Below are 45,608 nucleotides of genomic sequence, written 5' to 3' on the forward strand. Positions count from 1 at the left end.
GACCTAGTTGCAGGGCACAGTTTAGGTGAATATACCGCCCTCTATTGTGCAGGGGTACTGGACTATGTTACGGGCTTAGAATTGGTCAAAGCGCGATCGCTGTTGATGGCAGAGGTGAGTGGTGGCGCGATGCGAGTTTTGATGGGCTTCGATCGCAGCAAACTAGAAGCGATCGTGGCGGAGATTGATGAGGTAGTGCTTGCCAATGACAATAGTGCCGATCAAGTCGTCATTTCAGGCACACCAGAGGCTATTCAAATTGCATGCGATCGCCTTAAACCCAAACGCGCACTCCCTCTGGCTGTGAGTGGGGCATTCCATTCTCCGATGATGGCAGGTGCTGCCGATAAGTTTGCCGATCTGCTCTTACAAGTTAAATGGCAAGATGCCAAAATACCTGTGCTGTCTAATGTAGAGCCCAATGATGCCACTACTTCAGGGCAAATTTTACGCGATCGGCTCAAACAACAAATGACCTCACCCGTGCGGTGGCGCGAAATCTGCCAGTATCTCTCAACGGAAGGCTATACACAAGCGGTAGAAGTTGGGGCAGGGAAAGTACTCACAGGTTTAATTAAGCGCGCTGCCCCAGGTATAAAATTGGTGAATATCAGTACGCTTGAGCAAGCCAATACCTTTTGAGAAAATCGGAATAGTAAAATTATCGTGAATTTAAACATCCAGTTCCCTCCCTTACCCTGCGGGAAGTCGCTTCGCGGAAGCGTGCAAGGGGGGGAGGGTTAGGGTGGGGTAATTTACCTATTTAACAAGCAATTCCCTATGCATTCAAACGCGAGTCAAAAGCAGTAACGCTCCGAAGATCGAAAGAATTCCTAAAGGGCTTTAGGACGCTGTGTGACAACTTGGTCGATCAGACCATAGGCTTGGGCTTCAACCGCAGACATAAAAAAGTCTCTATCTGTATCTTGAGCAATGCGCTCGATATTCTGACCTGTATGGAAGGCAAGCAGTTCATTAAGGCGAGTCTTATGATAGAGAATTTCTTTAGCTTGAATCTCAATATCGGTAGCTTGCCCCTGAGCGCCCCCTAGTGGCTGGTGAATCATGATGCGGGTGTGAGGCAATGAGAGACGCTTGCCCTTCGTGCCGCCCACTAATAGAAATGCCCCCATACTTGCCGCCAGTCCTACACAGATGGTTGATACATCAGGGCGAATATGCTGCATCGTATCGTAGATTGCCATGCCCGCTGTGACTGAGCCACCTGGGGAATTGATATAGACAAAGATATCTTTTTCAGGATCTTCTGCTTCCAGAAACAATAACTGGGCTACCACGAGGTTAGAAACTGTATCATCAATGGGCTGACCCAAAAAAATGATCCGCTCCCGCAGAAGACGCGAGAAAATGTCGAAAGCGCGTTCACCACGACCAGACTGTTCAATGACGGTTGGGATCATATTTGTTTAGCTTAATTCATCTGTTTTTATTTTACTTCGGCATGTTGGATTGTGACGGGATTGCATGTCAGAATTAAACCTAGGAAATAGATTTATATGCCACGCTTTCAAAGTCGCTTATTTAATTGGATCGATCGATCTCTGCCTGTGCAGCTAGGGCGCAGCGTGAGGACTTTAATTGAAAATTTATTAAATGAAAGGATCGGTAATCCACCCATTAAAGGGCGATCGCCTGCTGCCAAAGCCCTACCCTTCCAAATCGGCAAGCAGATCGGCAAACAAATCGCTAGAGTGTTTTTATATCCTGTTTATATTTTGGGCACTGTTTTAAAGCGTAAGTACCCCCAGTTAAACCCTCAGGCAAATTCACAATCAAATCCTCGATTAAATCCTCAAACTGAGCCGCGATCGCCTAAATACACAAAACAAAGTGATTTTCCCACCGATTCACAATCCCCATCACAAGTAGAATCGCAGGAAACAGATAACCCCATTCAATCTAAAGCTCAGGAAGCGCTACCTAGTAAAAGGGTTCCGCCTATATTGCGCCCATTCCAAAGCATATTTCTGTGGATTTCTCCTCCCACAAGCCTAGAAAAGCTTTCTGAAATGGTTGAGAAACTTGAATCTCAGGAGAAATCGGAACCCTCACAGCCAAAAGCTCTACGCGGCAAAAGAACTCCGCTTTTATTGCGCCCATTCCAAAAGCTAGCTCTGTGGTTTTCTTCGCCTAGCGAGCTTCAAGCTAGCGGCGAATCTACTGAACAGTCTGATTTTATCGAAGGTGAAGTACTGGGAGAATTTCAACCTAAGCTCCTACCCCCACAAAGGATTCCTTTTTTATTACGCCCTTTTGTCAAGATAGTTCTATGGGTAGATCGGACTGGGCTGTTCAACAAGAACTCTTCTAAAAATTCCTTTCCAAATTCTGTCCAAGATCCCGAGTCCCCGCAGGATGCTCCTAATACGGCAGAAACTAATTTTCGGAATGATCCTAGCAGTTCCCATTCGAGCAAAGATGCTTTCAATAAAAACGATACCGCGAATAGACAATTTCTAGAAATCTGGAAACAAACGTTTGCGGCAACTAATTTCCAAACCGATACGGATGGCAATCTCACAAGCAACCAAGCACTGGGCAAAAACGAACGACTCGAGAGAATCAGAGATCTAATTCGAGCCGCGATCGCTTACTTTTTTGCTAAAAGAGTTAACCCCTTAGAACCTGACCCATCTTCCGCAAATCTCCAAACCAGCAGCGAAGAAGCTTGGTTAACCATGGCAGACTTATTTGGCGATGAAGGTGGCCCTTGGCCCGTGCCGATTGAGTATGAATCTATGGCTCTGGCTAGACCCTCTGATTTATTTGCCGTCGATCGTAATAACAGTGTGCTGACCACAAACCCCAAACAAGTAGATGGAGATTTAGTTCAAGCTTTCGATCCGAGTATGGGAGATTTAGTTCAGACTTCTGATTCTAGTCAGGAGAATGGGGATTTGGTTCAAGCAGACGCTAGTAAGGGAGAAATTGTCCTCGACGACCCCAACTATTTGCCCGATTGGGCTGAATATTTAGAAGAGCCCACCCCACCCTTGCGTGCCTGGATCGAGACCCATGCTACCTTTCTGGGATATGCCTATAGTCCGATCATGGAAATTGTGCATTGGCTCGATCGCCTCGTTGCCCGCATCGAGCGATCGTTGATTGGGCTATGGCAAAAGATTACCCGCTTTCCACAATGGTTGGGACAGCTATTCAAGCGAAGAAAGAAAAATGATCGATAATTCGGTTTTGCCTAATTTTGTAATTGCATTTTTTTACAAGCAATTCTCTAGACGCTATATCTCTAAAAGCAATACCGTGAAATGCTGCGATTGAGATCCCATCAGTCTCCGCACAAATTTTAGCCAGTCGCAAAAAACTGCAAATAAGCAAAAGATGGCATCATAGCCGTTTTTGTGCAATGATACAAGCAGTTTGAAATAAGAAAGCCCACTGCTCCCAGTGGGTTAAGCATTTTTGTGTTGAGTGCAGCTATCTTAATCCATTTTCATAATTTGGATGTTAAGTTTTGTTGCGAATTATATAGGGTGAAGTCTCCAAGAATGTTCGGCTCAAATGGGCTAAAGCAGTCAAAGATGCTTCACCCTATTGCATGAAAATATAAGGTAGCGGTTAGAGACTTTGAAGATATTGTACGGATAAGCTCAACGTTGGCTGTGGCTCCGCGCAACCAACGTTGGGACTTTAATTTAGGGAAAATCCCTTAGCCAAAGATCTCAGCTGGGTCAGCAGAATGGACTTTACGCAGAGAGATAAAGCCAGAGATACAACACATCACAACGGTCAGCGTTAAAACAAACCAGACTTTCCACCAGTTGTCACTATTCATGTAGAGAGGCAGTCTGGTTGCGTTTCTAGTTAAGTCGTAGAGCAGCCAGCAAATGATTAGTCCTGGGATAAAGCCCAAAAAAGATAATGCGAAGGCTTCTTGGATCACCACCTTAGAAAGATAGAAGTTACTGTAGCCCATTGCCTTGAGCGTGGCATATTCAGCCATGTGATCGGAGACATCGGTATAGAGAATTTGGTATACGATCACAATGCCTACGATAAAGCCCATGATCGTACCCAATGTGAAAATAAACCCGATCGCCGTACTCTTTTGCCAGTAACTCTTTTCAAAGTTTCTAAACCCCTCCATGGTCAGAATGCGCGTATCATCAACGGTCACATCTGCTGCTTCTTTAATATCATCAAAGGTCAAATCCTTTTTATCAATGGAAACTCTATCTTTATCTGAAGGAACTTCTTTGACTCTCTTGCCATCAGCTTTGAGATGCCCTCTTTTTGTCAATACGACAGTTTCACCTGGTAGACCTTTGACAATATCTGCGATTGTGTTGAATGGAGACACATTGGGCTTCAGGTTTATCAAAGCAACATTAATTAGCCCTGCTTTGCGTTTCTCTAAAATCCTGAGAAAGTTGGTGTCGCTGGTAATGATTGCACCGTCAGCCGCAAAGGATGAACCTAGCTCAAATAGTCCACCTATTTTGACTTTGCGGTTATCGACCTCTCTTGTGACGATGTTTTTGCACTGAAACGCCTCAGCCGTATAAAGAGTCTTTAGCTCATCCACACCACACTCTGCAACGATTGGGCCAAACTCAATGCGCGAGCTGCGATCGAATAAAATCACATCCTGCTGTTGAACCTGACTCATAACCTCCACTGTTCCCGGCATTTTAAATACATTCGCCGCAGGATTTGCTCCCAACACAAGAATGTTGCGGGTTTTGCCAGCTGGGTCTTCTTTGACTTTCCATGAGGACAAGCCAATATAAAGCGCGTTGACCGACTCGACCCCTTCATACTTTAAGGCTTGATACATCCGCCGTTGTGAAAAATTGCGCATCCCCACAAGATTGGTTGATTGGGGGCTAATCAAAACGATATCCCCCACCAAGTTGCTCTGCAAACGAATGGCACTGGTAAACAGGGCATCTTGGAAACCGACCTGCATAAACATCAGAACCACGGCAAAGGTTATGCCCGCGATCGCGACCAGTAAGCGGCTTTTCTCGTAGGTTAGTTGCAGCCAAGCAAGGGGAACAGCAAAGATCATAACTTTCAGGTTTTGCGATAAGAATTACAAGTTGCTAGGATCTTCACCTAGTTCTAAGAGTCTGGCAGCTAGACGTTCAGCCCTACGTTTTGCCTCAATGACTTTTCGTTCGGCTTCATCGGCTTTTTGTTTTGCCTCATTAGCTTTTAGTTCAGCTTCATTAGCTTTTAGTTCAGCTTCATTAGCTTTTAGCTCGGCTTCATCAGCTTTGAGTTGGGCTGCTTCTTCTGGCAAGAGGACTAAATTACCTGCTTGATCGTAAAAACGTAGCCAGATACATGGATCTCGCCCAACCGTACCTTCCCAAGTTCCTAACCAAAAGCCAAGGGTTTCGCTCCATAGCCAGCCTTTCTCGTTAGGAACAAGTGGCTGATATTTTTGATTGGAGTCAATGTGCCAACCTTCCAAAGAGTTAGGATCGAATGGGTTGTACACGAAATAATCTGGCGTGCGGAAAGTACGTTCGTAGAGTGCCTTTTTCACAGTTTTGTCAATTACAGCCGTGCTAGACGACGTCAATTCCACAATGACATCGGGGTAGCGTCCATTTTCTAACCATACGACCCAACCCTCACGAGTGTAGCTGCCGTCAATGTCCAGCACCGCAAAAAAATCGGGTCCGCGAAAGTCTTTGTTAAAGACTTGTTTATCACTGAAATAAATAAACATGTTGCCGCCCGTAAAATAGTCTTGGCGATCGCTCCATGCTTGTTGCAGCGATCGAATTAAGACATTCATTGCATTGCGGTGGCGGTTTGTTTCCAAGGGTTCACCATCATCAAAAATTAAGTCTGTGGGTGGAGATGGTGGCTGCCATTCTAAAGTTGAGGCAGGTTGTAATTCTGGCTGTAGAGCGATTTCTACGGACATACCAAGCACCTCTATGTTTAATTTATCGCGTGTTGATCTTGACAGCAATTTGAGAATTGGTCAGTCCAGACACCTTTTTACTATCATCCAAGCGAATTTTAACTTCGATAATGCGTACATCGGTCTTAGCCGCAGGGTCAGTCCCTAGCACATCATTTTTGGCAATGCGCAAACCGATCTGATCGACCGTGCCTGAGATTTCACCCTCAAAGGCTCTGCTGTTAGAAGCGATCGTGGCTTTTTGTCCAATCTTGATTTTATTGATATCAGTTTCGTACACTTCCGCCACAGCATACATTTGCTGGGTATTGCCTAGCTCTACCACACCATCTGCCCCCACCACTTCACCAAGCTTAGAATGAACTTTCAGCACCTGTCCGCTAATGGGGGCGCGTACTTGAGACAGATCTAAATCGACTTGGGCGCTTTTCACTTTTACGATGGCTGACTGCAACGCTGCCTCTGCAACACGAATATCCACAGGTCGAACTTCGGCTGTACTGCTAAGTTGCCCCTGGGCTTGCATAAACTGTTGCTGCGCTTGATTGAGTTGTTCGCCTAAAGATCTGACTTTGATGGCATAGCTATCCAAGGTAAAAGCCGAAGCAGCACCTTCTTTATAGAGAAGCTCATAGCGCTTGTAGTCAACCACAGCTTTGTCAAATTCCACCTTGGCACGCTCTACATTTGCCCTTGCTGCCAAAACATTACTCTGTTGCGCTTGAATGTCGCCTGACTTTGCCCCAGCTTTTACCTGTTCTAATTTTTCTGCTGCTTCTTGAGCCTGACTCTGGGCTTGCGCCAAAGCTGCCTGGTTTTTAAAGTAACTATCTAAAACGGCAATCACATCATCTTGCTTCACCATGTCGCCTTCTTTAACCATCAACCTCACAATGCGAGAAGTTCCCAACGCCGATGGCGAGGCAACTTTAATCACTTCTCCTTGTGGTTCTAAACGGCCTAAAGCAGTAATGATTGCATCCGCCTCTGCGGTCTTGGTTCCTAGGATTTTTGTATCACCCGCTGATGGCTGCGATTTACTACCGAGCAACCCGATCGCATACCAAGCCCCCAGCCCTAACGAGGCAGCACCCACAACGATCAGAGGAATTAGCCATTTATTCCTATTTTTGGGGAAAGGGGTGGTAATTTTGGCACCAGGGAGAATTTCTGATTGCTTGGCAGGTTGAATTTCTGATGGACTATCGTTTTCGCGCTCAATCTGAGTATCCAAGTAGCACACTCCTTTGACTTAGGTGAGAATGTATTAGCACACAACCACTGTTTTTGGAACAGATTGATTGAAACTACTACATTTTAGTCAATCTCTTAAACAAACTAACTTGTCACCAAAAGGTGACAAGTTAGTTTAATCATAAATCAAGTTATTGTTTTTGGCGAATTAAAACACTTTGCCTATTCAGCAAGTCGCTCATCAATAGGTCTAGGTTGTGTACTCAGCATTGATCTTGACGTAGTCGTAGCTCAGATCGCAGCCCCAAGCAGTGCCTACACCATCCCCATCCCCCACACTGACCGCAATCTGCACCGTAGGATTTTTAAGATAGTTACTGGCGGCGTTGCGATCGTAGTCTTGGGGCGATCCATCTGCCATCATCACAAACTCACCGAGGTGAATATTAAGCTTGTTCTGATCGAAATTTACGCCCGATCGCCCTGCGGCGGCGGCAATTCTGCCCCAGTTAGGATCGCGACCAAACACGGCTGATTTAACCAGCGAGGAACCCACAATGGTTTTGGCAATTTGTCTGGCGGCAGTTTGATCGGCTGCACCGCTAACAGTTACTTCAATCAGACAGGTTGCACCTTCACCATCCCGCGCGATCGCTTTGGCGAGATAAACACCCACCTCTGTCAACATCGCCTCCAATTGCTTTGCTTCAGAGGATGCGGCATCCGTAATTTCTGGAGCACCAGACTGCCCGTTGTTGAGGGCAACCAGCATATCGTTTGTACTGGTATCGCCATCGACGGTGACTTGGTTAAAGCTATTGTCCGCCACACGGCTTACCATGTCTTGCCAGAGTGCTGGCGCAACCGCCGCATCACAGGTGACAAAGGCAAGCATCGTCGCCATATTGGGGTGAATCATGCCCGAACCTTTACAGATGCCCCCAATCCGAATCGTATGACCAGAGATCTCACCTTCGAGAGCAATGGACTTGGTAACGGTATCGGTGGTCACGATCGCTTTAGCCGCATTGTCTCCCCCCTCTGCCGAGAGTGCCTCTGCCACCTTCACAATTCCTGGGCGCATTAAGTCCATGCGTAGCTGTTTGCCAATTACCCCCGTGGAGGCAACCATTACCCCTTCTTCAATCCCCAACGCTTTTTGCACGAGTTCGGCACATTCCACGGCATTGAGCCAACCTTCTTCGCCAGTGCTGGCATTGGCTTGCCCCGCATTTACGAGGATAGCTTTTACTTTTACACCTGACTGCAAAACTTGGCGATTAAAGTCTACGCAAGCAGCCCGAACGCAAGATTTTGTAAATACGCCTGCGGCGATCGCAGGCACATCAGAGACTATCAGTGCCAAATCGGGCGCACCAGATGGTTTTAGTCCTGCTGTGATACCTGCGGCTTTGTAGCCTTTTGCTGCCGTCACATTCCCAGAAATCTCACGCCACTCTGACATAGGTCTTTACTCAAGAATTTACAAAGGTCTATCAGATTATACGCAAGCCTGAAATGGCGAATGAATCAAAAATATCAATAGCGATCGCCAATCCGATCTCAAGCCTAATTTCAACATCCTCAATTCCTCGCGAGTAAAATAACCAGTTAAATTGCGAATAGACTAGACTAGGCAGGCGATCGCAACCTACCGAATCGCAACATCATCGAAATAACAATGTCAATCATCCCAGCCAAAGCAATTGAACGTCTAACTCATGGATAATCTGCCGAAAGATCGACCGATCGCCATGGGTGTTTCTGGGGCATCAGGCATGATCTATGCCGTGCGATCGCTCAAGTTTTTACTCGCCAACCACTACAGAGTAGAGCTAGTTACCTCTAAAGCCGCAATCATGGTGTGGCAGTCCGAAAATTTAGGCACAATGCCCAGCAATCCCAAGCAGCAAGAACAATTTTGGCGCGATCGCTGTCAAGAAAATAGCGGGCATCTCACCTGTCATTCCTGGTCTGACATTGGGGCTAATATTGCAAGCGGTTCATTTCGGACTTTGGGCATGGTGGTCGCACCATGCAGCATGGCAACTGTGGCAAAAATTGCCCATGGGCTAAGTTCGGACTTGCTCGAACGGGCTGCTGACGTTCATCTCAAGGAAGGTCGTAAGTTGGTAATTGTGCCGAGAGAAACCCCCTTAAGCTTAATTCACCTCCGCAACCTTACCGCCCTAGCAGAAGCAGGTGCGAGGATTGTGCCAGCAATTCCCGCTTGGTATCATCAGCCGCGTACAATTGAAGATCTAGTAGATTTTGTCGTGGCACGTACCTTTGACCAGTTAGACATAGATGCAGATATCATTAATCGTTGGCAAGGCAGAACCAGTTCAGTCCCCATCGATTCAGTCGATCCAATTCATTCAATCTCAGCTATCCCTCCAGATCGGCGAATAGAGGAATACACTTAGAACTATGGCTAGAGATCGATTCGCTAAAACCTCACTCCCCATCGGTCGCCTCATCCTTTTAGGTTGTGCGATTGCCTTCTTGGCTGCAATATTTATCCAGAACTTACAACCGCTGGTCAGCATATTTTTCTTGGGGCAAGCCACCATGGCGATACCCCTCAGCCTAGCGATGCTCGTTGCCTTTATCAGTGGCGCGATCGCGGCGGCGGCGATCAACTGGATTAGCGATTGGTTACGTCGTCGGGCGATCGCGGCAGTAAGAGACGAATACGAAGAAGATGATGACGAGGATTACGAGGAAGATGACGATGAAACCGTTGAATATGGAAAGACAACTAAGCAGCGAGAAACAACTCGAAGAGCGACGAATGATTCGCTTCGGTATGATGACGGGGAACAGGTAATTGATGTCAAATATATCAGGGACATCGAGCGTCCAGATGATTTTTAATCTTCCTGTTGGGTGAGAGAAAAATATGGTAGGACAGACATTAAAAGGACGCTACAAGATCGTCCAAGAATTAGCCGCAGGTGGATTTGCTCAAACCTATCTTGCTGAAGATCTTCAGCTACCTAAATATTCAAGATGTGTAGTCAAGCATCTCAATCCCAACAATAACGATCCGCTATTTATCAGTAAAGCACTAGAACTATTTAAGGTCGAAGCAGAAACGCTTCAAGATTTAGGCAAGCACGATCAGATTCCGCAGTTATATGCTTCTATCCAAGAAGATAACGAATGGTATCTCGTTCAAGAATTTATTGAAGGTCATCCCATCAGTGTAGAAATTCCGCCTGGCAGTCAAGTAGCAGAATCTAGAGTTATAAAGCTCGTGCGCGATGTTCTAGAAATCTTAGAATTTGTGCATAGCCGTGGTGTAATTCACCGCGATATCAAGCCGGGAAACCTGATTAGACGACATAGCGACGATAAGATCGTTCTGATCGATTTTGGTACGGTGAAACAAGTGCAAGCAGATGCGATCGGCGCGAATAGCAGGCGCAAAGGAACTCTGCCAATTGGAACACCAGGCTATATGTCACTCGAGCAATCCCATGGGAAGTCTTCTACTAATAGCGATATTTTTGCTTTAGGCATGGTGGCATTACAGGCATTATCGGGAATGCACCCCAAGCAATTTTTGCGCGAAGACTCAGGAGAAATAGAATGGCGCAACTATGCCAAGGTTAGCAATGAGTTTGGCGAAATTCTCGAAAAAATGATCAGCTATAATCCCATGGTTCGCTATCAAACCGTCGATCGCGTTCTCCAAGACTTAAATCAGTTACCCTATTTACTTTCGCTTCAACCATTCGACCGAGATTCCATTCAGTTCTCTTCGCCTCCTATCCATTCCAAACCCCATTTTACTTACAATCCTTGGCAGATTCTCACTGGCGTAGGAGTGACTGTAATTGCCGCGATCGCGGTGTTAAATTTCTTGAGACCCTCTACGATGCCCCCAGAGGGAGTCAATCCATCCTCTGATCCAGTCACAAATGCTTCCACCTCGGCTACACCCGACCTCAATAATGACTCGCTCAATAACCATGTCAAACCCCAGATCCCAAAAGGAGCTATAGACTACAATCCATTGCGCAATTTTCTCAAGCAAGGCAACTTACAGGCTGCTGATATGGAAACTTACAATCTCATCCTGCGATTAGCGGGGGATAAGTCCTATGGAGATGGAACGTTCCATCCTGATGAGTTAAATAACCTCTCTTGCGCAGGACTGGTACTGATCGATCAGCTTTGGAGTCAAGCCAGTAACGGCAACTTGGGTTTCAGCGCTCAAAAAAAGATCTACGAATCTGAGGGAAAAGACTGGCAAAAAATGTATAGCAAAGTCGGCTGGCGATCGCTTACAGGTGAATGGCTGATCGATACGCGCTACGAGCGCCAAAAGTCTCGTTGGGAGTATTTAGAAGGTCGTCTGCCCAATTTCCAAGCACCCCCACCTGGACATTTACCTTTTGTGTTTCGAGAAGAGTCGGGTCAAAGTCTTGACAGAAATATATTCTTACAGAAATGCTTTTAACCAAGAATTCATATTGACTTGAAATTACGCTATTATTCCCCACAGTTGAAGTAAGGCTTTGAAATTATTCGTAAACGATCTTTGAAACCATGAAGCTTAAGCTTTATGCGATCGCTTCGATTTCTTAAAAGTAACGACATCTTTTAGCGACTCCTTGCGATTGTACGGGTGAGAATGTCAGACTAGGCAGTAAAGAAACTTAACCGAACCTTCCCCACTACCAAAGTTTATGTTGGGAACAACCCTGGCAGGTCATTATAAAATTACTAAACACCTTGGTGGTGGTGGCTTTAGCCAAACTTTTATTGCTGAAGACCAACACTTACCTGGTAAGCCGACCTGTATTATCAAGCAGCTAAAACCCGTTTCTGCCCGTGAAGGGGTGTTAAAGGTTGCCAGAGATTTATTTGATAAAGAAGCCAAGGTTTTGTACAGACTGGGCAGACATGACCGAATTCCCAGCCTTTTGGCTCACTTTGAGCAAGATGAAGAATTTTTTCTGGCGCAGGAAATGGTGGAAGGTCATGTGCTCAGCCAAGAAATTCGTCGGCATCAGTGTTTTAAAGAAGACTACGTGCTTGCATTGCTGAGCGATCTGATGATTACCCTTGATTTTGTCCATAAACAACAGGTAATTCACCGAGACATTAAACCTTCTAACCTGATTCGGCGCAAGCAAGATGGCAAGATCGTCTTGATCGATTTTGGCGCAGTTAAAGAAGTCAGCACCCAAGCCATTGCATCTGACAAGGCTGAAAGCAATACCTACTCTGGTTTAATCATAGGTTCACCAGGCTATATGCCCAACGAACAATATGGTGGTAAAGCACAGTTTGCCAGTGATATTTACGCAGTCGGTGTGATTTGCATTCAAGCACTCACAGGGTTGAACGCGACAGAAATTCCTGACGATCAAAGAACGAGTGAGTTTGTCTGGCGAGATCAGGTGATCGCTTCACCTGCCTTGCTCGATGTCATTGATAAAATGGTGCGTTTTGATTGGAGGCAGCGCTATCAAACGGCTTTAGAGGTATTGCACGTAGTTCAGCAAATTTCGCCTCAAGTCGCAACCAACGATCTGAGCGATCGAGGCTCGATCGCTCCTTTTGTAGATGAGTCACTTCCCAGCGCACCCAACCCACCCAGTTTACCAACGCGACCCAAACATGGAAGCCTTGCAGAAATCGGTATTTCTACCAATATCAATCAAAAAGTTTCTGTCAAACAAGTTAGTGAAGAATTAGGAAAGTTTGAAGATTTAGTCCGTGCTAAAAAGTTACTATGTCTTGTCTGTACTGGCATTTTAGAAAACGATATTAACCGTTTAGAAAACTTTACCCTTTCTGAACTGATCGAAGATATATACGAACAAAATCCTACAGCAGAACAATTAAAAAGTAGCTTAGTCGATCATGTCAGAACCTTAACGGTTAGCAGGCAGAAACAATATCTCTATGTTGCCAAAACCATCTTTAATGCGGTTTTAAAATTATATGAAAATCAGCCGTCTCCCACAACAGCGATCGCCCCAACCAAAAGCTTCTCGCAACAAAATCTGGACATCTCATCTCGGTTAAATAGCCCTTACTTTCAGGTCGCTCAAGAGCTACAAGCCGATCCCAGCTATCTCAGAATCAAGAAACTCATCCTCTATGTTTGTAGAGACATTTGGGAGAACGATATTAATCAGTTAAACCAGATTGAATTGATCGATCTATTGACAGAAATTATTGAATTTACCCCAACTTTGAAAAAGCTTGAAGAATTGCTTTTTGGGGTTGCCGAGACTTTATCAAAGCCTGCGGAATACAGCGCGATCGCAAACATCATCATTGACAAACTAGAAAAGATTTATCTGCCTAGTCAAGATATCGTACCGACAAATCTTCACAAAAATCAGAAAAATGATGATGCGAATGCCGATCGAGATCTGCAAACCCAATCTGATAGCAAACAGAAATTCGATCCTACGCTTTTAATCGATTTATTTGATTTGCGATTAGAACTCATGCGATTTGCAAATCCATTGAGGACAAAAATTTTACTGTTCTCGGTGTTGCATTACCCATTTTTTATCGGTAAGAATGACTGGTCAGATATTCGCACCCAAACCCTCGACAACCTACTGCGGGCACTCTTTTGTGCCTATGAGTCTGAGTTTGAAGCAGAGAAAAAACTGATTCAGGTTGCCCATTCGCTCGAAGAACCCGAACAGTACGGACAAGTAGTCAGGTATGTAGTTCGCGTCGTAAAACCGCTTTATGCAAAACTGACTGAGTTATGTATGCGACACCCCTTAGAGGAAAAAGGTCGCTTTTCTGCAAAAAATATTTTACGAGTCACTGCTCTGAATGCGCCGCACTATAAAGATGCTACGCAACTAAATAGAGCTAACCCTGAGGATGAAGACGAGCAGACCTGTCGGTTTATCTAGATTTCTGTCGATCGATGATTCGTATAACTTAGGGCTTATGGTATCGATCGGAAAAATGTGATTAAAATATAGACGGGTTGATATTTCTTAATAAATCGTGCAAATCCAATCAAACTGGGCGAGTTGGTTTCGGGGACGCAAATTCGATCTAGAGCTAGGGGCGATCGCGCTGGTGTACTTTGTACAGGGTGCTTTAGGTATCGCGCATTTGGCAGTCAGCTTTTTTCTCAAAGATGAGTTGAACCTAGGTCCTGCTGAGGTTTCGTCCTTGGTGGGCATTGCCATGTTGCCTTGGACGGTTAAGCCCCTCTATGGTCTGATCTCCGATGGCTTCCCCATTTTTGGTTACAGACGCCGCCCCTATTTGATCCTGTCAAGCGTGATGGGGGTATCGGCTTGGTTGTGCATGGCTTTTTTTGTATCTACGCCTCTGACTGCCCTGATCGCGATCGCCCTAGGTTCGCTATCTATTGCCTTTTCGGATGCCATTATTGATGCTCTGGTGGTGCAACGTGCCAGATTAGAAAGCGAAGGCGATGCGGGCTCTTTACAGTCCTTTGGTTGGGCGGCAATGTCCGTGGGTGCGATCGCTTCGGCATATTTAAGTGGCTCCCTGCTCGAACATTTTGGCTCTAGGTTTGTCTTTGAAATCACGGCAGTTTTGCCTTTGTTAGTGGGTTTTGCCGCCTTTGCGATCGTCGATATTCCAATTGGCAAATTGTTGACGCAATCCTCTAACGAATCAATCCCAGGATCGACGCAGGAATTACCAGACGATTTAGCGGAGAATCCTTCTTCCTTTGCGATCGTGTCGCAACAACTCAAGCAACTTCGCAAAGCCTTTATGAGCAAGCAAATTTGGTTGCCTGCGGCTTTTGTGTTTTTGTGGCAAGCCACGCCAACCGCAGATTCAGCTTTCTTTTTCTTTACCACCAACGAGCTAAAGTTCAATCCCGAATTTTTGGGAACGGTGCGTCTGGTGACTAGTGTGGCAGGGCTATTTGGTGTTTGGATATTTCAAAGATTTCTCAAAGCCGTGCCCATGCGCCAGATCTTTTTATGGACAACAGTTATTTCGGCGGTTTTGGGGATGACTAGCCTGTTATTGGTAACTCATGCCAATCGTGCGATCGGCATTGACGATCGCTGGTTTAGCTTAGGGGACAGTCTTGTTCTCACCGTTGCTGGAAGAATTGCGTTTATGCCAGTTTTAGTTTTAGCGGCAAGGCTCTGCCCCGAGGGCATTGAGGCAACCCTATTTGCGCTGTTGATGTCGGTGGTCAATGTATCCTCACTGTTTTCCTATCAGTTTGGGGCGGCGCTTACCCATTGGTTGGGAATCACAGATACGAATTTTGATAACCTCTGGCTGTTGGTTGCGATCGCGAATCTCAGCACGTTGCTTCCGTTGCCTCTATTAAGTTGGCTGCCTGACGATAGTTCGGCTTCGGCAAAGCAATTGGACTCAAGCCCATCCATCGAAATTGTCACGTTAGAAGTGGAAAAACCAGAAGTAGTTTCGAGTTTGTAGAAAACACTTCCTTTTGCGCCACTATCTATAGATTGCATCATCAATCGTGACCCTAAAAAACTCACCCTCTGGCTCAAATCTGTCAGTACCAAAGTACCATCCAATTCTTAGTTGGGTTGGAATGGTGTAGCCACTAAATTTACCTTCTGCTTCCACAATGCCACCAAAATCTTCATAGCGATAATCAATTCCATTTAGATTATTCCATCGCTGCATCTTGAGAGACTTAAGCCCACCCATGTCATCAATGGTGAAATCGAGTTCCGTTTTCTCGCCTTGTACCGCAAAATCAGGGTATAGATGGGATGAGTTTTTTACTGCCCAAGATGTTTCGCGATCGCAGAGCGCAGAGGGCAACCACACGGACTCCGCTTGCATACGCCCAATCGCCGATCTTGTAATATCAGCCCCAGATGCAGTCATCATGGGGAATAGACCTAAAAGCTTCCATTTCATCGCACCAACGCGATCGATCAGCCGATCTGAGCCAATAATCGGTAAGCCATACATGCGGACTGTGGCATTCCAGATTAAGCCACGATTCCAGCAAATTACTTGTTCTGCTTTGAAGGGTAGCCAATCTTTTAGTTTGATCTCACCGTGCATCTTTAATCGCACCGCTGATGCAAGTTTGGTGTCAGGCGCGATCGCATGTTCGAGATATCGTCTAACGGCTTCTGGACAGTCTAAAAATTCGTCTGGGTGAAAGACATGCTGACCAAGTGTTGCTGACGCCCACAATTCATCGAGGGTTATCTCTTTCGTCATGAGTTGTCTCTAGCCTTTGGCGACTACATTTCTATTTTACTAGAAATCATTTTTGGATGTCAGGATATACTAAATCTGCGATCGCTTAGCAATCTGCTTACTCAATTATGTTTACCAAATTACGCATTCAAAACTTTAAATCGTGGGCTGACTTTCACATAACTGTTTTGCTTGGCGTGATTTCTTGGTAGGAATACAAATGTTTGGGTGAACTTAGATAATGCCCTGATAACCTTATGTCTGCTCATATAATCAGTATCATATCTCTATAGGGTTCTCAACCAAAAGTTATGACAACCGAGCCAAAAAAAGCCAGAGGTAGAGGCAAACCTAAGGTATCAAATAGCAAAACTCCTCCTGCCTATTTCCTGTCCTTGGAAGTAGAGAATATCCTCTGTTTTAAAGATCGGCGAGTTCTCAATCTTACTGACAAAAATGGCAATCCAGCACAGTGGACAGTTATTTTAGGGAATAATGGAGTTGGCAAAACCACACTCCTACGGTGCTTAGCTGGGATGGAGCTAAGAGAGTACTTACTTGAATCAGGTAATTCTTATACCTACCCTATACTTATTGAACCTTATACTTTTACAAGTGCTTTAATGTGGTTGGAACTATTAGATTCTTCTAGGGCTCGAATTATCACAAAGTTAGTCAGCGGCAACAACCTCTCAGAGATTAAAAAACCTGAACGTATAAAGCTTCAAGAACATCAGGTGGATTTACGTATAGGTAGTGGATATCGAAGTACAGCCCAAGAATTAAAAGGATTGATTTGTTACGGCTATGGAGCGACACGCAGAATGGGACAAACTTCTCTCAGTGACGGAATTCCCTCCGAACATACGGAAAGCCTTTTTTCGGATGAAGTATCACTAATCAATGTTGAAGAATGGCTATTACAAACTGACTACGCTTCTAAATCAGCTTCTGGACAAACGCAAGATCGTTTAAAGAAGCAATTTAATGACATCGTAGAAGTCCTGAAACGAATTCTACCTGATGTTGAGGATATTCACATTGCACAAGTAGATGAAGATCACCCACGTCCAAGAGCAGAGTTTAAAACACCCTATGGATGGGTAAGGCTTTCTAGTTTAGGATTGGGATATCGTACGATGATTGCGTGGATGGTTGATTTAGCTGTGAGATTATTTCAACGCTATCCCGATAGTGAAGATCCATTGGCTGAGCCAGCGATTGTGCTAGTTGATGAGATCGATTTGCACCTGCATCCCAAATGGCAGAGAACCATTATGGAATTTCTCACGGAGAGATTTCCCAATACGCAGTTTATTGTTACCGCCCATAGCCCATTGGTCGTTCAAGCTGCACAGAATGCGAATATTGTGTTGCTGAGACGGGAAGGCGATCGCGTTGTGATTGACAACAATCCCGAAATCATTCAAAACTGGCGCGTCGATCAAGTACTTACCAGTGTTTTTGAGCTTCCCTCAGCCCGACCTGCGGCTATAGAACCTCTGTTAGATCGAAGATATGAAATTCTTTCTAAAGCACATCTTACTGAAGCTGACGAAGCTGAATTGAGCCAATTAGATCTGCAAATTGGGTCATTGCCCACAGCACAAAATCCTGAAGATATCAAAGCAATGGATATTATTCGTCGCGCAGCTAAATTACTAGAAAATTCTCAGGGGTCGATCGCTGAGTGATTCACATCAAAAAGTCATCAAAAGTCCCAGAAAAACTTACCATAGAGGGAAAGAAGAAACGGCGATCGCATTGCAGTAGCTATTCTCGCAATCCCTCGGCTTATCAAGAAGGTAAGGAGTTTAAGTTTGCTAGTTCCATCTATGCTCATGACAGTGTGAAACAAGCATTGATTGAGGATCAACACCAGAAATGCTGCTTTTGCGAGCGATTAACTGGTACAGATGGTGATGTAGAGCATTTTCGTCCAAAACAAGCTTACAAACAGGCAAATGGAGAATCTTTACAACGCCCGGGCTATTATTGGCTTGCCTATGAATGGGATAATCTCTATCTTTCTTGTTCAGCCTGCAACCAAAGACACAAACAAAATCTATTTCCTCTCCAAAATCCATCAGAACGAGCAACCCATCACAAGCAAAATGTCGATCGCGAACAACCTCTATTCATCGATCCGAGCAAAGATAATCCTGAAGAGTTTATCGGCTTTCGAGGTGAGTTTGCCTATGCAATTGATGACAATCCCAGAGGGATAGCAACGATTGAACTGTTAAAGCTGAACTTGCGATCGCTTGATGAAGCAAGGCTCCAACGACTCCAAATATTAAAACGCCAACATGATATTTTGGAAAAAGCACTCAATCAACCTCACAATAGTGAACTCCAGAATTTGGCTAGAATAATAAAATATGATTTAGAGAAAGCGACTAAAGATGAAGCGGAATTTGCTGCGGCAGCTCGTTGTGCTATTCGTTCTGGCTTCCAGTTTGTCAGCGATTAAGTTCTGCCATCTCTAAAGATTTTGACTTTATGCTATTTTTGTTGCGCTTGCTCATCCTCAAAAGCCCGCGATCGCCAATGCTGTTGACTCTGACTGGCGAAATTATGAGAAGGTTCTAGCGGAGCATGGTGTCAAAATAGACTTCCTTTGTCCCGAACTTCAGCCTAAAAGCTAATACCAATTTCTTTTGAATTTGCGAAAGATCGGGTTTTGTCTTCCGTGCGGAGCGCAGTCTTTTCAAAAAGTTTAAAAACTTATCCATAAATGTGGGTCAAAAATCAGAAGGGGCGCTGTATACAGCGCCCCTTCTGATTTGATGCAGGAAAGTATTTTTAGGAATTTAGATAAGTTGAGGATAGAAAACCAAGCAAATTACTGAAGCTACCTGTTACATAGGCAGTGATTTGGTTATTCAGAATATGGGTAGCAGGGAGGCTATCGACACCCATAGCAATACAGAGAAAAGCCAGATAGAGAATCGAATACTTAAACACAGAACGGGCAGTTTGGCGATCGCTAGGATTTTGCAAAAGCTGATAAGCCTTTTGAATAAATACCCCACCTAAGTAAAGTGCGATCGCTGTGTAAATCACCCCCATGACATGCAAAGGGTAGACCAGTAGCATCGTTACAGGCACTAACAAAATCGTGTAAATCAAGATTTGCTTGGCTGTTGCAGCATCGCCTTCGACCACTGGCAACATGGGTACACCAACCTTGGCATATTCATCGCGAATCATCAGAGCCAAAGCCCAGAAGTGTGGAGGTGTCCAGACAAAAATAATCGCAAATAAAATCCAAGCTGCCCAACTGAGGTCGCCTGTCACCGCCGCCCAACCCACCAGTGGAGGAATTGCGCCTGCTGCACCGCCAATTACAATGTTTTGCGTACTCGATCGCTTGAGCCAACAGGTGTAAATGCCAACGTAGGTTGCAATGCCAGACATTGCCAAAACTGCCGCTAAAAGATTCGCACAAACCGCCAATAGTGTAAAAGAAATAATTGCCAGAGCGATCGCAAAGATCAGGGCATCTCTGGGGCTTACTCGTCCAGAAGGAAGCGGACGCCAGCGCGTGCGTTCCATCACATAGTCAATATCGCGATCGTAGAGACAGTTAATCGTATTTGCTGATGCCGCTGCCAATGCCCCACCTAAGACTGTCGTCAACATCAAGACTGCATCAACCTGCCCCTCTGAGGCAATCCACATTGCTCCTGCGGTCGTGATCAAGAGCAATACAATGATGCGAGGCTTAGTTAACTGGACGTAACTTTGAAGCACTTCATAGAGGTTCCGATTACGTCGTGCGACATCGGCATAGATAAGTTCTTGCATCTATCGACTCCAAAATAGAGGTTTTGTAATTTGTCTGTAGGGAGTTCCCAAAAGCTTGCAAAGATCGTGGCTAGTGATTGAATTCGCGATCGAAATTACTCAAGAGACTGCATCCAGTTTCTCTGGATCTTGGCGTGTGAGATCGCGCAACGCTAAAACCGTGAAACAAACTAAAGCTCCAAGTAAAGCGGCTCCTGTAGCTTGGTGAGCAACGGTGAGCGGTTCAACTTGCAGGTGTAACTTATAGGTGGTATATCCGATCGCGACTTGCGCAAACAAACAAATCCCGACCACATAGGATAGCCGTCTCAGTATGGGGTGAAGCGCAGCCGTTTTCCAAGCGATTGCGACCACTGCGATCGCTGCCAAGCTAGCAGGCACAACCCCAATTAAGTGACTATTCATCACTGCACATAATTCTTCGTTGGCAAAACATTGATGTAATGCCCAACGCGAGGCAACCAAGCCACCCAAGATACTTTGCAAGTAAACCAATATAGCCGCTGTTAGACCGGCCCAAGGCAATTTGCCAGCAGTGTGATTTGGTGTATAAGGAATCAGTGCTACGGTAATACTCAAGAGGCTAGAGAAGAATAGTAAGCCCGTACCAAGGTGGGCTGTAACGATATCAAATCGGAGCAGTTCTGTAACCGTCAGCCCACCTAAAACGCCTTGAAAAATCACCAAAAATACTGCCCATGTTGCGCCCCAAGGCAACCATTTGGGTAGTGTGCGACGAAACCACCAGACTAAACCCGCAAAAATCAAGGTTAAAAATCCGACTGAAGAGGCAACCAAACGGTGAAACCACTCTAGAAACACCTGTAGGTTCATTTGAGCAGTAGGAATTACTTCGCCATAACACAGCGGCCAATCAGGACAGGATAATCCTGCATTCATCACCCTTGTGGCACTGCCCAAGCCCATGAGAAAAAATGTAGCGATCGCTAGAGTAAAGACAAGGCGGCGCACATAAACAATTGGCTCGGGTTTGGAATTCGCTTGTGTTTCGCTGTGGGAAATGGTTGGAACAGAAAGGGAGTCAGCCATTTGGAAATGATTCACTCGACAACAACTGGATAGAGATCGTGATGTAATGCCGTAGGATATTTCAAATTTTGGGCATCTCGATTGTTTTTATTCTTACCAATTTGTTAAGAATATCTAAGAAACTCAACAAAATTTAATTTATCTTGAGGCATATACAACCACCTATAGTAAGTGAGACTAAATACCTATCGTAGATGACTTAACAATTTCTGAAGATACTTCTAAAAACCTTAAGGATCTTAGCTTAGAGATCTCGTAATTCTAACTTTGGCAATCTCGCCAACTTGGCTACCAAGAATCAACGTCCTAGAAAAGGTTTTCGTCTCTCATGGCGGCGCTGTTTCAAAATTTCGACTAGCTGACTGCGTTGCTGGGGTGTCAAAATTTCTCGCGTTGCCAGCATACGCTCAAAATGAATTTGTTCGAGCTTTTGTCTCAGCCCTTGAACTTGGTTAAATTTTTCTCGTACTCGATCGCTTGAGGCTGAGTCAGACATGAGGCTTTGTAGTTCTGTCTGTGCTGTTTGCAGTTGTTGTGTTGTTGTTTGGATCTCACTCTTATTGGTTTCACGAATCGCCTTCATCTGGCGCAGTTGAGCATCTGAAAGATTTAGTCGGCGTAAAACTTGCCCTTGGGGGAGGGCGGTAAAACCTTGCGTTTGAGTCTCTTCGGTACGTGATTTTGCCAAAAGGACTGGGGATTGCGCGCTAACATCTTGAGCTTGCGACTCACCCATGCGCGAACCCTTTAAAAAACTGGGAACCAAAACACCTGCGGTTATAGCGATCGCAGCACTGGCAGCAATATAGCGAATAACTTTAGCGTTCATGGTCATTACCTTACCTATCTGTTTAATCTGATATAAATCTAAAAATAAATCTAAAAAAGCCACTCTTCCCTACTGATAGCTAGTAAAGCTCTCAGTCGATGGATCGAGAAGCAAATAAGCCGTTGCGGTATCCTCGGTTTCTTGATCGGTAGAGGTAGACCAGCTATTAACCAGAGAAGCCTCGATCGTGTCCCGATCGGCTTGGCTGAGTTGGGGTTCGGCAGGACGGCTACCAAACCAAATTCCAGCAGCCATTGCCGCGATCGCCAAGGGCAAACCCCACAATAGGTTCTTGTAGACTGATGATTTCGTCTGCTTGTGAATCCGTTGGGTCTGGGGCTCAGATGCAATTTTGCGCATGATTTCTTGTTCCAAATTACTGACTGGAACGGGAGCCGCAGCTTTATATTGCTGCAAAAAACTTACAAGCGCGCGATCGTCGTCACGCTCTGAAGACTTTCCTGAAGAATTGTTTGGTTTCATAGCTCTACGCCTTGGGATTCTAGAAACTGCCTCAAGCCAGCACGCGCGTGAAACAGACGGGATTTAATCGTACCAATGGGTACTGCGAGGATCTCAGCAATTTCTTTTTGTGGGATCTCTTCTAGGTCATGCAATACCAAAACCGTACGGTGATCGAGGCTTAGTTCGGCTAGTCCCCTTTGTACGAGGTCTTGATAGTGCATATCCATCAACTCTGTATTCGTACTCGTTGTCTTTGCAGACGCCAAGTCAGAGAGATTTTCGAGCTGTGTATCGTCTACAGAGACATTTCGCGATCGCCCTTGGGCTAACGTTCGGCGGCGCTCGCAGGCGACATTCCAAGTAATGCGATAGAGCCAAGTGGAGAATTGTGCCGTTTGTTTAAACTTACCAAGCCCCTTCCATGCTCGCAAAAACACCTCCTGCACCAGATCGTCCAAACCATCACTGCCACATAGCTGAAACAGCGTCGATCTAACTTTTTTTTGATGTCGCTGATAGAGCAAACGAAAGCTCTGCGATTTTCCTTGCAAACACTCGCGTACAAGGATAATGTCTGGATCTGATTGGCTGAATTCCGCTACTTTGGTAAATACCACTGTGAGCATTTATACTTATGAAAAGGTTTGGTTGGTGAAAGAAGCGATCGACAACGCGATATCTACAAGTTGGGAATCTACATATTTTGACTGAGAAAGTCCAAACAAGGTTCAACTGTCACTTGTTAACTGTCAACTGTCAACTTTTTCACCCTAGAGTTTTACTATAAATCCTGTTCATTTGTTTAAGCTCAACTATGTCTGTAATTAGTACTGTCTTGATCCCCATTATTAAACTTTGGCTGCGATCGCAGGTAGAAGCAATTCAAAATTTAGAAATTAATGTGGGGGGTAGCAGTCGGCAAATTTTGCAAGGGAATATCCTAGAAGCAACGGTCTCCGCCGAGCACATTATCTACGAAGGATTGCATGTAAGTGGCATCAACCTTAAAGCCAGTGAAATTCATTTAAACATCGCTCAAATCCTCAAAGGAGAATCCTTAAAGCTGCTTCAACCGATCGCTGTCCGTATGGACGCAACCCTTGAAGCCTCTGATTTTCAGCAATGCTTGAGTTCGCCCGTGTTTCTAGATGCGATTCACAAGACAGAAGCTCCTGAAGCAAAAACAGATGAAGAGATACGCGCTTTGCTAGAGATGCTTGTCGATAAGTTAGGTGATGACTTTACCCTTGAAGAATTAACCATAGAGTCGGGTAACTGCCATTGTCGCGGTTCCTTTGCGATCGCTGCCACCTAGTCAAAACTGCCCAGATGAATCCCCAAGATTTAAGGTGCGATCGCGCTTTAAAATAGGTAAAATGACAATCACGTCTTTATATTAAATTACAAATACTGGTATGGAAATTTTTGATGGGATTACAGGGTTTTTCTCGGCGATTAACTTTGAATTGATTTTTCAACTGACTTGCTTAGGTTTGATCGTTGTGTCTGGTCCAGTCGTAATCTTCCTTTTAGCCTTTAAAGGCGGAGATATGTAACTGGTTTTTCAGAATATTGGATACAAAATTTGTAAAAAAATAATCGCCCTGCGTGCTGCGGAATGTATTCTGACAGAACTCACGCAGGGCATTTGTCATGGAGCTAGAGCCAATGGGTAGATGGGGTTGCTGCTCTAAATAGGTAATAAAGCTTTGACCGCCAATGTGAGTGAGGTATGCGGAGGCGATCGCTTGGACGGAGCCACCGATCGCATAGGTGACAGCATTGGTTTTGAGACAGGTGGCGATCGCAGTTGTCGCTAATTCTACACAGCCCAGTTGCAGCAGGTTTTGAGCGATGATCGAGGCAGTCTGCTGGGCTTGTTTGAGATTGAATGGGCGATCGTAAACGCGACTAATCTCAATCAAAAGCTGTGTATTGATTGCAGCACTGGCAACTAAATCCAAGGCAGGCAAGGGATTTGCGAAGGTCGTGGTCGCCACAATGACCTGATAGCGAGAGAGAATTTTTTCTGCTTCGGTACGCTGCAACTTTTGTACGGTCTGTTTAGCTTCTCGCTTTAAAGATTGAATCTGCAAATGGGTATTGTTCAGTAAGAGTTGTTCCCATTCACTAGAGAGAATTTGCTCGATGCGTTGTTTTAGCGCGGCAATATCTGGGGGTAAAGTTTCCAGCCATTCTTTTACAGGCTGTGCGTTGGGTGCTGCAGCCAAGGTTTCATACTGCCGCACTTTGATCGGATTCGGTTGCGCCGCGATCGCTACGATATCCTGCGCTGACAAGAAGCCTGCGGTACGTTCGGCAAGTTTTGCCTCAACCAACGCCAGATCGGTGGGTAAATAGCAATCGGTTTTATTGAAAGCCAAAATCACGCGTTTGCCTAAGCCAACCAGATACTTAAATTGCTGGTATTCTACAGCAGTTAGATCGCCTGCGGTGACAAAAATCAGGAGATCGGCGGCATGGGCTAAGCGAGTTGCTTCCAACTCTCTGCCCCGACCACTGAGACCCATTTCTTGAATCCCTGGGGTATCGACTAACGAGATTTGCCGCATATGCTTACTTTTTTGGACAGCATCGCGCTCGGAACTTCGCTCGGCATCATAAACGTAGGTTTGGGCTGTTTGCGTTGTGCCAATGGTAGCTGCCGTTTTGCCTGAATCCTTACCCGTTTTGCCAAGCAGGGCATTAATTACCGAGGTTTTTCCTGCGGAACCAGTACCAAATACCACAATCCGAAATTGATTTTTTTCGAGATTGCTGGCAATATGTTCCGCCCGTTGCATTAAGTCTTGACGGCTGCAAAGATCGCTGATTTTGGCAATCGTCTGTTTTACCTGCTGAAGTTGCTTTTGCAAGCTAGGGCGATCGATCGTCTCGGGTTCGCTATGGACGCGATCGCCAACGCTGCGCCGTAAATTGAAAAACAATAAAGCCCCACCAACGAGAAATATCGCAGCACTTATTGCCTGCCAGTCATTTACAACCGTAGCGATCGCATTGCCAGTTGCCAAGACAGTGACTGTTCCTAAGCCTAAGTACAGGAATGCACGGGAGTTAAGCATCAAAATCGTTCAGTTGAATTGAATACACATAAAGATTTTATATGCGTCGGTACATTTGCGGTGACTTGACAATAACTTTTACCTTTCCAAATAAGCGGGGAAAGCGCTCGGAGAAACGCTTCTATTGATTTTGGGAATTGAGACCCGAATGCTTCGCCACTACGTTATTTAGTTATTTCACAATGGTGCGGAAGCGCACATAGCCCGAAGCAGCAGCGGGTGCGCCAGCAGCAGTAGCATTGGGGATGTTTGGCAGATCGGGGTTACGGGTTACATCGACGACCACAATGCCATTGACGTTAGCACCTGTACCACCGCCGCAGTTGGCGGGAATTGGCGTGGGTGCTGCCAGAAACTGACCGCGATCGGGTGGATCGTTAATTGTGGTCATGTAAGCAGTTGGTGTGGCGCTAGCATTCGTGGCGATCGCCATACCCAAGTCAGCCGTTAAGCCGCCATCTGTGGGTAACAGCCCGTTATAAGAGTTGGGAACATAGGTTTGGTTTGGTAAGACGCGATCGCAGATTCTCACACTATTGGCATTGGCAAGCCCAGCATTGAGAAAGTAAACCGTGTACTCTAGCAAATCATCAGTACGGACATTATTGACTAAGATTTCTCCTTGCAGATAGCCCACTGCCCAACCAGCATTGTTGTCATCAGGGGTACTAGGGTCATCAATAACATTCGTCAATGGCGTGTTGTTAACGCGCGTAATTCGCTTGACGAGAAGTACCTGCGGCGAATTGCCCACAACTAAGTTGGCATTCGCGGGCAGGGGATTGGTTGTACCCGAGTTGGTTACCAATGCTCCTTCTGGAATCACGTTTGGATAGGTTCCAGAAGCATTGGCAGTAACGGTAATCGAGATCGTACAGTTCCCATTCGCTGGAATCGTGCCACCTGTGAGGCGGACAAAGGTTGTGCCAAAGGTGACCGTGCCGCCACAGGTCGTGCTTTGAGCAGGAGTTACGGCGGTCAAAACCCCTGCGGGATAGTCGTCTTGCAGGCTTGCACCTGTGAGTGCAGTACTAGTCGGGTTTTGAACGACAATCGCCAGTACCGAAGTGCCTCCTGGTGGAATATTCGTGGGTGTAAATGATTTTAAAAGCGTGACCGTTGGCCCAACCGTCAGGGTTGCTGAAGCAGGTTGAAGATTGCTGATCCCTCCATTTGCTGTGACATTGCCCGCAGGAATGGTATTGAGAAAAGCACCAGCCACGGTAGAGGTGACATCTACAGAGATCGTACAATTTGAGGTAGTTGCTAAGGTTGCCCCATTGAGGACAACTGAGGTAGCGCCCGTAATTGCGGTTACGGTTCCCACTGGACAAGTTGTCGATGCATTAGGTGGATTCGCCACAACAACATTTGCTGGTAATGGGTCAGTCACGGTCAAGCCCGTGAGAGGACCAGCTAGTCCGTTGATCAGTGTAATAGTGAGGGTGCTGCGACCATTAACAGCGATACTTGAGGGCGAAAAAGCCTTTGATACACTGAGGTCAGGGCCAGCACTAAGACTGGCACTTGCAGCAGCCGTATTGCTCACACCCTCACGAGATGTAATAATCCCAATCGGAAGCGTGTTTGTACGGTTGCCTGTCACTGTTAAGGTAACTCGCAACGAGACATTACAAGATGCACCAGTATTTAAGCTTGCACCTGTAAGCGTAAAAGTATTTGAACCTGGGGTTGTTGTCACCACTCCACCCGGACAAGTAGTGGTGGCATTTGGGACTGAGTAAACGATCATTCCTGCTGGCATCGTATCCACAAAACCAGCGTTGGTTAGGTTAATCCCAGCCCCAGGATTTGTAATTGTAACGGTCAGGATTGAGGGTTCTCCGATACTGATATTAGGTGGAGCCGTATTCTTAACAAGGGTTACGGCTGAGACCACACGAGTCAGCGTTGCACTGACGTCTGCTGGGCTGGAGAAACCTTGAGCAGTAGTGATGGTTCCCGCAGGGATCGTATTCACAAATGTTGCGGGACCAGTGCCATCCATGACCACATCAAAACGCACCGTACAAATACCCGGTACACCACCAATTTGTTGTGGTATGGTTGCACCCGTGATGGCGACAGTACGAGTCCCTGCCGTCGTGGTGACATTGCCGCCAACGCAAGTCGTACTGGCATTGGGTGGGTTAGCTACGATTGTGTTTGCCTGTAACCAAGTATCGTTAAAGGTGGTGTTGGTAAGAGGAATGGGAAGCGTATTGGTCAGAGTAATCACCGCAGTAGAAATACCATTTGCGGCGATGCTGGGCGACTGAAATGCTTTAGAAGGGGCAAGCGGCGAAATTACTGTGAGCGGGGCAGTTGGTAATGTCGCACCTTCACCCTCTGCGTTACTAAAAGCTGAAGGTGTATTGTTATAGGTAATTGGTGTCGGGAATGCACCTGTCTGAGTCTGGTCGATCTCGATCACGTTTAGAGATATGGTGCAAGTGCCAGTTGTCCCACCAGTATTTGCAGGGATGGTGCCACCGACAAGACTAAATGATGTACTGCCTGAGGTTGCGCCAGTAATTGTACCACCGCCACAATTTGTGGTCGTGAGACCAACTGGGTTGGCAACTTGCAAGTTAGCGGGCAGATTGTCAGTAAGCCCAACGTTTGTTAGAGGTTCTGGAACTCCTCCGTTACTGCGGCGATTGTTAGCGATTGTAATCGTCAATAGCGAGGGCACACCACGCCTAACGTTGTTCGGAGTAAAAGTTTTCCCTACAGCGACACGACTGGCAACCGTGACCCGCCCCTCAGTGCCCGTAACGCCATCACTGTCAAGCCCCTCACCATTAACAATAGAGTTATTTGGAATTGTATTATCAAAGTTTGTGCCTACGGCTGAACTGGTAGTGACATCAAAGGAAATATTGCAAGTTCCTCCTGGGGCAATTGTTGCTCCTGCGAGAACTACTGATGTATCTGAAGCAGCTAGGGGTGGAGTAATTGCACCTCCACCACAGCCAGCAAGATTTGAGTTGGGTGGGTTGGCGATAATTAGTCCAGCAGGTAGGTTATCGGTGAAGCCAACTCCTGTGGCGGTTACACCCGAACGATTGTTTACAGTAATTGTGACGCGAGTGGTGCTGCCTGGCGCAATCAGATTGGGAGTGTAGGTCTTACCGACAAGTAAACCTGCATTTACCGTCATCGGTGCCGTTGCTGGCGCGGTATTGGTTCTACCCTCAGTATTACCCAGAGCGCTAGCTGGGATTGTATTAGTGACAGATGTACTCGGTGGACTGCCTGGTAAGTTACCTGTTGCTCCCGCAGCAGGCTTCACATTTACAGTTACGGTACAAGTTCCTAAAGCATTCGTTGCAGGATTAGATCCCGGCACTTGGGCGGTATTACCGCCACCAACATTGCCATTGTTGAGGTCAAAGCTGGTTGCATTTGTGGCTACTGTGAGCGTTTGAGAAGTTCCTGAAGAGGTGCAGGTGGTCGTGGCGGTGGTATTTGCGATTACCAATGGAGCGGGTAAGCTGTCTGTGAGCGTAGCATTTGTGAGTGCCCCACCACCATTCGTGATCGTGATTGTGAGTGAAGTAGTTTGCTCTTCGTTAAGCGTGCCCGTACCAAAGGCTTTGGCGATGTTGACTTGGGTTTGGACGTTTAAGTTAGCACTTGCGACATTGCTGTTACCGATCAGATTGTCTGTGCTAAGCGAATTAGCTGGAATCGTATTTGTGTAAGTATCTCCGACGGTGCTGGTGGCATCAAAGGTAATCGTACAGCTTCCATTTGCTGGAATTGTGCCGCCCGAAAGTGAGACCCCTGTGTCACCAGGGAGCGTGTTAACCGTTCCACCCGTACAAGTGGTGGTGGGCGCGATCGCACCAGGGCGAGTGTCTACGGTAACATTAGCTGGCAATGTGTCGGTCAGCGAAGCTCCAGTCAGAGCGTAAGGGTTTGTATTATTAATGGTGAGGGTAACCCTTGAGCGCCCGTCACCAGGGATCGTGTTTGGGGCAAATGCTTTATTGATCGTTGCAGCGGTCTGCGGCAAAATCTGCAGCGTAGCGCTGCTTGGGTCAGCATTGTTCAGTGTGGCAGAGGTGACGCTTCCTGCATTGATGGTCTCAATGTAGTTACCAGAAATAAAACCTCGAACGGGGACATCAATTTGACAGAAAGCGCCTGCGGCAAGCGTTCCGCCCGTGAGCGTTACCGAACCAGCCGTGCCTGGGAAACTACCTGGGGTGGAACTGATAGCACCTCCACAAGTGCTGGTAATCGCAGGAGCCGCTGGGATAATTAGCACTCCTGGGGATGTGGCTAGAGGATTTACCAAGCCAAGATTGGTAAGTGGTGCACCGCTATCGTTGTTAATTTGAATCCGCAGGATCGAAGTAACTCCCGGAGCCACGCTGGGCGGAATAAACTGATTTGTAACCCGAAGCAAGGTTGAAACTTGTGCTGAAGCAGGATTGGGGAGGAACCAATAATTTTGCGTAATCACCAGCAAAAACACAGACAAGAAAACACCAAATCTTCGCCAGATTTTTTGGGAGCGATCGCGCGGATTTAGGAATCGCAAAATCCACTGAAGAAGGTTTTGGGTCAATGCTTGCCAACTGCTCATGCTGATAAAAATCCTTAACGACTAGCTAGTAAATTGGGAAGAAGGGTCTAGGGAAGATAGATGGTTGGAATTACAGACTTTAATTGCTTTTCTAATTGCAAATCGTCTTCCTGATTTTCAAACTTAATCTCGACACCTCGCACATCTTGGAATATGACCTCAACGCGCCGATCGCGTGCATAATCAACAGTCGTGTTACCCTGCGTGAGGCGACGGCGTTCGCCCAACGTACGAATGGTCATGCGTTCGGGGGCGACACCACGACCAATCAGATAATTACGGGCAGCCCGAGCGCGACGCAAACCTAACTCTAGATTATAGGTATCTCCAGCACGCGGATCGGTGTGTCCTTCCAAATCGATCGCGATCGTGGCATATTGCTGTAAGACCTCAGCAATCTGGTCGAGTACCCTTGCACTTGCAGGACTAATTTCGTCTTGGTCTAGGGCAAAATGAATATTGCGCGGAACGCGCAGCGTAATTTGGGGCGGCGGTGGTGTTTGAGCAACGGGTGGCGTTAGACAAGGGGGCATAGCCATCTCGCGGGGAGCCGAGGGGTCGATGGGAACGATCGGCACCAGAGGCGAACCAATCTCGGCAATACGAGCATTATGGGCTGGTTCCGATGTGCCATACTGCGGATCGGTGGCGATCGCTGAAATCGTATCCCCAGCTTTGAGATTGTCTAGAGATACGGCAAACTTGCCTTTTTCATCCGCTTTCACGGTGGTGATAAATTCGCTCAGTGGCCCGTAAAGAGTATTACTTTCACTGACGCGATAGAGATCGATTTCGGAGCCAACATCAGCAGTGCCGTCGATTCCCACCTTCCCATTCACAAGATAAAACTCTGATGCTAAGAATATAGGGGCATTAATCGCGCCATTAGCCGTGTCTACGCGACGAAAGTGAGAATCGCGTTGATTGTTGACACCGTCGCCTGAGCGGAAGTCAAAGGCTTCCGTATTTCGTTGCGCTAAGAGGTCAATACTCATGCCTTCGAGGTTAGCAAAACGGTTGTTACGAATGATATTGCGATCGCTTTTGGGAAATGCAGCCACAGCTACACCAGAGCCAGCTTGATCGGAAATGCGATTATTGCTGACCAGATGATCGTTGCCCATAATATAGATCGCTGCTCGACGCAACCCACGACCATTCCCTAAGATTGTATTCTGGTCAATTTTGATGCCACCTTCTGGCTTAAACAGAAAGATCCCCGCACCATCATTTCCACAAATTAGATTGGACTGAATTAGTAAACGATCGATCTTCCCCTCCAGACGAATCGCATCAGGCATTCCCGCAAGCCCGTTGCCGATAATTGCATTGTCCAGAATTTGCGAACCCATGGCGTTAACCGAAGTAATAATGCCACTACCTTGGTGGTTGCCAATGCGATTCTGCCGCACAATCGTTTCCACACCGTTAAAAATAGAAATACCAAAAGCTGAAGTGCGTTGGGTCATTTCCCCCGTGGGAGGAATGCCTAGCCAGTTTGCTTCTATAACTACGCCTTTAGGTGGCAAATCGCTTTCATAAAATGGCGAGAATTTTGCAGGTTGTTGCTGTTGGGAAGTATCGGGTGGGGGCAAACGATGGGAGATGAAAATATCCGCAGGTGGTGTTGTGGTAGTCGAGGCATGAGGAGCATTAAAGCCGTAAACACTCAGCCCTCTGATCGTAACTCGATCGGCTGCAATCATGATTCCACGCAAAATGCTGACATTCTCAGCAGGGGTAATCGCGACAATAGGTGTGGGGATATTCACTTCCATCGCAAAGGACTTACTATCGTACCCAGCTTGACTGGTTCCATCGATCGATAGATTTGGACTGACGATCGCAGGTAATGCTTCTGTAAGACGAATTGTAGTTTGATTGGCAGGAAGCGCAAATTCGATTTGGGAACCCGTCTGAGTTAATGGTGTGATATTGTCACGCTCTGCTGCACTTAGCCGATCGAGTGGCAATGTCCCATTTGCCACCGCGATCGCTTCTCTGAGTGTGAGGCGATCGTCTGGAACGATCGCCCCATCGGCATTACTATTGATACGAATGCGATACGAAGGAAGAGAGGATGATTGTGCGATCGCAGATGAGAAGACACTCCAGAAGGCAATCCCTCCAAAAAACGCACTCAAGATATAGGTCTGTTTTCTGTTCTGGTTCCTGCTCATACTTCTCCTGTCAAATAATCCCTGTCACTTTCACACCAACACCTTTTATTCCAACGATCGCGAACTGTTCATCGGTTTACTGTCGTTGCCACAGAATAGGTTGCGAATGCACCGTTTGCAGTGACTACCATCTGTTGTTTTGCCCCTGATGTGAGTCTGCCAGCGATCGGCACAACATTTGTCGGTCGGCTTGTTTTCGTTACAGTCGGCAACGTTGTAGGCAAGTTTGCAATATCAGGATTCGCGGTTACAGGATTTACAGCAACTGGATTTGTGACTGCTGGAGTTGCAGATAGGGCTGGCACTTGAGTGGTCGATTCTTGCGGTTGAGCTGGAGCAACTTTTTGTAAGCCAAAACCATCAAATAGTTCGTTGATTTTAAAGGTGACGGCAGCATAGAGACCACCCGCAGAACGAGAGCCGCTAAAATCACGATCGATATTTACGCCCCCAGAACTGTAACCTCCCGCCACGCGCAGGTTTGGGGTAAGATAATAGCCCAACTCAGCCAAAAAGCCTGTTTCTGTATAACCTGCCGAGGGCTGAGAAATCGTTCTGCCCTCAGCCACCAAATCCCAGTTATAGCCCAAGCGATAGGTTGCCCGCAGTTGTCCCAACAAAATTGACGAAGTACCAATAAAATCTTGGGCTAAATACGAGGTGCTATTCCGAAATGCAAACTTGGTATAAAACTCCCATTGCCAGTTGGGGGCATAGATCGCCTCGGTCGAAAGCACGTGATCTTCATAGCCAGAGCCCGTGCCAACCAAAAGTGCGCTCGGAATCGTACTAGGGTTGCTGCGATATTCATACTTGAGTAAAGCGTTGAAATTATCGTTTGCAGGATCGCGATAGGCAAGGCCGATTCGCAAACTTGCCGTGTCATTTACTGTGAGCAATTGATTTGCAGCGCCAGCTTGTTGATAGCGCAGTAGAACGGTGAGTGCAGGTGAAAGCTTGCCCAGCCCCGCCACCGAAATCACTGTGTTGGCTCCCGTTGACGAAGTTCGATACTCATAACGGGCACTGAGTTTAAGATCGGGGTTATCAGTATATTCCAAACCGATCTTATAGTTATCACCAGGTTGGAGCGTTAAGGTGGAAGCTGTTTGTCCAGGGGCAAAGGGCTGAAGAAATTGCGTGCCCGCAGCAGTTTGGGTCGTAAAATCCCCAAAAATGCGTTCGTATCCCAAATTAAGGAATAACCCAGGCGAGAGCGTCCAACGATGATTTAACCCCACAGATCCTTGAGTGGTAGATAGGTTGGCTCCACCCAAGACGGTGTAGCGCCCAGTCAGCGTTGTGTCTGGACCAAGCTTGTAATCAGTCACAAGGTCAGCACTGGTAATCGATCGCCCCGCTAATGTGCCATTGTGGAAAAACTGTTGGGCGAGGCGCAGCGTCAAACCATCAAAAATCGTCCAGTCAACCCCTGCCACTGTACGGTCTTGGTAAATTGGATCGACCGTCGAAGATACGCTGGTTTCGTTTTGAAGCAGGAACCGCAGATTTGGCGCAATGGAAACGTTGATTCGCGATCGCAGTTGGGTCGAACTACTGTTAAACAGGCTATTAGAACTAGTTAAAACCGAGTTATCTTGGCGATCTCGCTGCAACAGATCCACCTCTAAGCTAACATCCCCCAATCGCTGTTGCAAACCAACAGCGAAGGTGCGCAGGGTATTGTCAACATAGGCACCCACAGGCAAGACATTTTGGCGCAGAGCCAACAAATCAGTTAGGGAGTCTAGGGGTTGTGGTGGCAGTCCGCGATTGGTCTCTTGCTCGTAGGAAGCTCGTAGATTTGTTGTAGGCGTAACAGCTGCGTTTACTATCGCCCCAAAGCGGGTTTGCCCTGGCACAAAGCTAATCGTGGCATTGTTGGTAAAGCCAGTATCCGCAGTGCGGAAGAAAGCCCGCCCTGTAATTCCTTCTGCGATCTTGCCATCAATCTCGACCCGAGCCGCAGAGCCACTGACGCGACCTAAAATATCTGAGAAATTGTCCGATCGCGCAAACTCAGCAATCAGCTTAGAGGCATCACCCAAAGAGACTTGGGCGCTAGCACCATAAAGCTGGAAGTTACGAACCCCTTGATTTTCTTGGAAATAATTAGCGCCAACCCATGTCTCTCTACCAATGTCGCGGGCAAAGTGATAGCGAAGTTGGCCTGCATAAATGTTAGATTCGCTTGCCGTAGTTTCATACTCATAGCTAACGACAATTTTGCGGACAAAAATCGTCCCCGTATCGCTAAAGCCAGTTTGTGATAATGGTTTGTTGAACAATAATGTGCCGCGATCGTAATCGATTTGGTAATCTGTAGTACGATTTAGAGATGTTCTCTGAAATACTTCCCCTGGACGATTTAGCTCTTCTAATTCAATAAAAACACTTTCACTACCAGCTTGGACAAGGCGGCGAGAGAGAAAATAAAACCCACTCGTGCCATCGGGAACAATGTTGTCTCTCTGGAAACTGCGGTTTGTATTACTGTAAAAACCTGTAATTTGCAGATCGCCGAGATTATAGTTGAGTTTAAGTCCATTCAGTTGGCGGTTAATCGCTGTAAATTGTTGCGCCGAAGCCGCAAATTCCTCAGTTTTAAAATCACCCCACATGATGTAGTCAATCCCAGCCCTTGCCACAGGCGATGTTCGCTCTAAGCGCAAAAACAGACTGCCATAAGAAGGCGTGACCGCAGTAGTTACGGAACTATCACCGTAGGTTGGATAGCTCTGATCGCAGGCTTGAATATCGCGGAATAAACGAGTTTGTCCGTTGCAGTCTTGGTTGAGAGGACGAGTGTTGTTGTAAGCGCCCGTAATCAGCCATTCCCCAATTCGACCAGTACCAAAAATTGCCGCTGTCAAATCGAACTGAGATTGATTGCTGCCATCAACAGGCAAAAAGTCTCGAAAGCTCCGATAAAAGTCAGTTCCCCTAGCCCCAAACCGCAGGTCAATCACACCTGTGACGATTGATGGACGTAGATTTGACTCAAATTGAAGCTGTGTAAATGCTTCCAGTTTTTCGCTACCCAGACCCTGCACAGTAACATTCCCAGGGTTTAAGCTGGAGCGCAACTGTGTCTTAAATTGTCCATTTTCGGCTCTGACCTGAAATCCAGGGATGCTGGGGTCAGCATCTATGCCGACAAATTCGCCATTGTTTGCAGATAAGGTAATCGTAGCGTTGCGATTAGAGCGATTACCCTGTTTGTCTGTGAGTTCACCAATAATCGTAGCCGTCGATCGCCCATCGGCAGGAATCCGAGCTTCTTGCGATCGCAACGACATTGTAAGTGCCTCACCTCGCACGATCACGGTTACTTGGGCGGTCTTACCTGCCCCGTCGCGCACTTCGATGAGATTTTCTCCCTCCTTGAGAATCACACCATACCAAATTTGAGTGACAAGGTTGGTCGAGGTATTCGTTTCAGTACGCCCAATCAGCTTTTCGTCAACGATCGCTCCGTTAACGCGCAGTTCCACGCTCATGCCAATATCAAACTGCACCATCACACTGGTGGAGCCATTATCTAGGGTGCTAGGAATCGGAGCTAAAATTTGTAGAGAGGACGCAGGCAGACTTGGCTGCTTTGGTTTGGCTGTAGCTGGGGCTGGTTGAACCGATGGCTCGGTCTGGCTTGTTTGCGTTGGTAAAGTTTGCCCAGATTGTGGGGGTAAAGTTCGTTGAACTGGAGCGATCGCTGCCGAACGCTTTGATTCATTGCCAATTTTGTCAGCAGGGGGGACAACGACGATAACTGGCTCAGGTTTAATTACGTCTTGCTTAACTGGCTCCAATGTTTCCGAACCTTTTGAGGGCAAAGGATTTTGATTTACAGGTGTGACAGGTTCTTGCGCGATCGCCGCACCCTGCGAAAATAGCCACAACTGAGGCATCGTTACCAAGACCAAGAGAGAAGCGAGTGAAAAATAATTGGGTCTCATTGTTTTTGCCCTCCCTGAGTATCTCCTTGGAAAATTGGCGTGACTGCAAAATTGGCTCTAACCAGACCACCTGGTTCTAGACGGACAAGACGTGATTGGCTATTGCGTTCGATAAAGTAAAGGTTGGGCGCAAGCGTGTAACCAGGCAGTGAGGTAAGGTCAAGCACAAGCGATCGACTGCCTGAAATCACATTCATAACTGAGTACAAGCCATTTGGATCGGTGACGATGCGATTACCGTCATCCATAAACACCACGGCATTAGGAACACCTGGTTCGCCAGGTTGCTGTTCGCCATCAAAGTTTTTATCCACAAACACTCGACCAATAATCGTGCCGCAATCTGACACAATTCCAGGGCGAATCCGCATTGTGTAAATCGCAGGTCCATCGCCTACCCCCCTGCCATTGTCTGCACGAATGCCACGCACAGAAGCTGAATTTTGACCACTTCCCCTTACCGCATCGGGGGTGACGATCGCAGCATAGACAATATTGAGTCTTTTATCTTGGTTGCGAGGCGGTAAACTGCCAGTAACCGTAAAGGTAAGATTGCGACCATCGCGAGTCAAAGTTACTGGAACAGCAACACCGCCAATACTGGCTCTTACAGAATTTTCGGCAATCTGAAAACCGACTGGTAGCGTATCTGTAACCACAAGATTTGTAATCGTTGACGAAGTAAGGTTCTTGACCTCAATGCGGTAAACAGGAATGTCACCAGGCTCAGCGGCAGCGCGATCGCCAGTTTTGATGATTTGTAGCGCTCTCTCTTCGCACAAATTGACCCCGATACCAAACGTTAGAAAGTTTGAGCCAACTGTGGTACTGATCGTTCCCTGCTCAAAGATTGCTGCCCCTTGAATGCTAATGGGTTGCCCATCTAAGGCAGTTGCCGAAAACGCATAGGTACCATTCGGATTGCTATTGCCAACCACAATCCGAATTCGACGTTCCTGTAGCCCTGAATCTGTAGGAGGAGTAATTAAGAGAATGTAGGTTTTGCCCTGTGCAAGTTGTCCTAGGGCTGGGTTAAGTAAAAAGTTATAGGTTCCATCCGAAAGAGAAGTCATCACAAAGGGATTAACATTCTGGAAATTGGGCGGAAACCCACGAGGAACCCCAGGTGGAGGAACGGTTGGCGTCAGCGACACAATCGCGGCAATCTCACCAAAATTACCCAAGGGGTCATATAAACCCACGCGAAACCCGTCGTAGTTACTAAAGGGCTGACCCGCACAATCGAGAATTCTTCCAGCGGGATCGACAAGGGTAGAATAGTTTGCCCCTAGGGTGTTTGAGGGACCAGTAACCGAGCCTCCCGATGGAATCGTGTAGCTATATCCCGCACGGTTAACTAAATCGATTGTCTGCTGTTGCTGTGCCGTAGCGACAAAGGTAAAGATGACTGAGAGTAGGCAAGCCAATGCTGCCGACGCTATAAGTTTTAGCCATCGGCTCGCGTTGTTTTTGGAAGTCTTTCTTGTATGTCGTCTCACCTAAGCAACCACCTGATCAATTGGAACTAAAGATTCTCATGCCAAGTACACGCACCAAAAAGCCTACAGATTTTGAGCTACCTAACTCTGACTTGATAAGTTGCATTGAGCGCCGACTTCCCTACAAAGGTTTTGCCAAAATTCCAGCGCACATGGGTATATGCCTCGGCTGGAGCTGGACGCACTTCTGTAACTCCATCAGGTCGTTGAATCGTTATTGTGGGCTTAGCCACAAAAGTTTTGCTACCATCGATACTGAACGTGATGGACGCATCTTCGCTGGAAGGAAGGGTTGCAGAACCAAGAATGTAGGTCATACCTGTTGGAACTGGTTGAATTACCACTAAATCGGGTATTGTGCTACCTGTGCTATTCGTTGCAGCTACTACATATCGCAAAATGCTTCCGGGCAAAACTTGAGAACCGCTCTCAAGCACTTGCCAAACAACTTTTTCATTACCTCGAGCATCTTTTTCTTTTGTCTGAAGCTCTGCACTTAAAAAGAGCCGAACAGGCTGCTGAGCTGGTTTTTGAGCAATCTGTTGAGCGGGAAATCTGCTTAAGCCAGTTGATGAGGGAACAGGTATATTTTTTGCAGCCAGCCCTGCGGTTGCAAATAATCCCAGAGTGACGAATCCCAAGCCAACTATAGATAGATATTTCATAGCTTCAATCTCCTTTAAATAGCAAACAATATCCAAGAGTTTTATCTAAGCTTTTTGTTTTAACGATCGCCCCGATCGTTTGACCGAATCAAGTTTTGGAAGCAGAGTAATTTCACGATGGTTAATTTCTCTGCCTCCATTCCTCAGAGATTGTGCCTAGTTGATAGTGCGGCGGAAAGTAAGACTGCCAGAGAAAGTCGTAGGATTTAGCGAGGGTGCAATATTGCCCACGTTGTTGAGATAGCGCGTAACCGACGTACCCGATGCTGGATCGGCAGCTCCGAGGTTAGTTGCCCCATTAAAGAACTGCAACGTACCCAGCGTGGCAAGCGTGCCCACGTTGTGCGTGGTAAAGGTCACCCAGTTATTTGGTGCGATCGTGCCATCGTCATCAACAATTAAGTTGTTGGCGGTGAGCGTACCGTTGCCGCTAGCCCCAGCCGAGTTTGGCGTGGAGAAGTTTACATAGCGAATCCGATAAACGACAACATTGCCAGGGGAAGGGTTCTTAATCGCAGTACTAAAGTTGGCAGGGCAATCTTGTCCTGCGGGAACGGCTGCACCTGTTCCCACCTCTAGACAAGACTCTTTTAGCAACTGCACATAGCCGAGATAAACCCGATCGATTGTGGTGTTGCGAATTGTATCGGTAGCTGGGTTGAAGTTGGGGGTTGCAGGGTCAGGATCGACAAAAGCAACTATCGGCACTGAGTAACCCGCCCGATCGCTAGCAGGAATACCTCCACCCGCAGCGGTGAAGCGATCCGTTGAAAGTGCAGAGCCAGCTGGAAGGTCAACCGTAACGGTGTAGTTGACATTTTGACCTGGGGTAATGCCTTGCATCAAGATTGGCGTACCCGCAGTTAGCGTGTAGGCAGTACCGTTGTAGGTAAAGGTCGCATCTTGGGCAGGGTTAGCACCAACAGCAGGAACTTGAATCCGAACTGTAGTACCCGTAGGTATGTCAGCAGCAACACGCCCAGATGGATTAGAAGCAGTTGGATCGTTGGGTGCGAGAGGGAAAAGGCGAACGTTGTCGATCGCGGTTGGGCTAGAGTTTTGATAGGTATTGTTAAACACGGTCGCGGGGGGATCGATCGTAGTACCGGGCACTGACTGTGGTGCGGTTAAGGGAACTGCGAGGTTGGTAAAGTCATCCGTATTATTTGTCGGGCCCGTAGCATTTGCCTGTGCGTTAGGTCCATTGATTAAACCGACCGTAGGTGAAATCACGATCACATTGTCTTCACCACCCGTAGTTGCGGTTCCAGTTCCGCCGGGAGAGCCAGGGTCAACACCTGTGTTGTTGTTGTTATTGTCTGAGCCATGAACAGTCGGATCGGCTAAACCACCTGCTGCACCCGTCGGACCACCACCCGCACCAGGAGCATAGTTTGTCCCAGTAGGATCTGGAGGTGTTGTGCCACCAGCACCACTAAAGTTGTTGGGGTTTTGGTCGCCTGACTCGTCGTAAACAATGCGATTGGTAGGATCGCCTTGAGTTTGACCAAAAACTTGGGCAAGGTTGTTGATCTGGCCGCCACCCGCAGGCAAACCTGTCGTGGTAACTGTAAAACGGAAGCCTTGCGGATCGGTTGCCGTTGTAAAGCCAGGAGGCAAAGAAGTTCCACCTGTATAGATAAAGCCAATGCGAGTGGGGTTAGCAGGCTCGATCAAAGACCAAGTGGGTGTTGTTAATACGTTATTGGTTTGGGCAACAGCTGTAGTCGTAAACACTGGAGTCCAACCCGGTGGCGCTACCACGGAGCCAGCGTTGTAGGTCGTACCAACTGGAACTGCATCAGAAACCAAAATGCGTGGGGTTGCGCCTAAGCCATTCACTAACGTACCGACAAGGTTGGTGGGGGTAAAGTTAATATTTGGCGATGTTGACTCTACCCGCATGTCTAAGCGGTAAGTAATTTGATCGTCTGTGACGGCTGCGGTATTCGGCACCACTAAGGCACGGGTTTTTAGCACGGTGGCTAGCGCAACGTTTTGCACCTGTGAGCCAACTGTCACGGTACGTATCGCTGCCGCTTCGCGTTGACCATTTACAGGAGCCTGCCCACCGACTGGATTATTGCCTGAAGTCGTTACATCGCCAAGGCTAGCGATAATCGCTTGGTTCTGCGTGGCTGGGCTGTTGTCATTAGGTGGGGTGTCTCCCAGTCGCACCGTTACAGGAGCACCGGGGAGCGTTCCAGCAGGCACAGTGCCTCGGACGCGAACCGTAATTGCTTGACCGGGCGCGATCGTAGTAGCAGTCGAGAAAGCCGCAGTTTGACCAGCTCCAAAAGCTGTGCCACCCAAGGGGTCAACCTGAAAATCTGCGATCGTAAAGTTGGTACTGCCGATATTGGCACTGGCTGGAATGTTGAGTGTGGAGGGAAAGTTGCCGATGTTTCGTACCGTAAAGTCAAAGAATAACTGGTCGCCAGCATTGATACTGCCACCATTCACGTCAGTAAAAGCTAGGTTAGTGTTGGTGATACCCGCAACTGGTGCGGTTACTACAGATACAGTATTGGATGTGGTGTTGACCGTATTCCCTGTAACTGGGTCAACATAAGTACCCGTAGCGCGGTTATCAATTTGCTGACCAGCAGGTGTTGAGGTTTGCGACAACACTTGTAGTGTGACTAGTTGCCCTAGCCCACCAACTACGAGTGTGGCGATCGCAAAACGTTTGAAGATGGAACCTCTTTTGCTGTGTTTTATGCTCTTAGCACCAAGGCTCTTTCCTTGGGAAGACTTGGTAAGGTTTTTACGCTCAGACATGTTTCACTCCAGACAACAAGGTTAACTACAAATTCCACACGCGCAAAAATAATGCTTTACGCAAGCATGAAAAACTAAGCAAGCATGAAAAACTAAGCTAGAAGTGCTGCTTAGCTCCTCTAACTGAATCAATCAGTCAAAAAAATATGACTCAGCGCATCTCTTAAGCACTGAAAAATAGGAGCAAAAAAGAACCTAAAGCCCTAACAAGTACTTCTAAAAAAGGAACCTGTTTGCTTAAAAACTTTGTTTGCTCTAAAAAACGAAGCTAAAAGAGAAAACTGGGTGACTATCGCTAAAATCCACTCTCAGGGGAAAGCGTTTTATTCACTTTGAATTTATTTTTAGCTTATTCTTTTAGTCGATAAATTGCCTTAAACCGCTTTGACTTTACTTGAAACTATCCAAGCAGTCAACAAAATTTATATTAACTAGTATAAATTTTGATTTTAATCTCATGAAAAATAAATATCTTTCACATAGAATTCACAAAAACTGTGATTATTAAAGCCTGTAACTGTCAACACAGATTACACTAAAAACAGCACTAACGATTATTTTAAATAAAAAATATAATACTTTGCAAAAAAATCATATAGGGATCGCCTAGGTTTCGTTAATTTAAACCGAAAAATGATTTTTTTGCAAAATGATATAATAAATTACAAAAAAATCATATAGGGATCGCTTAGTTTTCGCCTATTTAAACGAAAAAGTGAATCCAGAAAAAATCGTCTCATCCCCCAATCTCATCCCCGTGTAGCCTCAGTTATCACTTTGTAGATTGAAACCGATAGTTTCGTTCTTGCAGAAAACCCTACGAATTTGGACTTATATGAATTTCTGGATTAACCAAGAAATTCAAGCACTCAATTTAGATGTGGTTTCATGTTGTTAGACTATCTTTTTCGATCGCTTGCCAACATCACCCAACTGGGTGAACAGAATTCGCTACAATAAACCCTATGCTTAAAGGAACCAGCGTATTTTTAATTGGCATGATGGGTGCAGGCAAAAGCACCATAGGCAAGCTGTTAGCGGCTCAGCTAGACTATCGTTTTTTAGATACCGACCAATTAGTCGAGACTTGCGCGGGACAAACAATTCCTGAGATTTTTGCGCGATCTGGAGAAGCAAGTTTCCGAGAAATTGAGCATCAAGTGTTAGGTCAGGTTTCTGCCTATACAAGGCTGGTGGTTGCTACGGGTGGCGGGATTGTGTTGAACCAAATGAATTGGTCGCACCTGCATCATGGGCTTGTGGTTTGGTTAGATGTCCCCGTACCTGTTTTGTACGATCGCCTTACAAACGCCACAGTTCAACGCCCTTTACTGCAAACTGAAAACCCACTTTTAACCCTAACCAATATCTACGAGCAAAGATGGGATCGCTATGCCCAAGCAGACATTCGCATCACCGTGGGGGAAGAAGAGTCCTCTAAGCAAGTATGCGAGCGCACGATCGAGGCGATCGCCAAGAAAGTTGAGCCCGATCGCCTAAAGGTCTTGCCAGAGGAAGTAATATTAGATTGCGAATAAAGCTGGAGTCAGAGCAACCCCAACCCATCAAACTATGCTTCTGAGCCTAAGAATTGAGAACTTTGCTCTCATTGACAATTTAGAACTGGAGCTATTCCCTGGGCTGAATATCATGACGGGGGAAACAGGAGCAGGGAAGTCGATTATTTTGGATGCGATCGATGCTGCCCTTGGTGGGAAAGTTTCGAGCCGCATGTTGCGAACGGGAACAAATCGCGCTCTGATTGAAGCAACATTTCAGACCAATCCCCAATTGTCGGAATGGTTAGCCAGTCAGGAAATCGACCTCCTAGACGATGGAGCGGTAATTTGCAGCCGCGAAATCACCAGCCGTAGCAATCGCACCCGCCTGAATGGCGTGGTCGTGAATAAACAGCAAATCCAAGAATTGCGCGAACAATTGGTCGAAATCACGGCACAGGGTCAAACTTTTTTATTGGGAAGAGAAGCGATTCAACGGGAGTGGTTGGATAGTTTTGGTGGAATCAAATTGCTCGATCTGCGCCAACAGATATCGCAATTATTCGAGATCGCTCAGCGATCGCATCGCGCGCTCAAAGCTCGTCAAGACAGCGATCGCAATCGCCTACAGCAGATCGACTTACTCCAATATCAACTGAAAGAATTGGATGCGGCCGATTTAAGCGAACCCGATGAGTTAGAGAATTTGGAAAGCGATCGGATGCGGCTCTCTCATAGTGTAGAGCTTCAACAACAGAGCTATCAAGTCTACGAGATACTTTATCAAAATGATGCTGAGAATGCCTGTGCGGACTTGTTAGGCAAGGCGGAATCCATTCTCACGGAAATGGTAGCAGTGGATGGAAATCTGCAAGGTATTTTGGAACTCGTCACCAGCGCCTTAACCCAAGTAGAAGAAGCAGGACGAGAGATTAATGCCTATGGTGATAATCTGGAATCTGAACCCGAGCAATTGGAACAGATCGAAGACCGCATTCGACAGCTCAAGCAGATTTGTCGTAAATATGGCGCTACGCTTCAAGATGCGATCGCCTACGCCCAAAAGTTGCGGAAAGAGTTAGATGGACTCACAAATCACGAGCAATCGATTGAGGAATTAGAAAAAATCGCCGCCGCCGATCGAAAAGCTCTCGTAAAAGCCTGTCACGAACTCACCCAATTGCGGCAAGTCGCCGCAACGCAACTAGAGCAGAAGTTGGTGGCGACACTCAAATCTCTCGCCATGGAGAAAGTGCTATTTCGCGTCACGATTGCCGCGATCGAACCGAATACCTTTGGAGCCGATCGCGTCACCTTTGAATTTAGCCCCAACCCCGGCGAACCCCTACAACCCCTCTCAGAAACTGCCTCTGGTGGGGAAATTAGCCGATTTTTACTGGCGCTCAAAACCTGCTTTGCCCAAGCCGATCCGATCGGCACGATGGTATTTGATGAAATTGATGTGGGGGTTTCGGGGCGCGTATCGCAAGCGATCGCCCTGCAATTATGGCAACTCAGTCGCAACCGTCAAGTTCTCTGCGTAACGCACCAGCCAATCGTGGCAGCGATCGCCGATCATCATTTTCGCGTATCCAAGCAAGTGGTGATGGTCAATCAAAATTCTGCTATAAATTCCTCTACAAATTCTTCAGAGAATTCTAACGGCAATGGCAAACCCGAGCTCACAGAACGCACAACCGTACAAGTACAACTTTTAGAGCCAGAGCAGCGCAAACAGGAATTAGCCCAAATTGCAGGAGGTGTCAATGTGAGTGCTTCTGAAAGCGCCCCAGAAAATGGCTCAGCCAAAAGTTTGGTAGATCGCAAAACCAAGAAAAAAGATCCCCCCCTCAATCCTGCGGTTTCTCAAGCGATCGCCTTTGCCGAATCTTTACTGACTCAAGCTGCTGCGATTAAAAACAGCGATCGAGGATAATTGCTATACCAATAAAATGTCATAAATAATTTAGGATTGCGATCGCTGAAGGCTGACAACCGATAACTGATTAACCACTAGTGGCATAATAAGTAGGAAAACTTAGCTAAATAACTAAAAGCAATATGGCACAGAAAGAAGGATTTGGTTTTGGACTAGGCAAAATGAAAGAAGCCTTCCAAAAAGCTCAGCAAATTCAAGAAGGAGCAAAGATCCTACAAGCTGAGCTAGACGAAATGCGTCTGACCGGAGAATCTGGTGGCGGCTTAGTAAAAGTAACCCTGAGCGGAAATCAAGAACCTCATGGGGTCGAGATTGCTCCTGAAGCACTGAATGAAGGTGCTGAAGTTCTTTCTGACTTGGTGTTAGCAGCGCTAAAAGATGCCTATACGCTCTCAACAACAACCATGAAAGAAAAAATGGAAACCCTCACTGGTGGACTGGGTCTACCTGGCGGTTTTTAATTGGAACTTGGTTTCTTATCGCTGCCAATTCTTACTTAGGATGTATTGTCACGCAGTTCTCTAGGAATAGATGCGTTACGGCCAGTGCCTAACGCATCTCAAGAAATTCTATGGAGTTTACAACCTCGAACGATAGACTTCATACATCATCAGACTGCCTGCGATCGCTAGGTTCAAAGAATCCGCCGCCCCTACCATGGGAATGCGAACCAATTGCTGACAGAGAGAGCGTTGAATGGGTGTTAGCCCCTGGCGTTCCTCGCCAAGAAATAACAAGGTCGAATGAGGATACTCGATCTGATGCAGATCCACTGCACCATCTGGTGAAGCCCCAATGACTGTGCAATTCTGTTGGCGCACCCAAGTTCTGGACTTTGGACTAGAAAAAGAAAAAAAGGCAGCAGGTGCTTGGCACAAACTGCCAAAAGAGCAATGATCAATTAACCAAAATTGACATTGACAATAATGATTTTCCAGAAACTCCAAGAATTTCGCAACTC

Annotated in this window: 33 protein-coding genes (1 of these 33 cut by a window edge); 14 read left to right on the top strand and 19 right to left on the bottom strand. The window is 46.6% G+C overall.

The window, feature by feature from the left end; genetic code table 11:
• A protein-coding gene (fabD, locus tag ACP2WE_RS04710; protein WP_425214430.1) for an ACP S-malonyltransferase crosses the window boundary here: on the top strand, window positions 1–642 show its 3' portion. It extends 237 nt beyond the left edge of the window; 642 of the gene's 879 nt are visible here — the last part of the coding sequence; its start codon lies beyond the left edge, outside the window; it ends in the stop codon at window positions 640–642.
• Window positions 643–833: 191 nt separating this feature from the next.
• Here the strand turns inward: fabD and clpP are convergent, their stop codons facing one another.
• Window positions 834–1,421 (bottom strand): ATP-dependent Clp endopeptidase proteolytic subunit ClpP, encoded by a 588-nt coding sequence (clpP, locus tag ACP2WE_RS04715; RefSeq protein WP_425214431.1) that lies wholly within the window; start codon window positions 1,419–1,421, stop codon window positions 834–836.
• A gap of 96 nt (window positions 1,422–1,517) precedes the next feature.
• Between clpP and ACP2WE_RS04720 the strand changes: the two genes are divergently transcribed.
• Complete coding sequence (locus ACP2WE_RS04720) at window positions 1,518–3,206, top strand: hypothetical protein (RefSeq protein WP_425214432.1); 1,689 nt, start codon at window positions 1,518–1,520, stop codon at window positions 3,204–3,206.
• Between the two features lie 482 nt (window positions 3,207–3,688).
• Here ACP2WE_RS04720 and ACP2WE_RS04725 read toward each other — a convergent pair whose 3' ends face one another.
• The 4 genes from ACP2WE_RS04725 to argJ form a co-directional block, all read right to left on the bottom strand.
• Window positions 3,689–5,050: an FtsX-like permease family protein gene (locus ACP2WE_RS04725; RefSeq protein ID WP_425214433.1), complete on the bottom strand. Its 1,362-nt coding sequence runs from the start codon at window positions 5,048–5,050 to the stop codon at window positions 3,689–3,691.
• 24 nt (window positions 5,051–5,074) lie between these two features.
• The gene (locus ACP2WE_RS04730) at window positions 5,075–5,920 is read right to left on the bottom strand and encodes a Uma2 family endonuclease (RefSeq protein WP_425214434.1); all 846 of its coding nucleotides are present in this window, start codon (window positions 5,918–5,920) and stop codon (window positions 5,075–5,077) included.
• 22 nt (window positions 5,921–5,942) lie between these two features.
• On the bottom strand, window positions 5,943–7,154 hold the full coding sequence (locus tag ACP2WE_RS04735; protein WP_425214435.1) for an HlyD family efflux transporter periplasmic adaptor subunit: 1,212 nt from the start codon (window positions 7,152–7,154) through the stop codon (window positions 5,943–5,945).
• 210 nt (window positions 7,155–7,364) lie between these two features.
• Entirely contained in the window at window positions 7,365–8,579 is a 1,215-nt protein-coding gene (gene argJ, locus ACP2WE_RS04740) for a bifunctional glutamate N-acetyltransferase/amino-acid acetyltransferase ArgJ (RefSeq protein ID WP_425214436.1), read from the bottom strand.
• Window positions 8,580–8,835: 256 nt separating this feature from the next.
• On the opposite strand from argJ, the gene ACP2WE_RS04745 reads away from it, so the two are divergent.
• The 5 genes from ACP2WE_RS04745 (at window position 8,836) to ACP2WE_RS04765 (ending at window position 15,547) form a co-directional block, all read left to right on the top strand.
• Window positions 8,836–9,540 (top strand): flavin prenyltransferase UbiX, encoded by a 705-nt coding sequence (locus ACP2WE_RS04745; RefSeq protein WP_425214437.1) that lies wholly within the window; start codon window positions 8,836–8,838, stop codon window positions 9,538–9,540.
• A 4-nt stretch (window positions 9,541–9,544) separates the two neighbouring features.
• A complete protein-coding gene (locus tag ACP2WE_RS04750; RefSeq protein WP_425214438.1) occupies window positions 9,545–9,991 on the top strand; it encodes a lipopolysaccharide assembly protein LapA domain-containing protein in 447 nt (148 codons plus the stop codon).
• Between the two features lie 25 nt (window positions 9,992–10,016).
• Window positions 10,017–11,582: a protein kinase domain-containing protein gene (locus tag ACP2WE_RS04755; RefSeq protein WP_425214439.1), complete on the top strand. Its 1,566-nt coding sequence runs from the start codon at window positions 10,017–10,019 to the stop codon at window positions 11,580–11,582.
• A 229-nt stretch (window positions 11,583–11,811) separates the two neighbouring features.
• Window positions 11,812–14,016 carry a protein kinase domain-containing protein gene (locus ACP2WE_RS04760; RefSeq protein ID WP_425214440.1) on the top strand — a complete coding sequence of 735 codons (2,205 nt, stop codon included), beginning with the start codon at window positions 11,812–11,814 and terminating at the stop codon, window positions 14,014–14,016.
• Window positions 14,017–14,113: 97 nt separating this feature from the next.
• Window positions 14,114–15,547: a folate/biopterin family MFS transporter gene (locus ACP2WE_RS04765; protein WP_425214441.1), complete on the top strand. Its 1,434-nt coding sequence runs from the start codon at window positions 14,114–14,116 to the stop codon at window positions 15,545–15,547.
• Window positions 15,548–15,568: 21 nt separating this feature from the next.
• Here ACP2WE_RS04765 and ACP2WE_RS04770 read toward each other — a convergent pair whose 3' ends face one another.
• Window positions 15,569–16,315: a DUF6920 family protein gene (locus ACP2WE_RS04770; RefSeq protein WP_425214442.1), complete on the bottom strand. Its 747-nt coding sequence runs from the start codon at window positions 16,313–16,315 to the stop codon at window positions 15,569–15,571.
• Window positions 16,316–16,605: 290 nt separating this feature from the next.
• Between ACP2WE_RS04770 and ACP2WE_RS04775 the strand changes: the two genes are divergently transcribed.
• Complete coding sequence (locus ACP2WE_RS04775) at window positions 16,606–17,988, top strand: AAA family ATPase (RefSeq protein WP_425214443.1); 1,383 nt, start codon at window positions 16,606–16,608, stop codon at window positions 17,986–17,988.
• Window positions 17,985–18,767, top strand: coding sequence for an HNH endonuclease family protein (locus ACP2WE_RS04780; protein WP_425214444.1), 783 nt, complete (start codon window positions 17,985–17,987; stop codon window positions 18,765–18,767). The genes ACP2WE_RS04775 and ACP2WE_RS04780 overlap by 4 nt, the downstream gene beginning before the upstream one ends.
• A 332-nt stretch (window positions 18,768–19,099) precedes the next feature.
• Here ACP2WE_RS04780 and ACP2WE_RS04785 read toward each other — a convergent pair whose 3' ends face one another.
• The 5 genes from ACP2WE_RS04785 to ACP2WE_RS04805 all read right to left on the bottom strand — a co-directional run bounded on the left by ACP2WE_RS04785 (window position 19,100) and on the right by ACP2WE_RS04805 (window position 23,074).
• The gene (locus tag ACP2WE_RS04785) at window positions 19,100–20,104 is read right to left on the bottom strand and encodes a heme o synthase (RefSeq protein WP_425214445.1); all 1,005 of its coding nucleotides are present in this window, start codon (window positions 20,102–20,104) and stop codon (window positions 19,100–19,102) included.
• A 99-nt stretch (window positions 20,105–20,203) separates the two neighbouring features.
• The gene (locus tag ACP2WE_RS04790; protein ID WP_425214446.1) at window positions 20,204–21,154 is read right to left on the bottom strand and encodes a COX15/CtaA family protein; all 951 of its coding nucleotides are present in this window, start codon (window positions 21,152–21,154) and stop codon (window positions 20,204–20,206) included.
• Window positions 21,155–21,452: 298 nt separating this feature from the next.
• Complete coding sequence (locus ACP2WE_RS04795; protein ID WP_425214447.1) at window positions 21,453–21,983, bottom strand: Spy/CpxP family protein refolding chaperone; 531 nt, start codon at window positions 21,981–21,983, stop codon at window positions 21,453–21,455.
• A 69-nt stretch (window positions 21,984–22,052) separates the two neighbouring features.
• Complete coding sequence (locus ACP2WE_RS04800) at window positions 22,053–22,466, bottom strand: hypothetical protein (protein ID WP_425214448.1); 414 nt, start codon at window positions 22,464–22,466, stop codon at window positions 22,053–22,055.
• Window positions 22,463–23,074, bottom strand: a complete 612-nt coding sequence (locus ACP2WE_RS04805) for a sigma-70 family RNA polymerase sigma factor (RefSeq protein ID WP_425214449.1) — start codon at window positions 23,072–23,074, stop codon at window positions 22,463–22,465. Before ACP2WE_RS04805 ends, ACP2WE_RS04800 begins: the two co-directional genes overlap by 4 nt.
• Before the next feature lie 188 nt (window positions 23,075–23,262).
• Between ACP2WE_RS04805 and ACP2WE_RS04810 the strand changes: the two genes are divergently transcribed.
• A complete protein-coding gene (locus ACP2WE_RS04810) occupies window positions 23,263–23,763 on the top strand; it encodes an LmeA family phospholipid-binding protein (protein WP_425214450.1) in 501 nt (166 codons plus the stop codon).
• Window positions 23,764–23,863: 100 nt separating this feature from the next.
• On the top strand, window positions 23,864–24,004 hold the full coding sequence (psb30, locus tag ACP2WE_RS04815; RefSeq protein WP_425214451.1) for a photosystem II reaction center protein Ycf12/Psb30: 141 nt from the start codon (window positions 23,864–23,866) through the stop codon (window positions 24,002–24,004).
• On the opposite strand, the gene ACP2WE_RS04820 is transcribed toward psb30, so the two are convergent.
• The 7 genes from ACP2WE_RS04820 to ACP2WE_RS04850 form a co-directional block, all read right to left on the bottom strand.
• Entirely contained in the window at window positions 23,978–25,531 is a 1,554-nt protein-coding gene (locus ACP2WE_RS04820; protein WP_425214452.1) for a YcjF family protein, read from the bottom strand. The genes psb30 and ACP2WE_RS04820 overlap by 27 nt on opposite strands.
• A 172-nt stretch (window positions 25,532–25,703) precedes the next feature.
• Window positions 25,704–30,128 carry a beta strand repeat-containing protein gene (locus ACP2WE_RS04825; protein ID WP_425214453.1) on the bottom strand — a complete coding sequence of 1,475 codons (4,425 nt, stop codon included), beginning with the start codon at window positions 30,126–30,128 and terminating at the stop codon, window positions 25,704–25,706.
• 47 nt (window positions 30,129–30,175) lie between these two features.
• Window positions 30,176–32,308, bottom strand: a complete 2,133-nt coding sequence (locus ACP2WE_RS04830) for an OmpA family protein (RefSeq protein WP_425214454.1) — start codon at window positions 32,306–32,308, stop codon at window positions 30,176–30,178.
• A 68-nt stretch (window positions 32,309–32,376) separates the two neighbouring features.
• Window positions 32,377–36,264, bottom strand: a complete 3,888-nt coding sequence (locus tag ACP2WE_RS04835; RefSeq protein ID WP_425214455.1) for a TonB-dependent receptor — start codon at window positions 36,262–36,264, stop codon at window positions 32,377–32,379.
• Window positions 36,261–37,691: an isopeptide-forming domain-containing fimbrial protein gene (locus ACP2WE_RS04840; RefSeq protein ID WP_425214456.1), complete on the bottom strand. Its 1,431-nt coding sequence runs from the start codon at window positions 37,689–37,691 to the stop codon at window positions 36,261–36,263. The genes ACP2WE_RS04835 and ACP2WE_RS04840 overlap by 4 nt, the downstream gene beginning before the upstream one ends.
• A 149-nt stretch (window positions 37,692–37,840) precedes the next feature.
• Window positions 37,841–38,428 (bottom strand): hypothetical protein, encoded by a 588-nt coding sequence (locus tag ACP2WE_RS04845; RefSeq protein WP_425214457.1) that lies wholly within the window; start codon window positions 38,426–38,428, stop codon window positions 37,841–37,843.
• A 156-nt stretch (window positions 38,429–38,584) separates the two neighbouring features.
• A complete protein-coding gene (locus ACP2WE_RS04850) occupies window positions 38,585–41,209 on the bottom strand; it encodes a DUF7925 domain-containing protein (protein ID WP_425214458.1) in 2,625 nt (874 codons plus the stop codon).
• A gap of 965 nt (window positions 41,210–42,174) precedes the next feature.
• Here ACP2WE_RS04850 and ACP2WE_RS04855 point away from each other — a divergent pair.
• The 3 genes from ACP2WE_RS04855 (at window position 42,175) to ACP2WE_RS04865 (ending at window position 45,108) form a co-directional block, all read left to right on the top strand.
• Window positions 42,175–42,747, top strand: a complete 573-nt coding sequence (locus tag ACP2WE_RS04855; RefSeq protein ID WP_425214459.1) for a shikimate kinase — start codon at window positions 42,175–42,177, stop codon at window positions 42,745–42,747.
• A 34-nt stretch (window positions 42,748–42,781) separates the two neighbouring features.
• Window positions 42,782–44,644 (top strand): DNA repair protein RecN, encoded by a 1,863-nt coding sequence (recN, locus tag ACP2WE_RS04860; protein WP_425214460.1) that lies wholly within the window; start codon window positions 42,782–42,784, stop codon window positions 44,642–44,644.
• Between the two features lie 125 nt (window positions 44,645–44,769).
• Window positions 44,770–45,108 (top strand): YbaB/EbfC family nucleoid-associated protein, encoded by a 339-nt coding sequence (locus tag ACP2WE_RS04865; RefSeq protein ID WP_425214461.1) that lies wholly within the window; start codon window positions 44,770–44,772, stop codon window positions 45,106–45,108.
• A gap of 117 nt (window positions 45,109–45,225) precedes the next feature.
• Here ACP2WE_RS04865 and ACP2WE_RS04870 read toward each other — a convergent pair.
• A partial coding sequence (locus ACP2WE_RS04870; protein ID WP_425214462.1) for a TrmH family RNA methyltransferase occupies window positions 45,226–45,608 on the bottom strand: 383 nt, incomplete at its 5' end.

This window comes from Tumidithrix helvetica PCC 7403 (genome assembly GCF_965232925.1).
In the GTDB taxonomy this organism is placed as follows: domain Bacteria; phylum Cyanobacteriota; class Cyanobacteriia; order Pseudanabaenales; family Pseudanabaenaceae; genus Tumidithrix; species Tumidithrix helvetica.

Coding starts and splice junctions, on each gene's coding strand:
- ACP2WE_RS04785 (WP_425214445.1), bottom strand. CDS start 20,104: ATGCAAGAACTTATCTATGCCGATGTCGCACGACGTAATCGGAACCTC.
- ACP2WE_RS04800 (WP_425214448.1), bottom strand. CDS start 22,466: ATGAAACCAAACAATTCTTCAGGAAAGTCTTCAGAGCGTGACGACGAT.
- ACP2WE_RS04835 (WP_425214455.1), bottom strand. CDS start 36,264: ATGAGACCCAATTATTTTTCACTCGCTTCTCTCTTGGTCTTGGTAACG.
- ACP2WE_RS04775 (WP_425214443.1), top strand. CDS start 16,606: ATGACAACCGAGCCAAAAAAAGCCAGAGGTAGAGGCAAACCTAAGGTA.
- argJ (WP_425214436.1), bottom strand. CDS start 8,579: ATGTCAGAGTGGCGTGAGATTTCTGGGAATGTGACGGCAGCAAAAGGC.
- ACP2WE_RS04805 (WP_425214449.1), bottom strand. CDS start 23,074: ATGCTCACAGTGGTATTTACCAAAGTAGCGGAATTCAGCCAATCAGAT.
- ACP2WE_RS04865 (WP_425214461.1), top strand. CDS start 44,770: ATGGCACAGAAAGAAGGATTTGGTTTTGGACTAGGCAAAATGAAAGAA.
- ACP2WE_RS04820 (WP_425214452.1), bottom strand. CDS start 25,531: ATGCTTAACTCCCGTGCATTCCTGTACTTAGGCTTAGGAACAGTCACT.
- ACP2WE_RS04720 (WP_425214432.1), top strand. CDS start 1,518: ATGCCACGCTTTCAAAGTCGCTTATTTAATTGGATCGATCGATCTCTG.
- ACP2WE_RS04725 (WP_425214433.1), bottom strand. CDS start 5,050: ATGATCTTTGCTGTTCCCCTTGCTTGGCTGCAACTAACCTACGAGAAA.
- ACP2WE_RS04770 (WP_425214442.1), bottom strand. CDS start 16,315: ATGACGAAAGAGATAACCCTCGATGAATTGTGGGCGTCAGCAACACTT.
- clpP (WP_425214431.1), bottom strand. CDS start 1,421: ATGATCCCAACCGTCATTGAACAGTCTGGTCGTGGTGAACGCGCTTTC.
- ACP2WE_RS04750 (WP_425214438.1), top strand. CDS start 9,545: ATGGCTAGAGATCGATTCGCTAAAACCTCACTCCCCATCGGTCGCCTC.
- ACP2WE_RS04795 (WP_425214447.1), bottom strand. CDS start 21,983: ATGAACGCTAAAGTTATTCGCTATATTGCTGCCAGTGCTGCGATCGCT.
- ACP2WE_RS04760 (WP_425214440.1), top strand. CDS start 11,812: ATGTTGGGAACAACCCTGGCAGGTCATTATAAAATTACTAAACACCTT.
- ACP2WE_RS04825 (WP_425214453.1), bottom strand. CDS start 30,128: ATGAGCAGTTGGCAAGCATTGACCCAAAACCTTCTTCAGTGGATTTTG.
- ACP2WE_RS04830 (WP_425214454.1), bottom strand. CDS start 32,308: ATGAGCAGGAACCAGAACAGAAAACAGACCTATATCTTGAGTGCGTTT.
- ACP2WE_RS04810 (WP_425214450.1), top strand. CDS start 23,263: ATGTCTGTAATTAGTACTGTCTTGATCCCCATTATTAAACTTTGGCTG.
- ACP2WE_RS04850 (WP_425214458.1), bottom strand. CDS start 41,209: ATGTCTGAGCGTAAAAACCTTACCAAGTCTTCCCAAGGAAAGAGCCTT.
- ACP2WE_RS04745 (WP_425214437.1), top strand. CDS start 8,836: ATGGATAATCTGCCGAAAGATCGACCGATCGCCATGGGTGTTTCTGGG.
- ACP2WE_RS04845 (WP_425214457.1), bottom strand. CDS start 38,428: ATGAAATATCTATCTATAGTTGGCTTGGGATTCGTCACTCTGGGATTA.
- ACP2WE_RS04790 (WP_425214446.1), bottom strand. CDS start 21,154: ATGGCTGACTCCCTTTCTGTTCCAACCATTTCCCACAGCGAAACACAA.
- psb30 (WP_425214451.1), top strand. CDS start 23,864: ATGGAAATTTTTGATGGGATTACAGGGTTTTTCTCGGCGATTAACTTT.
- ACP2WE_RS04730 (WP_425214434.1), bottom strand. CDS start 5,920: ATGTCCGTAGAAATCGCTCTACAGCCAGAATTACAACCTGCCTCAACT.
- ACP2WE_RS04855 (WP_425214459.1), top strand. CDS start 42,175: ATGCTTAAAGGAACCAGCGTATTTTTAATTGGCATGATGGGTGCAGGC.
- ACP2WE_RS04755 (WP_425214439.1), top strand. CDS start 10,017: ATGGTAGGACAGACATTAAAAGGACGCTACAAGATCGTCCAAGAATTA.
- recN (WP_425214460.1), top strand. CDS start 42,782: ATGCTTCTGAGCCTAAGAATTGAGAACTTTGCTCTCATTGACAATTTA.